Origin of the sequence: Pseudochelatococcus sp. G4_1912 (assembly GCF_047501465.1) — a bacterium.
GTDB lineage: Bacteria > Pseudomonadota > Alphaproteobacteria > Rhizobiales > Beijerinckiaceae > Pseudochelatococcus.
On record NZ_JAZDRL010000001.1, the window covers coordinates 1 to 57,671 of the forward strand.

General features: G+C 54.8%; 42 protein-coding genes, 1 tRNA gene and 1 pseudogene. 17 read left to right on the forward strand and 27 right to left on the reverse strand.

The features are described 5' to 3' along the window. The first annotated feature begins 269 nt into the window (after positions 1–269). The 4 genes from VRZ32_RS00005 to VRZ32_RS00020 all read left to right on the forward strand — a co-directional run bounded on the left by VRZ32_RS00005 (position 270) and on the right by VRZ32_RS00020 (position 10,900). Complete coding sequence (locus VRZ32_RS00005) at positions 270–6,683, forward strand: YDG domain-containing protein (RefSeq protein WP_414523402.1); 6,414 nt, start codon at positions 270–272, stop codon at positions 6,681–6,683. 76 nt (positions 6,684–6,759) lie between these two features. Continuing rightward, positions 6,760–7,920 carry a YDG domain-containing protein gene (locus VRZ32_RS00010; protein WP_414523403.1) on the forward strand — a complete coding sequence of 387 codons (1,161 nt, stop codon included), beginning with the start codon at positions 6,760–6,762 and terminating at the stop codon, positions 7,918–7,920. Further along, entirely contained in the window at positions 7,869–9,260 is a 1,392-nt protein-coding gene (locus tag VRZ32_RS00015; RefSeq protein WP_414523404.1) for a beta strand repeat-containing protein, read from the forward strand. The genes VRZ32_RS00010 and VRZ32_RS00015 overlap by 52 nt, the downstream gene beginning before the upstream one ends. A 20-nt stretch (positions 9,261–9,280) precedes the next feature. Continuing rightward, positions 9,281–10,900: a YDG domain-containing protein gene (locus tag VRZ32_RS00020; RefSeq protein ID WP_414523405.1), complete on the forward strand. Its 1,620-nt coding sequence runs from the start codon at positions 9,281–9,283 to the stop codon at positions 10,898–10,900. Positions 10,901–11,160: 260 nt separating this feature from the next. On the opposite strand, the gene VRZ32_RS00025 is transcribed toward VRZ32_RS00020, so the two are convergent. The 3 genes from VRZ32_RS00025 to VRZ32_RS00035 all read right to left on the reverse strand — a co-directional run bounded on the left by VRZ32_RS00025 (position 11,161) and on the right by VRZ32_RS00035 (position 13,545). Then, positions 11,161–11,237, reverse strand: a tRNA-His gene (locus VRZ32_RS00025). A gap of 309 nt (positions 11,238–11,546) precedes the next feature. Continuing rightward, positions 11,547–12,587, reverse strand: a complete 1,041-nt coding sequence (locus VRZ32_RS00030; protein ID WP_414523406.1) for a phasin family protein — start codon at positions 12,585–12,587, stop codon at positions 11,547–11,549. A 376-nt stretch (positions 12,588–12,963) separates the two neighbouring features. Continuing rightward, positions 12,964–13,545 carry a phasin gene (locus VRZ32_RS00035; protein ID WP_414523407.1) on the reverse strand — a complete coding sequence of 194 codons (582 nt, stop codon included), beginning with the start codon at positions 13,543–13,545 and terminating at the stop codon, positions 12,964–12,966. A gap of 257 nt (positions 13,546–13,802) precedes the next feature. Here VRZ32_RS00035 and VRZ32_RS00040 point away from each other — a divergent pair, with 257 nt between their 5' ends. Next, positions 13,803–16,826 (forward strand): ATP-binding protein, encoded by a 3,024-nt coding sequence (locus VRZ32_RS00040; RefSeq protein WP_414523408.1) that lies wholly within the window; start codon positions 13,803–13,805, stop codon positions 16,824–16,826. Here VRZ32_RS00040 and VRZ32_RS00045 read toward each other — a convergent pair. Further along, positions 16,796–17,704 carry a LysR family transcriptional regulator gene (locus VRZ32_RS00045; protein ID WP_414523409.1) on the reverse strand — a complete coding sequence of 303 codons (909 nt, stop codon included), beginning with the start codon at positions 17,702–17,704 and terminating at the stop codon, positions 16,796–16,798. The two genes, VRZ32_RS00040 and VRZ32_RS00045, sit on opposite strands and share 31 nt — an antisense overlap. A gap of 171 nt (positions 17,705–17,875) precedes the next feature. Between VRZ32_RS00045 and aceB the strand changes: the two genes are divergently transcribed. Further along, positions 17,876–19,486 (forward strand): malate synthase A, encoded by a 1,611-nt coding sequence (aceB, locus tag VRZ32_RS00050; RefSeq protein WP_414523411.1) that lies wholly within the window; start codon positions 17,876–17,878, stop codon positions 19,484–19,486. Positions 19,487–19,677: 191 nt separating this feature from the next. On the opposite strand, the gene VRZ32_RS00055 is transcribed toward aceB, so the two are convergent. Continuing rightward, positions 19,678–20,106, reverse strand: coding sequence for a nucleoside deaminase (locus VRZ32_RS00055; RefSeq protein ID WP_414523412.1), 429 nt, complete (start codon positions 20,104–20,106; stop codon positions 19,678–19,680). A 1,048-nt stretch (positions 20,107–21,154) separates the two neighbouring features. Between VRZ32_RS00055 and VRZ32_RS00060 the strand changes: the two are divergent. Further along, positions 21,155–22,885 (forward strand): annotated as a pseudogene (locus tag VRZ32_RS00060) (pseudouridine synthase); the annotation flags it as partial. A 12-nt stretch (positions 22,886–22,897) separates the two neighbouring features. After that, on the forward strand, positions 22,898–23,452 hold the full coding sequence (rsmD, locus tag VRZ32_RS00065) for a 16S rRNA (guanine(966)-N(2))-methyltransferase RsmD (RefSeq protein ID WP_414523413.1): 555 nt from the start codon (positions 22,898–22,900) through the stop codon (positions 23,450–23,452). Between the two features lie 56 nt (positions 23,453–23,508). Here the strand turns inward: rsmD and mutL are convergent, their stop codons facing one another. The 9 genes from mutL to VRZ32_RS00110 form a co-directional block, all read right to left on the reverse strand. After that, positions 23,509–25,353: a DNA mismatch repair endonuclease MutL gene (gene mutL, locus VRZ32_RS00070; protein WP_414523414.1), complete on the reverse strand. Its 1,845-nt coding sequence runs from the start codon at positions 25,351–25,353 to the stop codon at positions 23,509–23,511. 3 nt (positions 25,354–25,356) lie between these two features. Next, positions 25,357–26,676 carry a glucose-6-phosphate isomerase gene (locus tag VRZ32_RS00075; protein ID WP_414523415.1) on the reverse strand — a complete coding sequence of 440 codons (1,320 nt, stop codon included), beginning with the start codon at positions 26,674–26,676 and terminating at the stop codon, positions 25,357–25,359. Positions 26,677–26,809: 133 nt separating this feature from the next. After that, positions 26,810–28,105, reverse strand: a complete 1,296-nt coding sequence (locus VRZ32_RS00080; protein ID WP_414523416.1) for a M16 family metallopeptidase — start codon at positions 28,103–28,105, stop codon at positions 26,810–26,812. Between the two features lie 31 nt (positions 28,106–28,136). Further along, entirely contained in the window at positions 28,137–29,483 is a 1,347-nt protein-coding gene (locus tag VRZ32_RS00085) for a M16 family metallopeptidase (RefSeq protein WP_414523417.1), read from the reverse strand. A gap of 291 nt (positions 29,484–29,774) precedes the next feature. Further along, on the reverse strand, positions 29,775–30,440 hold the full coding sequence (locus tag VRZ32_RS00090; protein ID WP_414523418.1) for a hypothetical protein: 666 nt from the start codon (positions 30,438–30,440) through the stop codon (positions 29,775–29,777). Between the two features lie 74 nt (positions 30,441–30,514). Then, entirely contained in the window at positions 30,515–31,021 is a 507-nt protein-coding gene (lspA, locus tag VRZ32_RS00095; protein ID WP_414524985.1) for a signal peptidase II, read from the reverse strand. A 35-nt stretch (positions 31,022–31,056) separates the two neighbouring features. Then, the gene (gene ileS / locus VRZ32_RS00100) at positions 31,057–34,041 is read right to left on the reverse strand and encodes an isoleucine--tRNA ligase (protein ID WP_414523419.1); all 2,985 of its coding nucleotides are present in this window, start codon (positions 34,039–34,041) and stop codon (positions 31,057–31,059) included. 303 nt (positions 34,042–34,344) lie between these two features. After that, positions 34,345–35,373 carry a bifunctional riboflavin kinase/FAD synthetase gene (locus VRZ32_RS00105; RefSeq protein ID WP_414523420.1) on the reverse strand — a complete coding sequence of 343 codons (1,029 nt, stop codon included), beginning with the start codon at positions 35,371–35,373 and terminating at the stop codon, positions 34,345–34,347. A gap of 29 nt (positions 35,374–35,402) precedes the next feature. Further along, the gene (locus VRZ32_RS00110) at positions 35,403–36,278 is read right to left on the reverse strand and encodes a TIGR01459 family HAD-type hydrolase (RefSeq protein ID WP_414523421.1); all 876 of its coding nucleotides are present in this window, start codon (positions 36,276–36,278) and stop codon (positions 35,403–35,405) included. Positions 36,279–36,520: 242 nt separating this feature from the next. On the opposite strand from VRZ32_RS00110, the gene VRZ32_RS00115 reads away from it, so the two are divergent. Further along, the gene (locus VRZ32_RS00115) at positions 36,521–37,213 is read left to right on the forward strand and encodes a DUF2076 domain-containing protein (RefSeq protein WP_414523422.1); all 693 of its coding nucleotides are present in this window, start codon (positions 36,521–36,523) and stop codon (positions 37,211–37,213) included. A gap of 59 nt (positions 37,214–37,272) precedes the next feature. On the opposite strand, the gene VRZ32_RS00120 is transcribed toward VRZ32_RS00115, so the two are convergent. Next, positions 37,273–39,066: an ABC transporter ATP-binding protein/permease gene (locus VRZ32_RS00120; protein WP_414523423.1), complete on the reverse strand. Its 1,794-nt coding sequence runs from the start codon at positions 39,064–39,066 to the stop codon at positions 37,273–37,275. Between the two features lie 36 nt (positions 39,067–39,102). Further along, positions 39,103–39,339: an Lrp/AsnC ligand binding domain-containing protein gene (locus tag VRZ32_RS00125; RefSeq protein WP_414523424.1), complete on the reverse strand. Its 237-nt coding sequence runs from the start codon at positions 39,337–39,339 to the stop codon at positions 39,103–39,105. 226 nt (positions 39,340–39,565) lie between these two features. On the opposite strand from VRZ32_RS00125, the gene VRZ32_RS00130 reads away from it, so the two are divergent. Then, positions 39,566–39,829, forward strand: coding sequence for a hypothetical protein (locus VRZ32_RS00130; protein ID WP_414523425.1), 264 nt, complete (start codon positions 39,566–39,568; stop codon positions 39,827–39,829). A 164-nt stretch (positions 39,830–39,993) separates the two neighbouring features. On the opposite strand, the gene VRZ32_RS00135 is transcribed toward VRZ32_RS00130, so the two are convergent. After that, positions 39,994–40,227: a YodC family protein gene (locus VRZ32_RS00135; protein WP_414523426.1), complete on the reverse strand. Its 234-nt coding sequence runs from the start codon at positions 40,225–40,227 to the stop codon at positions 39,994–39,996. Between the two features lie 460 nt (positions 40,228–40,687). Here VRZ32_RS00135 and petA point away from each other — a divergent pair, with 460 nt between their 5' ends. The 5 genes from petA to VRZ32_RS00160 all read left to right on the forward strand — a co-directional run bounded on the left by petA (position 40,688) and on the right by VRZ32_RS00160 (position 45,002). Beyond that, positions 40,688–41,248 carry a ubiquinol-cytochrome c reductase iron-sulfur subunit gene (gene petA, locus VRZ32_RS00140; RefSeq protein WP_414523427.1) on the forward strand — a complete coding sequence of 187 codons (561 nt, stop codon included), beginning with the start codon at positions 40,688–40,690 and terminating at the stop codon, positions 41,246–41,248. Between the two features lie 75 nt (positions 41,249–41,323). Beyond that, entirely contained in the window at positions 41,324–42,577 is a 1,254-nt protein-coding gene (locus VRZ32_RS00145) for a cytochrome b (protein ID WP_414523428.1), read from the forward strand. 146 nt (positions 42,578–42,723) lie between these two features. Continuing rightward, on the forward strand, positions 42,724–43,572 hold the full coding sequence (locus VRZ32_RS00150; protein ID WP_414524986.1) for a cytochrome c1: 849 nt from the start codon (positions 42,724–42,726) through the stop codon (positions 43,570–43,572). 111 nt (positions 43,573–43,683) lie between these two features. After that, positions 43,684–44,229, forward strand: coding sequence for an adenine phosphoribosyltransferase (locus tag VRZ32_RS00155; RefSeq protein WP_414523429.1), 546 nt, complete (start codon positions 43,684–43,686; stop codon positions 44,227–44,229). An 8-nt stretch (positions 44,230–44,237) separates the two neighbouring features. Beyond that, entirely contained in the window at positions 44,238–45,002 is a 765-nt protein-coding gene (locus VRZ32_RS00160; RefSeq protein WP_414523430.1) for a tRNA1(Val) (adenine(37)-N6)-methyltransferase, read from the forward strand. On the opposite strand, the gene VRZ32_RS00165 is transcribed toward VRZ32_RS00160, so the two are convergent. From VRZ32_RS00165 to VRZ32_RS00175, 3 genes are all read right to left on the reverse strand, one after another. Continuing rightward, positions 44,992–45,864: an NAD(P)-dependent oxidoreductase gene (locus VRZ32_RS00165; protein ID WP_414523431.1), complete on the reverse strand. Its 873-nt coding sequence runs from the start codon at positions 45,862–45,864 to the stop codon at positions 44,992–44,994. The genes VRZ32_RS00160 and VRZ32_RS00165 overlap by 11 nt on opposite strands. After that, entirely contained in the window at positions 45,861–47,003 is a 1,143-nt protein-coding gene (gene queG, locus VRZ32_RS00170) for a tRNA epoxyqueuosine(34) reductase QueG (protein WP_414523432.1), read from the reverse strand. Before queG ends, VRZ32_RS00165 begins: the two co-directional genes overlap by 4 nt. Positions 47,004–47,228: 225 nt before the next feature. Further along, positions 47,229–47,921 (reverse strand): glutathione S-transferase family protein, encoded by a 693-nt coding sequence (locus VRZ32_RS00175; RefSeq protein WP_414523433.1) that lies wholly within the window; start codon positions 47,919–47,921, stop codon positions 47,229–47,231. Positions 47,922–48,186: 265 nt separating this feature from the next. Between VRZ32_RS00175 and VRZ32_RS00180 the strand changes: the two genes are divergently transcribed. After that, on the forward strand, positions 48,187–48,990 hold the full coding sequence (locus VRZ32_RS00180; RefSeq protein ID WP_414523434.1) for an undecaprenyl-diphosphate phosphatase: 804 nt from the start codon (positions 48,187–48,189) through the stop codon (positions 48,988–48,990). A gap of 10 nt (positions 48,991–49,000) precedes the next feature. Here the strand turns inward: VRZ32_RS00180 and mgtE are convergent, their stop codons facing one another. Beyond that, positions 49,001–50,353: a magnesium transporter gene (mgtE, locus tag VRZ32_RS00185; protein ID WP_414523435.1), complete on the reverse strand. Its 1,353-nt coding sequence runs from the start codon at positions 50,351–50,353 to the stop codon at positions 49,001–49,003. 454 nt (positions 50,354–50,807) lie between these two features. Here mgtE and VRZ32_RS00190 point away from each other — a divergent pair, with 454 nt between their 5' ends. Beyond that, complete coding sequence (locus VRZ32_RS00190; protein WP_414523436.1) at positions 50,808–51,926, forward strand: alpha/beta hydrolase family esterase; 1,119 nt, start codon at positions 50,808–50,810, stop codon at positions 51,924–51,926. A 223-nt stretch (positions 51,927–52,149) separates the two neighbouring features. Here the strand turns inward: VRZ32_RS00190 and ctrA are convergent, their stop codons facing one another. From ctrA to VRZ32_RS00220, 6 genes are all read right to left on the reverse strand, one after another. Then, positions 52,150–52,851: a response regulator transcription factor CtrA gene (gene ctrA / locus VRZ32_RS00195; protein WP_414523437.1), complete on the reverse strand. Its 702-nt coding sequence runs from the start codon at positions 52,849–52,851 to the stop codon at positions 52,150–52,152. Positions 52,852–53,433: 582 nt separating this feature from the next. Beyond that, positions 53,434–54,099 carry a MarC family NAAT transporter gene (locus VRZ32_RS00200; RefSeq protein WP_414523438.1) on the reverse strand — a complete coding sequence of 222 codons (666 nt, stop codon included), beginning with the start codon at positions 54,097–54,099 and terminating at the stop codon, positions 53,434–53,436. 258 nt (positions 54,100–54,357) lie between these two features. Continuing rightward, positions 54,358–55,416 carry a hypothetical protein gene (locus VRZ32_RS00205; RefSeq protein WP_414523439.1) on the reverse strand — a complete coding sequence of 353 codons (1,059 nt, stop codon included), beginning with the start codon at positions 55,414–55,416 and terminating at the stop codon, positions 54,358–54,360. A 214-nt stretch (positions 55,417–55,630) separates the two neighbouring features. Further along, a complete protein-coding gene (locus VRZ32_RS00210; protein ID WP_414524987.1) occupies positions 55,631–56,074 on the reverse strand; it encodes a glycine cleavage system protein H in 444 nt (147 codons plus the stop codon). Positions 56,075–56,134: 60 nt separating this feature from the next. Continuing rightward, positions 56,135–56,764, reverse strand: a complete 630-nt coding sequence (locus VRZ32_RS00215) for a hypothetical protein (protein WP_414523440.1) — start codon at positions 56,762–56,764, stop codon at positions 56,135–56,137. A 133-nt stretch (positions 56,765–56,897) separates the two neighbouring features. Then, positions 56,898–57,371, reverse strand: coding sequence for an invasion associated locus B family protein (locus tag VRZ32_RS00220; RefSeq protein ID WP_414524988.1), 474 nt, complete (start codon positions 57,369–57,371; stop codon positions 56,898–56,900). Positions 57,372–57,671 lie beyond the last annotated feature (300 nt).

The following is a 57,671-nucleotide window of genomic DNA, read 5'->3' on the forward strand; positions in this document are numbered from 1 at the left end:
TGTATTGGCGGGGCTTTTGGCCTGGCGCTCTTTTTGCCGTCTTGCCCAAAGTTGGACCGCTCCTTTCATCGCAGGTTGATTATTATGGGAGCCAAGGCAAAAATTGACATTCTTATTATGTGAGCTAGACTTTTCGATGTAAATTTAACGGGTGGCTTAGTGCTGTTTGTTTGTTCTGTTGTGGGAGTGCGTCCTTGACCTGCTTTTCTTGTGTGAACAGAAACAAAAAGCGCTTTCTCCTTACGAGTGTTGCTGGCGTAAGTCTTCTGATGTCATCAGCGGTTGCTTGTGCGCAAGGCCTGCCTTCTGGCGCGCAGATCGTCAATGGACAAGCCGATGTCACCCAAAATGGCTCCAGCCTTGCCGTTAGACAGGCGTCACCAACCGCAATCATCTCCTGGGATCAGTTTTCGATCGGCCAGCCAAACAGCGTGCACTTCGATAACGGCGTGGGCTCTACGCTCAATCGTGTGCGCGGCAATATCGCTTCTCAAATCGATGGCTCCCTCACAGCGACAGGCTCAGTCTATCTGATCAACCCCGCCGGTATTGCGGTTGGGCCAACAGGGCGTATTGAAACCGGCGGTTCTTTCATCGGTTCAACGCTCGATATTTCCGATGATGATTTCCAGAAAGCTGCCCGTGGTGAGGCGCATACCTTCAAGGGCACAAGCGGTGCCGCTGTCAGAAATGCAGGCCGCATTGGTGCATTAGGCGGCAGCGTTGTGCTGATGGGGCGAACCGTCGAGAATGAAGGTGATATCGAGGCCCCCAATGGCACCGCCGCTCTGGTGGCAGGCACCGAGGTGCTGGTGCAGGATCGTTCGCTTGATGGTGGGCGGTTTGTCGTCAAGGCGGGTGGAGCGACAACCAGCGTCAAGAACACCGGCAATATCAAGGCTGCAGAAGTGGAGCTGCGGGCCAATGGCGGTAACGTTTATGCGCTGGCGGGCAATAGACACGGCGTTATCGCAGCCACGGGCACTTCAAAGCAGGGCGGTAGAGTATTTCTGACGGCAGGCGATACTGGCGCGGTGACGGTCACTCAACGTGTGTCGGCAACCAAAGCTGCTTCTTCTTCGAACAGGGGCCGCAAGGGCGGTGAAATTCGTATAGCTGCACAAACTGTGCAGATTGCAGCTTCATTGGACGCGCATGGTGTGCTTCCCCCTGCGCGTCCCGATGATTTAAAGGGTGATGGTGGCACGGTTATTGTCGCGGGCGATAACATCACACTGACCGATGCGGCACGGGTTGATGTGTCTGGGGCCAAAGGCGGTATTGCGCTGATTGGTGGTGATTATCAGGGCGGGGCCAATACGGCGGCGAATTACGTCAGTGAGAAAGTCAGCACTGCCAAGCTGCTAACGGTTGCCAAGGGTGCGGTGATTACTGCCGATGCATCCGAAGGTAATGGCGGCAAGATCGTTCTGTGGTCTGATCTGCATACGGATTTCGCAGGGCATGTGAGCGCGACAAGTGTTACAGGGCTGGGGGGTGATGCGGAGGTCTCGGGCAAGGCGACGCTGGCGTTTAACGGCACGGCGAATCTGCTGGGGCAGGCCGGCGCTGGAACGTTGTTGCTTGATCCATATAATCTGACGATTGTGGCAGGTTCCGGCGGTAGCGTCACGCCCGTGGCCAACGACAGCACGCTGGGTGCTGATACGCTGACGGGTCTGCTGGCGAGCGCGAATACGGTTGTGACGACGGGATCGGGTGGCGCGCAACTTGGTAACATCATCGTCAATGCAGCGATCACGTGGAATGCTGCAACAACATTGACGCTGAATGCCGCGAACACCATCGCGATCAACGCTGCGATTACAGCGGTGAACGGCGGGCTGACGCTGAAAGCAGCAAGTGGCACGGAGGCAGCCCCGACAATTACGACGGGTGCGGGTGGGACGATCAACGTTGGCACGTTCTCCCTTGAGACAGGCGCGTGGGTGCAGAACAGTGCAACGCTCCCTGCCTTTGCGGCCAGGGACTTCCGCATAGCAGGTGGAGAATCTGTATCATATGATGACGCTGCTGCCCCGACGGTTACATTCATACGTGTAACAGGAGGCACTGGTGCAGATGATGCCAATGCTTATGCCATTACGGATGTGTATGGCTTGCAAGGTATGGCGACTATACGGAATAGGTATTACAAGCTGGCGGCAAATATTGATGCAGGCAGCACAGTCTATTGGTATGGTGGGGCCGGGTTCTCACCGATTGGAAATAATACTTCCGAATTTACAGGTTCATTCAATGGTCAAGGTTACACGGTCAGTGACTTGACCATCAATCGGCCGCTCCAGTCTTATATTGGGTTATTTGGTAAGCGGGGTGGCGGCGGGGGGATTAAGAATGTTGGGCTTGAGGGAGGAAGCATCATAGGCGGCTATTCTTACGTTGGTGGGCTAGTAGGATATAGCAGTGGTAACATTGTGAATACGTATGCTACCCTCGACGTGTCTGGCGATAATAACGTTGGTGGCTTAATTGGGTATGCGACAGGTTCCATCGATAATTCATACGCAACAGGCGATGTTAATGGTTCAGGGGAAAATATTGGTGGATTGGTTGGCCAGAATGATGTTGGTATCATTAGATCATTTGCTACCGGTAATGTTTCAGGCCAGCTTAAAGTTGGTGGATTGATTGGGTATAACAAGACAGGTAATGTTTACTATTCATATGCGACGGGTAATGTTACTGGTCAGGGTATGGGAGCTGGCGGCTTAATCGGGCAAAGCAATCTCAGCGGCACGGCGGTAGCTTATTCATATGCTACAGGGAATGTTCAGGGTAGCTATGCTGGTGGCCTAATTGGAGAAAGCAATAGCAGCACGATTCGGTATTCATATGCCACCGGCTCTGTTGATGGCTTTGCTGCTGCGGGTGGATTAGTCGGGAGGATTTCTGCAGCTATTGAATACTCATATGCGACAGGTGCGGTGTCAGGCCCTTCTGGCAGCACGGGTGGTCTGACAGGGATTCGCAATAGCGGCACTATGACCTCCAGCTTCTGGGATGTTGATACAACAGGCCAGACGGTCAGTATTGGCGATGGTGCTACCTCGGGCGCAACTGGTATATATTCGAGTACCGGTTCTAAAAACGCTTTCACGCAAGCGACTTATGCGGGTTTTAATTTTACCTCTATCTGGTACATAGTTCCTGGGGAAACCCGTCCTTTCCTGCGCGCGGAACTTACAGAGCTTGGCAAGACCTATAATAAACCAGGTAGTCTTGTAGCGAATGCTTTCACGATCCGCACTCCTAACCAACTGCAACTTATCAAGATGCACGAAGGCGCAACAAGTAGCGGTAAGACTTACATCCTCGCGAACGATATCGATCTGACAGGGGCGCTGGCCAATAATTCCAGCATGTGGCGCACGACAACAACTAAGTCTGCCGCCAACCTCTATGGTTTTTCGCCAATAGGAACAAGTGCCAATACATTCCAGGGCACTTTTGTTGGCCCAGGCCATGTAATCAATGGTCTGACAATTAATAGACCTGGTTTAACTTCAGTAGGCTTGTTTGGCGAAACAGCTATTGGCAGCACTATCAAGAATGTTGAGCTGAGAAATGTTAACATTACGGGCGCTAGTGATGCCGGTGGCCTTGCAGGCAAAAACCGCGGAGCCGTGAGCGGGATTATCGTGTCGGGCGCGATAAAGGGCACTGTTAGTGTTGGTGGCATTACTGGTGGGAATACAGTAGAGGGATCCCTATCAACAAGCTATTCTGCTGCATCCATCTCTGGAGCAGGTGATGGTGTTGGCGGCCTTGTTGGCTGGAATAGTGGATCGATTTCAAATTCATATTCTACAGGTAATGTAAATAATACCGGCGCTAAAACAGGTGGCCTTGCTGGTATTCTAACGGGAACGATTACAAATTCCTATGCGACAGGTGTAGTAACAGGCGCTAGTCTTGTCGGCGGCCTTGTTGGTGAAAATAGTGCTGGCACGATCACCTCCAGCTTCTGGAATCTTAATGCTGTCGCTACAGGCATTGGTAGCGGCAGTTCCGCTGGCGCAACGGGTCTGACCCTGGCGCAGTTCAAAAACACGACCTATTTCATGAATGCCGCAACAGGGTGGGATTTCGAGAACATTTGGGCTCCACCCGGTGATGGTTATCTGCCAGAGCTCTATGCGCTTTCAAAGGTTATCCGCATTCAGGCCAATAATGGTGCAACGGCCGCCTATGGCAACTCATCAGGCACATGGATTGGTGGCACGCCAGGCTCAACGATCTACGGTCAGGGGGCGCATATCTCCGGTGACACGGCTTATGGTACAGCGTCATCTTTTGGCGCTACGCCATCAATTAATGTCACGGGATTGAATGTTGGTTCGTATATTGCTGAAGTAACAGGCCTTAATCACGGTGGTGACGGCAAGAATACTTATCGTTATATTTACACGTCAAACCTGACTGTCACGAAAGCAACGCTGACGGTTACAGCGAAAGATGCCAGCAAAGTCTATGACGCCACGGCATGGGCTGGAGGTAATGGTGTGACCTACAGTGGTTTCGTTGGCAGCGAAACTGCAGCAGTGCTGGGTGGCACGCTTACTTATGGCGGCACCTCCCAGGGTGCCAAGAACGCTGGCAGTTATACTATTACAGCGGGCGGTCTGACATCGAGTAACTATAACATCGTTTATGCTAGTGGCACCTTAGTTATCACGAAAGCAACGCTGACGGTTACAGCGAACGATGCCAGCAAAGTCTATGACGCCACGGCATGGAGTGGTGGTAATGGTGTGACCTACAGTGGTTTTGCTGGCAGCGAAACTGCAGCAGTGCTGGGTGGCACGCTTACTTATGGCGGCACCTCCCAGGGTGCCAAGAACGCTAGCAGTTATAGTATTACAGCGGGCGGCCTGGCATCGAGTAACTACAACATTGTTTATGCTAGTGGCACCTTAGCTATCACGAAAGCAACGCTGACGATTGCGACAGCCGGGACGGTGACAACGAGCCGTGTATATGACGGCACGACGGCTGCAGCGAAGCTGACGGACGGCGTGCTGGGTGCGGGCGTTATCGGCGGCGATAGTGTGACGCTTGGCCTGACGGGTACAGCCTATAACAGCAAGGACGTCGCAACGGCGAACACGATCACGGGCACCTATGTGCTGGGTGGCGCTTCTGCCGGGAACTACCAGTTGGCCTCCAGCGCTTTCAGCGTTGCCGGCAACATCACCAAAGCGACGTTGACGATTGCGACGCAAGGAACGGTGACAACGAGCCGCGTATATGACGGCACGACAGCTGCAGCAAAGCTGACGGATGGCGTGCTGGGTGCGGGTGTGATCGGCGGCGATAGTGTGACGCTTGGCCTGACGGGTACGGCCTATAACAGCAAGGATGTCGCAACGGCGAACACGATCACAGGCACCTATGTGCTGGGGGGTGCTTCGGCCGGGAACTACCAGTTGGCTTCCAGCGCCTTCAGCGTTGCGGGCAACATCACCAAAGCGACGCTGACGATTGCGACAGCCGGGACGGTGACAACGAGCCGTGTGTATGACGGCACGACAGCTGCGGCGAAGCTGACGGATGGCGTGCTGGGTGCGGGCGTTATCGGCGGTGATAGTGTAACGCTTGGCCTGACGGGTACGGCCTATAACAGCAAGGATGTCGCAACGGCGAACACGATCACGGGCACCTATGTGCTGGGTGGCGCTTCGGCCGGGAACTACCAGTTGGCCTCCAGCGCTTTCAGCGTTGCGGGCAACATCACCAAAGCGACGTTGACGATTGCGACAGCCGGGACAGTGACAACAAGCCGCGTATATGACAGCACGACAGCTGCAGCGAAGCTGACAGATGGCGTGCTGGGCGGTGTGTTGGGTGGTGATAGTGTAACGCTTGGCCTGACGGGCACGGCCTATAACAGCAAGGACGTCGCAACGGCGAACACGATCACGGGCACCTATGTGCTGGGTGGCGCTTCGGCCGGGAACTACCAGTTGGCCTCCAGCGCTTTCAGCGTTGCCGGCAACATCACCAAAGCGACGTTGACGATTGCGACGCAAGGAACGGTGACAACAAGCCGTGTGTATGACGGCACGACAGCTGCGGCGAAGCTGACGGACGGCGTGCTGGGTGCGGGCGTTATCGGCGGTGATAGTGTAACGCTTGGCCTGACAGGTACGGCCTATAACAGCCAGGATGTCGCAACGGCGAACACGATCACGGGCACCTATGTGCTGGGTGGCGCTTCTGCCGGGAACTACCAGCTGGCTTCCAGCGCCTTCAGCGCTGCAGGCAACATCACGAAAGCGACGTTGACGATTGCGACAGCGGGGACGGTGACAACAAGCCGTGTGTATGACGGCACGACAGCTGCAGCGAAGCTGACGGACGGTGTGTTGGGCGGTGTGATCGGCGGCGATAGTGTAACGCTTGGCCTGACAGGTACGGCCTATAACAGCAAGGACGTCGCAACGGCGAACACGATCACAGGCACCTATGTGCTGGGTGGTGCTTCTGCCGGGAACTATCAGCTTGCTTCCAGCGCCTTCAGTATTGCGGGTAACATCACGCCTGTCACGTTGACGATTGCGACAGCCGGGACGGTGACAACAAGCCGTGTGTATGACGGCACGACAGCTGCAGCGAAGCTGACGGACGGTGTGTTGGGCGGTGTGATCGGGCGGCGATAGTGTAACGCTTGGCCTGACAGGTACGGCCTATAACAGCAAGGACGTCGCAACGGCGAACACGATCACAGGCACCTATGTGCTGGGTGGCGCTTCGGCCGGGAACTATCAGCTTGCTTCCAGCGCCTTCAGCGTTGTGGGCAACATCACGCCTGTCACGCTGACGATCGCGACAGCCGGGACGGTGACAACGAGCCGTGTGTATGACGGCACGACAGCTGCAGCGAAGCTGACGGACGGCGTGCTGGGTGCGGGCGTCATCGGCGGCGATAGTGTGACGCTTGGCCTGACGGGTACGGCCTATAACAGCAAGGATGTCGCAACGGCGAACATGATCACAGGCACCTATGTGCTGGGTGGCGCTTCTGCCGGGAACTACCAGTTGGCTTCCAGTGCCTTCAGCGCTGCGGGCAACATCACGCCTGCCATGCTGACGATCGCGACAGCGGGTACGGTGACAACAAGCCGTATATATGACGGCACGACGGCCGCAGCAAAGCTGACGGATGGCGTGCTGGGCGGTGTGTTGGGTGGTGATAGTGTAACGCTTGGCCTGACGGGCACGGCCTATAACAGCAAGGACGTCGCAACGGCGAACACGATCACGGGCACCTATGTGCTGGGGGGTGCTTCGGCCGGGAACTACCAGTTGGCCTCCAGTGCCTTCAGCGCTGCGGGCAACATCACGCCTGTCACGTTGACGATCACGACAGCCGGGACGGTGACAACGAGCCGTGTGTATGACGGCACGACGGCTGCAGCGAAGCTGACGGACGGCGTGCTGGGTGCGGGCGTTATCGGCGGCGATAGTGTGACGCTTGGCCTGACGGGTACAGCCTATAACAGCAAGGACGTCGCAACGGCGAACACGATCACGGGCACCTATGTGCTGGGTGGCGCTTCGGCCGGGAACTACCAGTTGGCCTCCAGCGCTTTCAGCGTTGCCGGCAACATCACCAAAGCGACGTTGACGATTGCGACGCAAGGAACGGTGACAACAAGCCGTGAGTATGACGGCACGACAGTTGCAGCAAAGCTGGCGGATGGCGTGCTGGGTGCGGGTGTGATCGGCGGCGATAGTGTAACGCTTGGCCTGACGGGTACGGCCTATAACAGCAAGGATGTCGCAACGGCGAACACGATCACGGGCACCTATGTGCTGGGGGGGCTTCGGCCGGGAACTACCAGTTGGCTTCCAGCGCCTTTAGTGTTGCGGGCAACATCACCAAAGCGACGTTGACGATTGCGACAGCGGGGACGGTGACAACAAGCCGTGTGTATGACGGCACGACAGCTGCAGCGAAGCTGACGGACGGTGTGCTGGGCGGTGTGTTGGGCGGCGATAGTGTAACGCTTGGCCTGACAGGTACGGCCTATAACAGCAAGGACGTCGCAACGGCGAACACGATCACAGGCACCTATGTGCTGGGTGGCGCTTCGGCCGGGAACTATCAGCTTGCTTCCAGCGCCTTCAGCGTTGTGGGCAACATCACGCCTGTCACGCTGACGATCGCGACAGCCGGGACGGTGACAACGAGCCGTGTGTATGACGGCACGACAGCTGCAGCGAAGCTGACGGACGGCGTGCTGGGTGCGGGCGTTATCGGCGGCGATAGTGTAACGCTTGGCCTGACGGGTACGGCCTATAACAGCAAGGATGTCGCAACGGCGAACACGATCACGGGCACCTATGTGCTGGGTGGTGCTTCTGCCGGGAACTACCAGTTGGCTTCCAGCGCCTTCAGCGTTGCGGGCAACATCACGCCTGTCACGTTGACGATTGCGACAGCCGGGACGGTGACAACAAGCCGTGTATATGACGGCACGACAGCTGCGGCGAAGCTGACGGACGGTATGTTGGGCGGTGTGATCGGCGGCGATAGTGTAACGCTTGGCCTGACGGGCACAGCCTATAACAGCAAGGATGTCGCAACGGCGAACACGATCACAGGCACCTATGTGCTGGGTGGTGCTTCTGCTGGGAACTATCAGCTTGCTTCCAGCGCCTTCAGTGTTGCGGGCAACATCACCAAAGCGACGTTGACGATTGCGACAGCGGGTACGGTGACAACGAGCCGTGTGTATGACGGCACGACGGCCGCAGCAAAGCTGACGGATGGCGTGCTGGGCGGTGTGTTGGGCGGCGATAGTGTAACGCTTGGCCTGACGGGTACGGCCTATAACAGCCAGGATGTCGCAACGGCGAACACGATCACGGGCACCTATGTGCTGGGTGGCGCTTCGGCCGGGAACTACCAGCTTGCTTCCAGCGCCTTCAGCGCTGCGGGCAACATCACGCCTGTCACTTTGACGATCGCGACGCAAGGAACGGTTACAACGAGCCGCGTATATGACGGCACGACAGCTGCAGCGAAGCTGACGGATGGCGTGCTGGGTGCGGGCGTGATCGGCGGCGATAGTGTAACGCTTGGCCTGACGGGTACGGCTTATAACAGCAAGGATGTTGCAACGGCGAATGCAATCACGGGCACCTATGTGCTGGGGGCGCTTCTGCTGGGAACTATCAGCTGGCTTCCAGCGCCTTTAGTGTTGCTGGCAGCATCACCCCTGTCACGTTGACGATCGCGACAGCGGGGACGGTGACAACGAGCCGCGTATATGACGGCACGACAGCTGCAGCGAAGCTGACGGATGGTGTGCTGGGTGCGGGCGTTATCGGCGGCGATAGTGTAACGCTTGGCCTGACGGGCACGGCCTATAACAGCCAGGATGTCGCAACGGCGAACACGATCACAGGCACCTATGTGCTGGGTGGTGCTTCTGCTGGGAACTATCAGCTTGCTTCCAGCGTCTTCAGCGCTGCGGGTAACATCACACCTGTCACGCTGACGATTACAGCGAGCGCCCAATCAAAGGTCTATGGTAATGCTGATCCAGCGCTGAGCTATACTTATTCCGGTCTTGTCAGCGGTGATACGGCTTCTGCCATTACGGGCTCTTTGGCTCGTGAGGGGGGTGAGAATGTCGGTGTCTATGCGATCAACAAGGGTTCGCTGGCGGCAGGTAGCAATTATACGATTAGCTATACTGGCACCAACCTCACCATTACGCCCGCCATCTTGACGGTGACAGGTGGGACGGTGCAGACAAGCCGGATCTATGATGGCAGCACAAAGATCCTCGTGACCAGCAATGGTACGGTGGGGGCAGGTGTTATTGGAGCGGATGATGTTGCAGTTTCGTTGACAGCTGCCTATGCCAGCGCCAATGCCGCTGCTGGCATTAAGGTGAATGGTACCTACAGCTTGAGCGGTGCGAGTGCCGGAAACTATATGTTGTCCGACAGCGCCTTCAGTGCGATAGCGACCATTACGCCCAAGCAGTTGAATATCCTGAGCCCTGGGCAGGTTGTGACCGAGCGGGAGTATGACGGCACGGTGTTGGCTGCGAAGCTGTCGGATGGCGCGCTGGATGGCGTTCTGGCCTCTGATTTTGGGAGGGTCGTACTGGATCTCACTGACACCAGATACAACAGCGCGAATGTCGCAGAAGCTACCACCATTTCCGGGCGCTATGTTTTGCATGGTGCTGCTGCCAGCAACTACACGATGAGTTCGTTTGATTTCCGCACTTCGGGTGAGATTATCAAGGCAACGTTAGCTGTTTCTCCTGTTGCGGGGCAGACGCGGATAGTGGGGCAGTCAGACTACGAGATCGCCTTTACGCCCTCTGGCTGGAAGGGTGATGATGGTGTTTCCTTGCTGAGCGGAGGATTATCCTTTGAGGGCAGTGACGCCCCAGGCAATCGTTTCATCACGCTGGGGAATCTTTCTGCTGGCGGCAATTATGATCTTCGCCTTACGTCTGGTGGTACGTTGGCAATCGTTGCCAAAGCAGAAGAGGGCGGCAAGGATAGCGAGAATAAGGGCGGTACAGGCACAAAGGAAAGCACAAGCGAGAAGAGGCCGGCTGAAGTGGCCGTGGCTACGGAGCGTGCCCAACGTGCCCATGTACAATCAACGCATAACACGGATCAGGTGGTTTATGTGTGGGTTGACCCGAGCCTGCTCGCGCCAGACGATGCAGATAATAATGATGGCGGAACAGGAATCGTCACGTTGGGTAAATCTATCGCTTACAGGTGTTCCAGCCCTAGCGGGGGGATGGTGGCTGATAAGGGGAATGCGTTATATCCAATGGTTTCTGTCTGTGAAGTCGTGGCAGAAGGCGGATCGGCTACCTCAGCCAGGATGAGATAGAGGTCTCTCAAGAGGCCTCTATGCAAGTAGCTACATTAAATTTCGATGATTCAACGGTTCAACTAGACCTGCAGCTCATATGATAAGCGCAGAAATGCTTAGGGGCGATATCAACCTTCTTGGATGGGAGTTGCGCGTTTCTTGCGCGCTAAGTCGGTTGCTGGATAATGTTTGGGGCACGATTCAGCTGTGTTCCGAAACTCACTTTACCGGTTACGTTCTTATCGTTTATGTGGAAACCGCTAAGCGTTTGATTTTAATGGTACAACTGCCCCGGCTCGAACGGGGGACCTCCTGATCCACAATCAGGCGCTCTAACCAACTGAGCTACAGCTGCACAACACATCGGAACAAGAAACAACATGGATAACCATGCATTCCCACTGAAGTGGCTCATTCCGAGAATCAGATGACACTTAATAACCCCATCGTTGCAAGGATGCAAGAACTCTAATGCATATACGAGAGGGTATGTGGGTAAGTAGGAAAAACGAGAGATTTTGAGTCTCTGGGTTCTTCTGCAACTTATTGAAATGAATAGCCTATTATGAAATATAGGTGGGGTGGTCTCTATGATCTGCGTTCAATTCTCAGTCAAAATGAACGCAGATCGCTATTAGAGAGAAAGCGATTTAGTCGCTTAGCTTTAATCGCGCGGTGCCAGACTGGAGTTCAATGCTTCTATCAGCAAGCGATTAGAGGTGTGAACAATGTCTTTCAGCTGGCTTGATGAGGTCTCAAACTGATGACGCAACTCACGTGCCTGCAATTCAACTGCCTCTGCCACCGAATTTGCGTTTAGTAGCTGACGCCAAAGACCCAGTGTGTTGTCCGTATGACTGCGGACGAGATCAAGAACCTTGCCATGCAGTTCCGAAGTTCCGCGCGATGCTACTGATAGACCCGCAGATAAACCTTTCGTCCACAATTCGCTTTGCTTATGCAGTGTTGCGTAGCTGTGGCGAGCTTGTAAAAGGCCAACTTGCGCTGCTTTGAGGGTTGTGGAATTTTCAAGAGTTGCTGCGGCATCCTTGGTTGCAGGAGACTTGGCGGTTTGAAGCTTGGAGTTCGCAGCTGCAGCTGTTGTGGCGGTTTTTGTGCCGGTGAGCTTGCTGGTGCTAATCGTTGCCGGAGCTTTCGCCGCTTTCCCTGTTGGGATTTTGGCAGAAGCTGTGCTTGCGATAGCCCCCGTTTTAGCAGCAGGCTTCTTGGCAACAGCAGATTTCTTGGCGGATGTAGACGCAACTTGCGGCTTCGTATTGGCGGTCTTCGAAGCTAAGGTTGGCTTTTCCTGCGTCTTCTGAGGCAAGGTAGGCTTAGCTTCTTGCTTCATTGCAGTGGGTGTTACAGCTTTTGCAGTTGGTGTGGCCGCGAGGGGCTTGGCTTCTGCAGGTTTCGCAGAAGCTATCGGACTGGAGGGCGTGTAGCGCGTGGAAATCGCTGCAGTTGAAGTTCCGGCGTGGGGCGAGGCGATGATTGGCGATGTTTTGCCCGTAGCAAGTGGGTTTGTGCCAGTCATGCTAATTGCACTGGCCGTATTTGCCTGAGGCTTTGCGGCAAGAGGATTGCTCACAGTTGGCGACGCAACGCCTGAAGTGGGGGCAGAGGTTGTCGCCGCGTTATCGGAAGCGGTGATTGATTTTCCTCCATTGGCCGTGGGGCCGATGTTTGCCTTTTGCGTCGTCATGGAAGTCTTGCTCCGTCTTTTCATTAATGCCTGAAATTCTTTATAATGATTGTCTGGATGTCTATTGACTAGCCCGTCATTTGTCGGTTGCATCCAGAACGTCCGACTATCTAATTTAGCCGCTCGAATCCAAGGCTATCACATCGTCTCATCTTATGCGTGCGCTAATCATCACTGGCTTTAGAACTTATGGTTTACATAAAAGTTCCGCGCTTAGAAGAGGCAAAACAAAGCCTCATCTTGATGAGTGGCTAGCTAACTCATGGCTTGTTGAATAACTCAATGCCGGCCGCGTTCAAGCTGTATCTCAAAAGAACATGTTTTCTTATGACAATGCTTGCTAGCAACGATACTTTTTACGAGGCCGGCATATGTCTTATGCGCCTGTTTTTGGTGCGCCCTTTGCAGCTTTCGCTGTTTCATTAACAGCGCTGGTTGCGTTCTGTGTCGCTTCCTTTACCGCATTTTGTACGTGTTGACCGGCGTCAGCCGCGGACTTTTGAACCGTGGCGCCAAAATCACGGGCCTGTTCCTGAAGAGCAGCAAACTGGTGCTTCAGATACTCGCTCTGATATTGCGTAACCTCATTCAGGTCTTTTGCACGCACAAGCTTCTCAGCCAGATCAAAAGCGGCAGCAATGTTGCTTTCAGCATAGGAGAGTGTACGACGCGCCATTTCATGCGAAGTGAATGGCACAGGTGTCGATTGGTTTTCAAAAGTTGAAACAGCTTTATGTGCAGCACCTAAAAAGCCATCAAAAGCTTTGCGTGCTTGATCAACGCTCTTCTCTGCAAACTCACGTAGCTCAACTGGAATTTCGTAGTTCGGTGTCGTGTTGGTCATCGTACTGCTCCTGAGAAAATGCCGGACAATTTGAACACTCTGTCGCGTTTTCTGAAAAATAGGCGCTACTTTCAGTCCGAAAACGCGTTTACTCCAAAAGTTAGAGCGCTTCATGATTCAATGAATCACACAAATGCTCTAATGCTTGTGCATTGCAGTACATATATGCTGCACCGCAACATTGCAAGAGTGCTATTAATTGGCACCTTTTGATCTAATGCCTTGAAGCGCCCAGCAGTCGCGTTAACGCTGATACCAGTTAGTGACTATCACTTTGCGTTGTTTGCGTGACGATTAGAGCACAAAAGTATATTAACATTTTATTAGTCATATGTCGCGGCCTTCATGCGGCACTCAAGCGGGTGATTCTCATGTCCCGGAATACGGACACAACCGATGCAGCTCTCTGGAACGACCCGGCTCTCATGGGGTTGGTCGAGTCTGATACTGCGGCTGTGCTGTGGTCGCTTGATGGTGGCCGGGTCATTGCGGCATCTGCCGCGACAGCTGGCCTCGCGCCAGGTCTGCGTGCTGCAGGCGGCGAGAGTTTGCGTGGGCGCTTGCGGCGTGTGGCGGCAACTTTGTCGGCTGGCAGCGGCATTCGTTTGGAGCGTGTTACGCTGCCACAAGGTTATGGTGTGGCCCGGCTTTTGCTCGAATGTCACCGGGTGGCGACGCGCCGTGGTGAGTTTCTGCTGACGGTTCTGCGGGGGCAATTACCGCGTCTGCCGCGTGTGGTTGAAGCTGGCTTCGATGCCTTTGATATGACTGATGCGCGTGCACCAATGTTAAATGTTGCGACGCAGCATTCCTCGGAATGGCGCGCTGATGCGCAGGCAGCTGTTTCCGAACCGAATGCTGTTGAGCGCTTGTTTGCCTATGCGGGCCAGCGCGCGACCATTCGCTTCATTTGGGAAAGCGATGCAGAAGGCCGTATCACGCGCGTATCTCAGGAGCTCATGGGGCTTGTTGGGCGTGATGCCGGGCGTATTGAGGGCAAGCTCTGGCGGGATCTGGTGGCGCAGGGCATTGTTCACGATCCGCAAGATGCGGTGTCCACCGTTATGGCCAAGCCACGCGATGCCCGCCATGATAGCTGGAGCGGGCTGGAAGTGCTTTGGCGCATTGGAGATGCAAAGGCGTTTCCGTTGCTGCCTGTCGAATTGGCGGGCATTCCAATGCATGATTCACGGCATCGCTTTCAAGGATATCGCGGTTTTGGCCTCGCACGGGTGGGGCGACTTCGTCACGCCGATGGCGGTGTTGCAACTCCTCCAAAGCCTATCAAGCCTGTGGTTCAGGCTCCTGTCAGTTCAACTGCAATTGAGGCTGATGCTGTTATTGCACCAGCCGTGCAGCCAAAGGATGTCGCCCATCGCACGCATCTCAGCGATAATGAGAAGCAGGCATTTCGCGATATCGCCCGTGCGTTAAGTGGATCGCGCTTGCAAGATGATGAGGTTTCACAACCTGCACCTCTCATGCCGGAAGCATCGCATGCAAAGCCGGATTATGAGCAGCCTCGTGTGAGCCGTAAGCGCACTTCCGGCGCGGATAAAGAGAGCAAGGATGCACCTGTTTTAGCAGCCGCGGCGGATGATCAATCGCAGCCGATAGAGCGGCCCGCCGCTTCGGTGCGACGTCGTGCGGCGCGTTTGCGGCTTGTCGAACCTCCCGAGCCGGCTGCGAATGATCCATTGCCCATAGAGGCTGACGCGCAGGATATGTGGCAGGTGCAGAACGCACCTTCCGATGATGTATGGGATGATCCAGAGCCGCCTGTCGATTTCGCGCCCACTAAGTGGGATGACGCGCCGATCCTGTCGAGCAGCGCGTCAGAGAAGCCGCGTCAGATCCATACGGATGCGACCACTTCCTTCACGCATATTGCGGATCGGCTGCCGCTTGGACTGCTGGTCAGTCGCGGGTCTGAAGTGCTGTTCGTCAACCGTGCACTGCTTGATCTGCTGGGCTATGATCATGAGCAGTTCTTCATGGCGGCTGGTGGCCTGCGTGCATTGTTTATGAGCGCGCCTAGTGGGAGCGATGCGCCATTGTCGCTGCGCACCTCGAAGGGTACTCCTGTGTCTGCGGATGCGCGGATGGCGACCATTCAATGGGAGGGCAGGGCGGCGACGATCATGTCGTTCCGGCGTGCCATGGAGCCGCAGGCGGAGGCGCATCTCCGGGCTCTTGAGCGCGAGTTGCGGCATCAGGAAGCGCGTGTTCTTGCGCTTGATACCATTCTCGATACTGCCACCGACGGCATTGTAACGCTTGATGGCCTTGGCCGCCTGATGTCGCTGAACAGCTCTGCCGAGGTGTTGCTGGGGTGTGATGAAACCGAGGTCGTCGGGGCGCCATTATGGCATCTGCTCACGCCTCAAAGCCGAACAGAAGCGGCGGCCTATTTTGAGGGATTGCGTGCTGGCGGCTTGGCGAGTGTGCTCAACGATGGATTGACGGTTACCGCACGTGCCCAGCATGGCGGTGATATTCCGCTCATGATGATCATGGGACGACTTGCCCAAGACCCCGATGAATCACCAGGGGATGAGACCAACGCCAATAAAGCACAGCGCTATTTTGCGATTTTGCGCGATACGAGTGCAACACAGACGGCATCTCCATCCGCAGAAAGCGCGGCAGTGCTTGAGCGGCAGGCCGAATTTCTTGCCCGTGTCAGCCATGAAATCCGCACGCCGCTGAATGCCATTATCGGCTTCACCGAGATCATGCTGGAAGAGCGTTTGGGGCCGATTGGCGTAGAGCGTTATCGCGAATATCTTCGCGATATCCATGCTTCAGGTGGGCAGGTGATCAGCCTGGTCAATGATCTGCTCGATCTGGCGCGTATCGAAGCCGGGCGGCTGGATCTTGCGCCAGCGCATGTATCGTTGAATGATGTTGTCTCAGGTTGCGTGGGGTTGATGATGCCACAAGCAGGGCGTGAGCAAGTTGTGCTCCGCACCAGCCTCACGAACAAGCTTCCGCCGGTCAATATCGACGAACGTGCGTTGCAACAGATCATCCTCAACCTGTTGTCAAATGCAGTGAAGTTCACGGATGCTGGTGGGCAGGTGATTGTCTCCACAGCCCAGGCTGACGATGGTGGGGCAACGTTACGTATCCGTGATACCGGCATTGGCATGACGCGAGCGCAGGTTGATGCGGCGATGGAGCCTTTCTCGCATCTCAGCACAACGCGTCTCGGCCATGGGCAGGGCACCGGTTTGGGGCTGCCGCTGACACGTGCGCTGGTGGAGGCAAGCGGCGGACGCTTCCATGTGTCCAGTGCTCGCAATGAGGGCACACTGGTAGAGATCGCCTTTCCGTTGAAGCGTGAGCCAGCGCCGACCAAGCCTCAGGTGAAGGTCAGGCCATCATCCCAATAGGGAGTAGGGCCGAAGATCTCGGCCAGATAGTCCACAAAAACGCGTACCTTCTGTTCCATATGTCTACGGCTGGGATAAACGGCATTCACCGCAACCCGGCTGGAGGCACCGTAACCAGGCAGTACAGCGCGCAACTGGCCGCTACGTAACTCCGCGCCGATATCCCAGGTAGAGCGCAGCGCAATGCCCATCCCGGCGATCACAGCCTCGCGCACAACCTCGCTTGAATTCGTGCGTATTGGTGCATTGATGCGCACAAGGTGCTCCCCATCCGGCCCAGCCAATCGCCAATGGTCGCTGTTGTGAGCCATGAGTGTATGATGCGGCAGATCATCAATACTTAAAGGCATGCCAATGCGCTCCAGATAACTTGGGGCTGCAACGAGCAGGCGATGGTTAGGCGCAAGCCTGCGGGCGATAAGGCTGGAATCAGCCAGATCCGCGATACGCACTGCGACATCAAAGCCTTCTCCCACAACATCAATAAATTCGTCGGATAGATTGAGATCAACAGTCAGGTTTGAGTGACGCTCCAGAAACGGCAACAGACGAGGCGCGATATGCAGCCGCCCGAATGATGTCGGCGCTGAAACTTTCAGCACACCCCGCACCACGGCACTGCCACGTGCGACCCAGGCTTCGGCCTCTTCCACACTTGCCAGAATGGACACGGCGCGCTCATATAGTCCCTGGCCGGCTTCCGTCAGCGTAATCTGGCGCGTGGTGCGTTGGAGGAGACGCACGCCCAAACGTTCCTCAAGCCGCTTGATGCGCTTGGAGATAACCGCCGTCGAAAGCCCCATCTCGCGCCCCGCTGCTGACATGCTGCGAGCAGTAACAACTTGCGCAAAAATATCGAGATCGCCCATTCTATCCATGTTGGGACTATCGTCGATTGTTAGCTTCTGGGCAACAGTGATGTTTCATTTACGCTCTTTATGGCAACAGCGGATTGGCGCAATATCCTTTCCGAAACGGCGCAGGCAAATGCTTGCACGCCAACGCATCAAACCAAACTCATGCAGAAAATTGATAGGGAGGTTTTTGACATGTCTTCACCAAACCAGACATTCGCCGGCACACCAGGTGTAACGATCACAGGCGCTGCCGGTGAGCGATTTGAGGAAATTCTGACTCCGGCCGCATTGGGTTTTCTGGCTGATCTGCACCGCCGTTATAACGCGACGCGCAAGCGCCTTCTGGCATTGCGTACCGAGCGGCAGAAGAAGTTTGATGCAGGTGAACTGCCAGGCTTCCTTGAGGAAACCCGCCACGTGCGCGAGGGCGACTGGAAGGTTGCGCCAATTCCGGCTGATCTGCTTGATCGTCGTGTTGAAATCACGGGTCCGGTTGATCGTAAGATGATCATCAATGCGCTGAACTCGGGCGCCAAAGTGTTCATGGCGGATTTCGAGGATGCTTCAGCCCCCACATGGGCGAACATGCTTGAAGGTCAGATCAACCTGAAGGACCGCTGGCAGGGTGACATAGCCTTCACCGATGCAGAAAGTGGCAAGCGTTACGCACTTAATCCGAACCCGGCGACCTTGCTGGTGCGCCCACGCGGCTGGCATTTGCTGGAAGAGCACGTCACCATTGACGGCGAGCCGATTGCCGGTGGCCTGTTTGATCTTGGCCTGTATGTTTTCCACAACGCCAAGGCGATTATGGCAGCTGGCTCAACGCCCGCTTTCTATCTGCCGAAGCTCGAAAGCCACCTCGAAGCACGCCTGTGGGATGATGTATTTTCGCATGCAGAAGAGACGGTGGGCATCCCCAAGGGCACGCTCAAGGCGACCATCCTGATTGAAACGCTGCCTGCTGCGTTCGAGATGGAAGAAATCCTGTATGAAATGCGTGAGCACATCGTTGGCCTCAACTGTGGCCGTTGGGATTACATCTTCTCGTACATCAAGCGGCTGGGCAAAAACCCGCGTTTCCTCACGCCGGATCGTTCGGCGATGGTGATGGGCAAGGCGTTCCTGAGCGCTTATTCGCTCAAGCTCATCCAGACCACCCACAAGCGCGGCGCATTCGCGATGGGCGGCATGGCGGCGCAGATCCCCGTCAAGAACAACGATGCAGCCAACGAAGCAGCATTCGCCAAGGTGCGCGCCGATAAGGAGCGTGAAGCTGGCAATGGCCACGATGGCACGTGGGTTGCGCACCCTGCGCTTGTGCCGGTTGCCATGGAAGTGTTCGACCGCCTGATGCCGCAGCCAAACCAGCTCGACAAGCTGCGTGAGGATGTGAATATCAGCGTTGAGGATCTGCTTCAGGTGCATGAAGGCGTGCGCACGGAAGCGGGCCTGCGTGAAAACATTCGTGTGGGCGTGCAGTATATCGAAGCATGGCTGCGTGGCCGTGGCGCTGTGCCGCTTTATAATCTGATGGAAGATGCAGCGACCGCTGAAATCTCCCGCGCGCAGATCTGGCAGTGGCTCTACCATGGGGCATCGCTTGACGATGGCCGCAAGGTAACGCCAGAGCTGTTCAAGGCCACTCTCGACGACGAAATGGCGAAGGTGCGCGAAGCACTGGGCGCGAGCGTTTACGACGCGGGCCGCTTCCCGGAGGCAATCAAGCTGTTCGCAGACATGTCGCTGGCAGCTGATTTCGAAGAGTTCCTGACGCTGCCAGCCTACAAGCTGCTCGACTAGAATATGTTGATCTTCGCTTTATGGTGGTCCGCAAATAGTCACTGATGGTTTGATACAGCAATCATTGACGAGAAATTGGGGAGACGGCTCTGCTGTCTCCCTGCAGCATCAAACCTAAAAATGGGCACCGTTTTTGAGCCCAACTTTGATGCACAAATAAAGAGAATAGAGCAAAAATATTTCGCTCTATTTTATCGCCTCTCGCGGAAAAATGTCCGCAGCAACTCACCTGCTTCTTGCGCCCGCAATCCGCCGTAGACCTCCGGTGCATGGTGACAGGTAGCAGCATTGAAAAAGTGCACGCCGTTATCCACCGCGCCGCCTTTTGGATCTTCAGCGCCATAATACAACCGCCGGATGCGCGCGAATGAAAGCGCGCCTGCGCACATCGGACATGGCTCCAGCGTTACATAGAGATCACAGCCAGGCAGGCGATCAGTTTTCAATAGCTGACATGCTGCGCGAATTGCCAGCACCTCGGCATGGGCACTGGGGTCACAATCGCGGCGGGTGCGGTTGCCTGCTTTGGCGATGATAAGCCCCTCATGCACAACGACGGCTCCCACAGGCACTTCGCCAGCAATTGCGGCAAGACGTGCCTCATCGAAGGCAACAGACATCGGATCGGCAGATAAAATGGGTGATTGCGGTGGCATTGTGATGAAACGTTTGTCCGAAATGAAATAAATTCGCGCGTGGAGGCGGATATTATGCTTTGATGCTCTCGCGTCAATGCGATGTCTCTGATATGAGCACCCGATGACCGATAAATCGAAAGACGAGCGACGCCCAGCTCGGCGGACCGGTGGCGATGCTGCGCGGCCGTCAAAAGGCACTAAAAATTTCAAAGCTCCGCGCAGCTTCGCTGGCGGAAAGGGTGCGCCTTCGCGTTCTGGTGAGCGCAATGAGGCCGGTGGCGATCGTCCGCGTACGGGCCACGGCAAGCCCCGCTTTAGCGACAAGGGTGGCTTCGGCGAGCGCAAATCTTTCGCGCCGCGCGGCGACCGTCCTGAAGGTGGTGATCGCCCAGCTCGTCGCTTTGAGGGTTCGGATCGCCCGCGTTCTGACCGCCCATTCTCTGATAAGCCTCGCTTCGGTGACAAGGGCGGTTTTGGCGATCGCAAGCCTTATGCACCCCGTGGCGAGCGTCCTGAAGGTGGTGATCGCCCAGCTCGTCGTTTTGAAGGTTCGGATCGTCCGCGTTCTGACCGCCCATTCTCTGACAAGCCCCGCTTTGGCGACAAGGGCGGTTTTGGCGAACGCAAGCCTTACGCACCCCGTGGCGAGCGTCCTGAAGGTGGTGATCGTCCAGCCCGTCGCTTTGAGGGTTCGGATCGTCCGCGTTCCGACCGCCCATTCTCTGATAAGCCCCGCTTTGGCGACAAGGGCGGCTTTGGCGAACGCAAGCCTTACGCATCCCGTGGCGAGCGTCCTGAGGGTGGCGATCGTCCAGCTCGTCGTTTTGAAGGTTCGGATCGTCCGCGTTCTGACCGTTCATTTTCTGACAAGCCCCGCTTTGGCGACAAGGGCGGTTTTGGCGAACGCAAGCCTTACGCATCCCGTGGCGAGCGTCCTGAGGGTGGCGATCGTCCACCCCGTCGTTTCGTAGGTTCGGATCGTCCACAGCGCTTCGAAAATCGTGCTGAGCAACAGGCTGCACCTGTTTCCGCCACGCCTGAGCCTGAGCGCATTGCCAAGGTGATGGCCCGTGCGGGGGTTGCCTCGCGTCGTGATGCTGAAGTGATGATCAGCGAAGGCCGCGTAGCGGTTAATGGCAAGGCTATCAACACGCCTGCAACGCTGGTTACTGACAGCGATCGCATCGTGATCGACGGTGCGCCGATGCCTGCGCGTGAACGTACACGTCTGTGGCTCTACCATAAGCCACGTGGTCTTGTGACGACAGCGCGTGATCCGGAGGGTCGCCCGACAGTATTTGACAATCTACCGGAAGATCTGCCACGTGTGGTTGCTATTGGCCGGCTTGATATCAACACCGAGGGCTTGCTGCTACTGACCAACGACGGCGGCGTAGCGCGCGTGTTGGCGCATCCTGAAACCGCATGGCTGCGGCGCTATCGCGTGCGCGCTTATGGTGAGGTGAACCAGGCGCAGCTCGATAACCTGCGCAATGGCGTTACCATTGATGGCATGCATTACGGGCCAATTGAGGCTTCAATCCAGCGCACACAGGGCGACAATGTCTGGCTGATGCTGGGGCTGCGCGAGGGCAAGAACCGTGAAGTCAAGCGCATCCTGGAGCATCTGGGCCTGCGTGTGAACCGGCTTATCCGCGTTTCATTCGGGCCGTTCCAACTGGGCGATCTGGAAGAGGGCACATGCGATGAAGTGCGCACGCGTATCCTGAAGGATCAGCTTGGTGAAGCATTGGCGCTTGAGGCTGGTGTGGATTTCGAGGCGGGCATTGCACAGCTCGAACCACGCCCCACTGCTCCGGCTGTTGCAGGACGTGGCCACACCGGTGGTCGTGAAAACCGCTTCCGCAGCAAGGAAGACTTCTTGGCACGCGGTCAGCGCGCACCAGCGGCACCCGTTGAAGAGTACAAGCGCGAAGCCTATGAGCAGCGCTCGAAAGAGCGTGCGGTCTGGCGTGATGTTGACACCGAAGAGGGGCGCCCGAAAGGCAAGCGCATACCTCGCCGTGGCGCCGATGCTCGTGCCGCCCGCTCTCAGAGCGCAGAGCGCACGCATGAGCGCGTCGGTGCGGTAAAGGATCCCGGTGGGCGGATGGTGAAGGTTGAGCGTATCGTTTCTGCGCCCAAACTTGCTGAACGCGCACCGCGCGGCGCACGTCGCGTTGCGGTTGAAGGTTCTAGTCGCGAAGCCTATCAAAATCGTGGCGAGAGCTTCCAGAAGCGCGATTCTGACCGCTTTGGTGGCGAACGTCCCGCGCGTCGTTTTGATGATCGCGGTGGTGAAAAGCAGGAGCGTCGTTCGTTCTCGGATCGCGCTGAGCAGCGCGGTGAGGGCTTCCGCCGCGATGATCGCCCTGCGGGAGGTAACCGCTTCGGAGACCGCGATCGCGGTAACGATCGGGGTGGTGACCGTGATGGTTTCAAGCCAAGGGGCGAGCGTTCCTTTGGCGATAAACGTCATGGTGACAGGTCAGCGGGCAAGTCGTTCGGGGCGAAGTCTTTCGGAGACAAACCTGCGGGTGATCGTCCTTATGGCAAAAAGTCTTTTGGCGATAAGCCTTCGGGCGGTAAATCTTTTGGAAACAAGTCGTTCGGTGACAGGTCCTTTGGTGACAAGCCTGCGGGTGGCCGGTCTTTCGGCGGTAAGCCCTCTGGTGGTAAAGCGTTTGGTGGCAAGCCATCGGGCGGTCGGTCATTTGGCGACAGGCCATCGGGTGGTTCGCGTCCACCGCGCAAGTTCTAAAGGGGGCTTGAGGTGCGTATTGTTGCGGGCCGGTTCAAGGGCCGTGCTTTAGCCTCTCCGAAGTCGGACGAAATCCGCCCGACTTCGGATCGCCTGCGTGAGGCGATTTTTAACGTGCTCATGCATGGCTATGATGATCCAGTTACAGGTGCGCGGGTGCTCGATCTTTTCGCGGGCACGGGCGCTTTGGCGCTGGAGGCGGTTTCGCGTGGTGCTGCTTTTGCTGTGCTTGTCGATGACGGGGCGCAAGCGCGTGGCATCATACGCACCAACACCGATACATTAGGTGCGGGCGGTTTCACGCGCATCTTTCGGCGTGATGCGACCAGGCTGGGGGCAGCAAAGCCTCTGGAACCGTTCTCGCTGGTGTTTTGTGATCCGCCCTATGGCAAGGGCCTTGCCGAGCAGGCGCTTGTTTCCGCGCGCGATGGCGGCTGGCTAACGCCGGATGCCCTCATTCTGGTGGAAGAAGCCGCAAGCGCTAATTTCACTTTTCCTGAAGGTTTCGAGGAAATTGAGCAGCGTGACTATGGCGAGACCAGGTTGAGCATAGGCCGTAGAGTCTAGGGTTTATGGATTTTCACGCTGATGCAGGTGCGATGGCGTGGAGATCAAAACCCGCTTTATGTTCGGCCGAACAGGCGCTCAATATCGGATAATTTCAGCTCAACATAAGTTGGGCGACCATGGTTGCATTGGCCTGAAAATGGCGTTGCTTCCATTTCGCGCAAGAGAGCGTTCATCTCTTCCGGACGCAGGCGTCTGCCCGAGCGAACCGAGCCATGGCAGGCCATTGTTGCGAGCACGTGGTCAAGCCGCCCTTCGAGTGCGCGGGCATCACCCCATTCGGTCAAAGTGTCGGCGATATCGCGCACCAGCGCCTTTATATTCCCGCCATTAAGTACGGCCGGCACTTCCTGTACTGCCACGGCACCAGCGCCAAATCCCTCGACAACAAGGCCAAGCGAAGCGAGCGTTTCGCTATGAGAAAGCAAGCGATCTGCTTCAGAGGCGTCGAGTTCAACGATTTCGGGAATCAGCATCAATTGTCGTGCAATGCCGTTTGCCGCGCGTTCGCGCTTTAAGCGCTCATAGACAAGCCGTTCATGCGCTGCGTGCTGGTCCACGATAATGATGCCATCTGTCGTTTGACTGACAATATAATTCTCATGGATCTGCGCCCGCGCAGCGCCGAGCGGCTGTGCTACATCTTCTGCAATGACAGCAGTTTCAGTCGCGCGAGCATCGGCAGCGGGTGGCGGAAAGTGACGGAAAGCCGATTGCGCAGCTTCCGCAAAACCCGCGGGCGCTTGCCATTGCTCAAAGCTTGCGGGTGTGGGGCGTGTTCTTGCAGACTCCGGCGTGGAAAATGCTGATATGCCTGAGTGAATACGCATATCCGAAGACCCATGCGCCACGCGCGGTTGCAGTGCCTCCAGTGCCCGCGCGCCTCCAGTTGATGATGCCAGATGCCCTGCAGCCACCAGCGCCTGCTTCAGCGCGCCAATGATGAGGCCACGCACGAGACCGGGATCGCGGAAACGCACCTCTGATTTTGCCGGGTGCACGTTGACATCCACCAGATGCGGATCGCAATCAATGCGCAGCATAAGTGCCGGATGACGATCACCGGGGAGGAAATCCATATAAGCAGCGCGCACTGCTCCTGAAACGAGTTTATCGCGCACGGGTCGTCCGTTAACGGTGGCGTGTACATGCGCTGCTGTACCGCGATGGTAAGTGGGCAGGCCCGCAAAGCCTGTCACGATCACACCCTCACGCTCGGCGTCGATGGGGAGGGCGTTTGGTGCGAAATCGCTCCCTAAAATTCGTGCAAGGCGTCGCAGCAACGCTTCACGATCATCCCCCTCGGCTGGCAGATCGATGGTTGTGAGATGATCGCCGGCAACGGTGAAGCGCACTTGCGGATGAGCCATTGCCAGCCGCTTGATGGTATCTGCGACGGCTTGCGCTTCTGCGCGGTCGGTCTTCATGAATTTCAGCCGCGCCGGGGTGGCGGAGAACAGATCCGTCACCTCTATGCGTGTGCCTTGTTTTGCGGGCGCAGGTCGCACAGCTTCCTTGCGTCCACCATCAACGACAATCGACCAACCGTTGGCATCTTCTGCGTTCCGCGTCAGGATCGACAGCCGTGCTACTGAACCGATTGATGGCAGGGCCTCACCACGAAAGCCGAGAGAGCGAATATCAAACAGATCGCCGTTTGGCAGCTTGGAGGTGGCGTGGCGTTCAACGGCCAGTTCCAGATCCTGTGCCGACATGCCGCAGCCATCATCGGTGACGCGGATGAGACGCTTGCCGCCAGCCTCAATCACCACTTCGATAGCGCGGGCGCCAGCGTCAAGCGCGTTTTCCACCAGCTCCTTGATAGCTGCAGCAGGGCGTTCGATGACCTCGCCCGCTGCGATGCGATCGATCAATATTGGTTCAAGGCGCCGTACTGCCATTGATTAGCCCCGACCTTCCGCCAGATATTGTTTGGCAAGAAGTTTGGCTTCTTCCACAGCAGGTTGGTCAAATGGGTCAATGCCAAGTGCATAGCCAGACAGGATTGTCTCAAGCATAAAGTGCATCAGCAGCGCGCCGAGGTTCTTCTCGTCAAGTTTTTTCAGGCGAATCTGGCGAACAGGACGGCCATTACGGGCAAATGTATCCACCATCGCAAGACCTTGGGCTGCAACAAGGTCGCCCACCGTTTTGCCAGCAAAACCGGGTTGACCCGCGCGCGCAGCAAGTTCTGGATCAATCTTGGGGCCGATGCCTTTGGCATCAAGCGTGATGACTGTGAACAGTTTGTCGTGAGGGCCATCAAGATAAAGCTGTTGCTGGCTGTGCTGGTCCACGGGGCCAAGTGCTGCAACTGGCTGCGAACCTTTACCGTTTTTGCCGAGACTTTCAGCCCAAAGCTGGATCCACCATTTGGTGAAACGCTCTAACCGATCCGTGTAGGCCATGAGCACGGTGATGCTCTTGCCTTCCAAGTAAGCAGCGACGTTGAAAGCGGCCCCTGCAGCAGCAGGAATGGTGCGAATGTCATCATTCTTTAAAGCTGCGATTACTTCATGCGCACCTGCGCGCACCGCCTGGATATCAAGTCCAACAAGGGCCGCAGGAAGCAAGCCGACATTGCTCAGCACCGAGTAACGACCGCCGATGCCGGTGTGATGATCAAGAAAGCGGACACCTTCTATTTCCAACAGATCGCGCAATGCGTTGGTTGAATCTTCCTTGCGCGGCTCTGACAGGCCCAGCACGAGCTCCGACACTTTATTGCGTAAGCCTGCACGATCATAGGCTTTCAACAGGCTCATGGTTTGGACCAGGGTTTCGCCTGTGCTGCCAGATTTGGAAACGGCAAAAACGCGTGTCGTCTCAAGCGGCAAGTGTTCCAGCGTGAGCCCAAACGTAATCGGGTCGAGATTATCAAAGAAATGCAGACGTGGCTGATTTGCCCGGCCCAGGCCCGGTACTTGATAGAACGCCAGCTGCGCCAATGCCTGCGCACCAAGGCTTGAGCCGCCCGTACCGAGTACTACAATGTCGGTGACGGTACCTGAGTCCAGAAATTCTTTTGCTGCTTTATTAATAGCGGCGAGGTCATCGTGGCCGTTGGCTACCTCAACAAGCGGGAGGCGACCTTCTTTAACGTCAGACTTCACACGCTCCAAGGCCGTTTTAACGGCGGAAAATGCGGCATCAATTGCGGTATCTGGCAGACCATTGCCACCGATTTTGGAGGCGAGAGCAAGTTCCGTAGATTGCGCAAACACCGTCTATCTCCCTTAATTTTCAGAGCGTTGTACGTATCGCTCCTATTTGAATATCACCTCTGACGCAAGCTGACTGAGGTGGTAACCGGGCTTCCTGTCATGAGAGCTGGCCCCTGACAGGAAGCCTGAGATATTAAAGACCTTCCGGTCGTCCCGCCGCTATAACCAGCAGCTGGTTCGTGCCGAAAAGGCGTTCGCCGACACGCTTGATGTCCGCTAGCGTGACAGCTTCGATCAGGCTGTTCCGACGATCGATATAATCTATGCCCAGATCATCGATAGCGATTTGCAGCAATTGCCGGGCGATTTTGCCAGAGCTGTCGAATTGCAACGGATAAGAACCAATCAGGTATTGTTTGGCCTTGGTCAATTCATCTGCATCCGGCCCATCATGGGTAAGACGTGCAATCTCTTCGCGGATAACGGAGAGCGATTCAGCCGCGCGTTCGTTTTTCGTCGCCGTGCCTCCAACCATGAGGCCAGTAGCGCGTAACGTGACCAGTGAAGTGGAGACACCATACGCCAGACCGCGTTTTTCGCGCACTTCCTGGAAGAGACGTGATGTAAAGGCACCGCCACCCAGAATGTGGTTGAATACAATCGCTGCCATAAAATCCGGATCACTGCGCAGCAAGCCGGGAACAGCAAAACGTAACGACGTTTGTGGCACGTCAACATCAATAATTTCCAGCCCGCCCGTGGCAAGCGCCGTTACCATCGGTGTTGGGGGGAGGATGGAGGATGCAGGCAGATCTCCAAAGACAGCATCCAGATGGCGTGACAACGTTGCCGCGTCAATTGCACCCACAACGCTGACAATAAGATTGCCACGGGTTAATGCCTTCGGTTTGATGCCGGCGAGCATATCGCGGGTAAGGGTGGGCACAGATTCCATTGTGCCCTTGATTGGGCGGGCATAGGGATGATCCCCAAATGCCTTCAGGAATAGTGAGCGGGAAGCCAGCGCATCGGGGTCGTTTGCTTCATGGCGCAGACCTGCCAATACCTGTTGGCGCACACGCTCAACCGCGCTTTCATCAAAACGCGGTTCGTTGATCGCCAACCGCAGCAGTTCAAACGCGCGATCCGCATTGCGCGAAAGCGTCTTCAGCGAGCCGCGCCATGCATCGCGATCGGCAGAGAAGCCAAGTTCAATTGCGTGCTCTGCAAGTTGTTCCTGAAAAGCCTCTGACCCATAAGGGCCCGCGCCTTCATCAAGCAGGCTTGCAAAAATGCGGGATGCACCAGCCTGGGTTGCGTCATCGTGCGATGCGCCGCCTTTGAATGCGAAATCGATAGCGATGAGAGGAACGGCATATTCCTCAACCAGCCAAGCTTCGATGCCGCCTGGCGAAATAACCCGTTGGACAGCGCGTGGAGCGGCTGATGTGGAAGTAACACTTTGGGAGCCTGGCTCGACAAGTGACATACGATGACCTCGAACGGTACAATACAAAAAATCAGGCGGGAAGCAGATAGCCTGCTGTGTAGGGACGTGTCAGGAATTGGCGTGCGGCCTCCTGAATCGCCTTGGCGTCAATAGCCTCAATCCGCTGTGTCCATTGCTGCACATCTTCAATTGTTTCGCCGATAGCGAGGGCCGAACCATAGATGTGTGCCATGTGCACCTGACTATCCTGCGCGTAAATCATCTCGGCGATGAAACGCGTACGCGCGCGCTCAAGTTCCCCTGGCGTTACGCCTTCTTCGATCAAGCGTGTGATAACCTTGCCGACAGCCTCATCCAGCGCTTCAATCGTAACGCCTTGGCCAGGCACGGCATAAACATCAAATCGCGATGCATCAAGCATTGTGCCGTGATAGCCCGCGCCAGCACCAACCGCCACGCCCTGATCGAGCACGAGGTGGCGATAGAGCAGGGATGTTTGTCCGCCACCAAGAATTTCAGCAAGTAGTTCAAGCGCATAAGCTTCGTTGTCAGTCTGCGTCCGTGCAGATGGCACCACCCATGCGCGCAGCAAGTAAGGCTGCTCAACGCGTGCATCAGCCACCGTTACGCGCTTGGTTGCGACTGCGGGTGGCTCCTGTGGGCGTTCGCGTACAGGGCGTTCACCGCGCGCGGGGATCTGGCCATAGGTACTATCCGCAAGTGCAATCACATCCGCTGCTTCAACATCACCTGCCACCACGAGAATAGCGTTTTCTGGCGTATAGAAGCGCTTGTAATAGGCTAGTGCATCATGGCGATCGAGGGTTTCAATCTCATGCTGCCAGCCGATAATCGGTGTGCCATAAGGATTATGAGTGTAAAGCGCGGCTGCAACTGCTTCCGAGAGCTGCGCCGCTGGATCGGTATCCGTGCGCATGCGCCGTTCTTCCAGCACAACCAGGCGCTCAGGATCCACGACCGAATCCTCAAGTACAAGGCCTGTCATGCGATCAGCCTCATAGCCCATCATTGTACCAAGGTGTTCCTTGGCGATGCGCTGATAGTAGGCCGTGTAGTCGTATGAGGTAAAAGCGTTTTCCTGTCCGCCGAGGCTGGCAACGACGTTTGAAAACTCGCCGATAGGATGTTTCTTGGTGCCCTTGAACATCAGATGTTCAAGAAAATGGGCAATGCCAGACTTGCGGGCCGGATCATCACCGGATCCGTTGCGGTACCATACCATATGCGTCACCACAGGCACGCGCCGGTCCGGGATCACAACGATCTCAAGGCCATTAGCAAGCGTATGGGTGATAACTTCCGTGCCACCTTTGGAGGCGCCGCCAGTCGTCGCAGCATGCTTTCCGCTGGCAGTGGAAGACGGAAGGGGGGTGCTGAAGCCGGGAGGATTGGTCATGCACAACTCACTGTTTGAATCGGTAAAAATCAGGCACGCATCAAACTCAATTGAAGCAAGGCAGGAATAGGGACAGGGTATTACGTAACGGAGAAAGGCACGTAATATCAGAATGTTAACCAGATGTCATGTCAAGCATGGCTGGCTTTCAGGCGCAGTAAGCACTCATCAGCAGGCATTGGCCTTAATCAGCTGCGCCGCAACCGCTTGGTAATTATGATCTGCAAGTAGCGTCCTAATCGCAGATCAAATCAAGCAAAAATTACTTTTGCTGCTTATTATCGCTCGCCTTTAGTTGTTCCGGTTGAGGAACTGATAAGGGCTGGCAGCATCTTCGCGCACCACTGGTGCTTCTTTCGCATCAGGCAATGGCGCATTTCCTGCAGGCACACGATAGCCGGTTGGTGGTTGCGTCAAAGCTGAGCGAGCGGGTTCTTGTCCGTGCACGAGCGGAGGTTCGCGCCGTGGGGCATCGCCACGCAATTGGCGGGGATTTACAGGCCGGGCGCTGCAGGCATCACCGTGACATGCATCGCTGTTTGCCTCGTGCGCACCACCACCACCTGCACGGCGGCCGCTACGAATTTCATCCGGGGATAGCACACGTGCTGCTTCCTTGTCGCGATTGTTTGGAACAGGTGCATTGGCCGCATCAATTGCTTTCTGACGTGCAGCGACGTCCGGGTCTGTTGGCCAGTTCGGGTGGCTTTCAGCCTTCGCAGCGCCTGTACGTGGCGCAGGAAGCGCACCATTTGGCGGCAGCACCAGCGGCGCCCGTTCGCGGTAATCAATACGCGGCGCTTCACCTTCAATGATGCCAAGCTTGCCAAGGACATCTTTCATGAAGACACCTGAGGTGTCGCTGTCCTGTGCGCGTGTGCCGGCTGCACTTATAAGCAAGGTGGTTGCAACTACGCTGACCAGAACACCGGCTTTCTTCAGATCCACGCGTGTCATATCCTATCCCATCCCATCCAGTTGTGCCGTCAGAGCCACCATCGCGTTTGTTGACGGCGAATTCGGGGCAAAGATTATACTTCACCCGCATCTTTGTCAGGTGCATTCCGGTTCCGCCGTTCTACGACAAGCGAGTCATATATAAGACCAACGACGCCGACAACAATGGCAGCGTCTGCGATATTAAAGACATACCAGCTGAAACCCGCGACGTGAAAATGCAGAAAATCCAGCACCGCGCCATAAACGCTGCGATCAATTGCATTGCCAATGGCGCCGCCAAGGATCAAGCCAAGCGATATGCCGACAAGTATCGTCTTCGCCCGCCAGGCCCAGACAGCCAGTACGATAGCGGCAACTATCGACACCCCGACAAGTAGCCATCGGCCCCACTCGCTATCCTGCTGAAGCAGGCCGTAAGAAACTCCCCGGTTCCACACCAGCACGATATTGAAGAAGGGCGTGACCTCTACCATTCCGCGCGCAGCAATGTCGAAGATGTAATAGACCCAGAGCTTTGATGCCTGATCAAGCAAAAGTGTAAATAGCGCCGCAAGAATGCCGGCACGTTGTGCCGACATGTTGTTAGCTGGTTTGGGAATTGGCGTATGTATGTTCATGCGCGCGTGGCTGCATGAGCAGCATCCCATTCACGCAGTGCTGCAGCGTCGCGCAGGGTGACATCTGGATAATCAGCATCCGTGCCCACTTCAGGCAGTATCTTCCACGACCGGGCGCACTTACGTCCTTCAGCGCGCTCAAACACGACTGCAACGCCAGGCACTTCCTGTAGACGGAATGCTTCGGCCGGGCCTTCGCCCTTTTCAACATGAATTGCCGACGTAATGCAGATATCAGCAAAATCAAGGCCTTTCAGCACATGCAACATCGCATCGTCTGCGATAAAGACGCGCGGTGCGGCTTCAAGACTGGAGCCGATATTTTTAGCTGCACGTTCAATTTCAAGTGCACCAGTCACAACGCGGCGAATATCGCGGATCTTCTCCCACTTTGCCTTGAGGGCATCATTGCGCCACGTCACCGGGATCTGCGGGAATTGCTCAAGATGCACCGAGCCGGTCTCAGACGGGAAACGTGAAAGCCATGCTTCTTCAGCTGTAAAGGCAAGGATTGGTGCAAGCCATACGCTAACCGTGCGGAATATCTGATCAATGACCGTCAGCACCGCATGGCGTGTCTTGCTGGACTGTGGATCGCAGTACAGCGTGTCCTTGCGGATATCGAAGTAGAACGCCGAAAGATCAGTATTCATAAATGCCGATAGCAAGGATACGATACGCTTGTAGTCAAAGTTGGCGTTTGCATTACGCACTTCTTCATCAAGCTCGGACAAGCGATGCAGGATTGCCTTTTCAAGCTCTGGCAGTGCATCGAAAGCAACCGTATTGGCAGGGTTGAAATGATGCAGCGAGCCCAGCATCCAGCGCATTGTGTTGCGCAGTTTGCGGTAGGTTTCAGCGAAGGTTTTAACGATTTCAGGGCCAATGCGCAGATCGTCCGAATAATCGGAGGCTGCAATCCACAAACGGAGAATATCTGCACCCGAAGTCTTGATAATGTCCTGCGGGGCGGTGACGTTACCCTTTGATTTCGACATTTTCTCGCCGCGCTCATCGAGCACGAAACCATGGGTCAAAACGACATCATAAGGTGCGCGGTCACGGGTGCCGCAGCTTTCCAGCAGCGAAGAGTGGAACCAGCCGCGATGCTGATCCGAACCTTCCAGATACATCACGCGGTCCTTGCCGCCGTCGATGACACGGTTGGTTTTCAGGTCGTCGCGCACTTCGAGCGTGAAGGCATGGGTTGAGCCTGAATCGAACCATACGTCGAGGATATCGGTTACGGGCGTCCAGGATGATGCATCATCGACCAACCCTTCAAGGAAGCGGCGCGGGTCAGCATTGAACCATGCGTCTGCGCCTTCAGCCTCGAAAGCTGCGGCAATACGGTTTGATAGTTCTTCGTTGTGCTCAAAGCCTACGCCGGGCGCGAGGTCGGTGACATTTCCTGCGCCATCTTCACGCACAAAAACAGCAATTGGCACGCCCCATGCGCGCTGGCGCGATACGACCCAGTCTGGTCGGTTTGCAATCATGCCATTGATACGGTTCTCGCCCGATGCTGGCACCCATTGCGTATCGGTGATGGCCTTCAGTGCGCGTTCTCGCAAGGTGGTGCCATTGGGGCCTTCGATCGGCTTGTCCATGGCGATGAACCATTGCGGCGTATTACGATAGATCACCGGTGCCTTGGAGCGCCAGGAATGAGGATACTGGTGCTTCAACCGGTTACGGGCGATGATCGCATCGGCCTCGCGCAATGCGGTGATCACACGCTCGTTGGCATCGCCTTCCTTGCCTTTGTCATCGAACACGCGTGCACCTGCAAATAGTGGCACATGCGGATAATAAGCGCCATCCGGCCCAACCGTGTGGGGCAGCTCGTCCGTGCCTGCAGCTGCAAAGAGTGCGCGGTTGGCAAGATAGGCGAGATAGTCGTCCGCGCCGTGGCCGGGCGCTGTGTGCACGAAGCCAGTACCGGCATCATCCGTGACATAATCAGTCGCAACAAGTGGCACGCCGAAATCATAGCCTTGGCCACGCAACGGATGTGCTGCCATGCGAATGGTGGACGGATCAATCGCCCGCACCTTGCGGAATGTCGTGACACGGGCAGCCTTGAACAGGTTCTCAGCCAGTGCATCGGCGACCAGCAGTTTTGCACCCATTCGCACCCAGTTATCTTCAGGTGCGTCCATCACCTCATAGAGACCATAGGCAATGGTTTTTGAATAGGCGATGGCGCGATTGGCCGGGATTGTCCAGGGAGTCGTTGTCCAGATCACTATGCGTGCGTCTGCAAGGCCAGCGTCATCGGTGTCCGTGATCGGGAAGGCGACGAAGATGCTTTGCGATGTGTGCTCGTGATACTCAACCTCGGCCTCTGCCAGCGCAGTGCGCTCGACAACCGACCACATCACAGGCTTTGATCCGCGATACAGCTGGCCAGTGGCGGAGAACTTCATGATCTCGCGCGCAATCTGTGCTTCGGCAGGCAGTGCCATGGTCAGATAGGGGTGATCCCAATCGCCCACGACGCCGAGACGCTTGAATTCTTCGCGCTGTACATCAACCCAATGTTCAGCAAAACTGCGGCATTCGCGGCGGAACTCGACGACTGGAACCTCGTCCTTATCCTTGCCTTTGGCGCGGTATTGCTCTTCGATCTTCCATTCGATTGGCAGACCGTGGCAATCCCATCCGGGGACGTAGTTCGCGTCATGGCCAAGCATCGACTGCGAGCGCACAACCATATCCTTCAACACCTTGTTCAGCGCATGGCCGATATGGATGTTGCCGTTGGCATAGGGCGGGCCATCATGCAGCACGAAGCGCTTGCGGCCTTTGCCGGCATCGCGCATCTGGCGGTAAAGGTCGTTCTTCTCCCAACGTGCGAGGAGATCGGGTTCGCGCTGTGGCAAGCCTGCGCGCATCGGAAACTCGGTCTTGGGCAAAAACAGGGTTTCGGTGTAGTCGCGGCCTGAGGCTTCTGCGGCGGTCTTTTTCGTATCGGTCATGGGTCGGCAACGTCTCGATAATACGGCATGTGCCGTCTGGATGATGGATTATTGATTGCTCTAGGAGCTAAGGCGTTAGGACGTTCATCTACCCCCGGATCCGGCGCATGTTGCTGATAAGGAATGCAACATGGTAACCGGAGCCGGGCCTTTAATTCGCCCGCCGGTTATGCCGTTCCGATGCCATCGTATGACTGGCGTGAAAAAGCCATGGTGTTTCATGGTCAAACTTCTAGCAGTCCCCTACGCGGGACGCAAAGCAGAATATCAATTGCAGATATGCATGTGGATCATTCCACCGCATCATCCCAGTAGCGAGATGCCATTCTGTGCCCGTGGCCGTGCTGCAATAGCGCGCGCGTCGGCGCTATCCTGATGCATTTGGGTGATCAGAGCATCGATATTATCGAATTTCATTTCTGGTCTCAGCCAGGCAAGAAACTCGATTGCCGGGCGCTTGCCATAGAGATCACCAGAAAAGTCAAATAGATGCACCTCGAAAAGTGCCGCGCCGTCATCAAACGTCGGTCTGCGCCCGAAACTTGCAACGCCATCACGGATGATGCCATCAATCCGCGCCCGCACGGCATAGATGCCATGGCGCAGGCAGTTTTCAGAATCCAGCCGCATATTAGCTGTTGGATATCCTAATGTACGCCCGCGGGCATCGCCATGAATCACCTCGGATTGAACAATCCAGCGATAGCCGAGCAGATGATTGGCGGTGGCAATATCGCCCACTGACAATGCTTCGCGGATGGCGCTGGATGAAACCGGGGTTTGCCCGTCTGCCACAGGCTCCACAATCTCGACAGGCAGATGATGTTCCCTGGCACGCTCGCGCAGAAATGCAGGCGATCCCTCGCGGCCTTTGCCGAAGTGGAAATCATGCCCTACGACAACCCCCGATGCGCCATAACGGCTTACCAGCAGATCGTCGATAAACTGTGTCGCAGTGAGGCTGGCAAACGGTGCATCAAACGCAAACTCGATCACCCCATCCGCACCGAACGCCTGAATCACGGCGGCTTTGAGTGGTGCGGGTGTTATGCGAACCATAGGCTGTGTGGGCGCAAAGAAGACGCGCGGATGCGGTTCGAATGTCAGCACGACGGCGGGTCTTCCCAACGAACGCGCCAGCTCATGCGCGGTGCGAATAACAGCTTGATGGCCGCGATGTACGCCATCAAAATTACCGATGGCAATAACGGGACGCGCCAGCGCTTTCGGTAACGCAGAATAGCCCGCAATCACGGGGGAGGGCGCGAGCGCCAGATGCGGGCCGGGAAACGGGCCGGAGAGGAGATCAGTGCGCTGTTCAGGTGCGGTCATGGTGTTTCGGTGCAGATTGCGTCAGATGTCTACCAGACAAGCCGTTCTATGGCCATTGTCGGTGCTGCTGGATGAGCGGCGAGCCAGTCGCCCAGTTGCCCGTCATCAATATTGCCTTGAGCATCGAGCGCCTCATTGGCATGTATGCCGCGCGCGACGAAGAGCGAATCAAAACCCGCATCGGCCGCGCCAACGATATCGGTCCGCATGGCATCACCAATCGCAAGCACGCGCTTTGGTGGCGAGCCGCGCAAGCTTGCCGCTATATCGATAGCGCGCTTGTAAATCGGTGCATGTGGTTTGCCAGCATAGATTGCATGGCCACTGATTTTTTCATAGGCATCAGCAATAGCCCCAGCGCAATAAAGCAGCTGATCGCCCCGTTCCACTACAAGATCGGGATTGGCGCATACCATTGGCAGCTGGCGTGCGGCCATTGCTTGCAGGCTTTCAGCATAATCGGCCGGGGTTTCGTTATCATCATCGAAGAGTCCTGTGCAGACTACGTAGGCTGCTTCTTCGAGCGTAGTCAGCGGAGCGTCCAGCCCTTCAAAAACGGGCAGATCGCGTTCTGGTCCAAGGTGGTAGACGGGTTGGCCAGCCCGTGCGGCGATTTCCCCGCGTGTGACATCCCCTGATGTAACGATAGCATCATAGGCATCACGGCGGGCATTCATGCGCTCAAGCAGCACGCGTATCACACCATGAGGGCGCGGTGCGTTGGTGAGCAGCACGACAGTGCCGCCTTGGGCACGAAACCTTGCCAGCGCATCGCCTGCTTCCGGAAAGGCCGCAATGCCATCATGCAGCACGCCCCATACGTCGCATAATAAAACGTCATAACGATCAGCAATGCCGGCAATGCCGGTGATGGTTTGTGTAGCTTTGTCGATGATTGACGTCATGATGACAGGCCATTCCTTAAAGCGTGTTGCTGAGCGGACAAAAAATCGCTCAAAACTCCCCTTGGCGCTACAGGTCATCGGGCATGTCTGTCAAGACCATGGGTTATTGGCAGCCAGCTGTGCGGCACTGCTCACAGATATGTTATCCGCTGCTTCCCATTGGCGATGGCTTGCGTAATACCTATTTATAGGATGGCTTATCGACAGGGCTGTCGTGGTCAGGCTTTGAGGAGGACAGCGACGTGAATCCGCAAGAACGTGACATCATCAATGGAATTTTCGACCGATTAAAGCAGGCCGAAGGCCAGCCGCGTGATGCCGATGTTGAAGCGCTTATCGATGAACGATTAAGAGCGCAGCCGGGTGCGGCATATTTTCTTGCGCAGATTGTGCATGTTCAGGAGCAGGCGCTAGCTAATCTCAATGACCGCGTGAATGCGCTTGAAGCTGAAGTGGCGCAGGCAAAAGCAGCTCCTGCCGCTGGCGGTGGTTTTCTGGCAAGCCTCTTCGGCGCCTCGACGCCGCCCAATCAGCAGTTACCGAAGGCAACTTCTTCCGGTCGTCCGCTGCCGCAGCAGGGTAACAGGGGGCCTTGGAACGCACAGTCTCAATCACAGCAGCCTCAAGCGGCGGGGCCATGGGGTAATCGTGGTGGTGCGAGCGGCGGATTTCTGGCGACGGCTATGACCACAGCTGCAGGTGTTGCAGGTGGCATGATGCTGGGGAGCGCTCTCACCAACGCTTTTGGGCTGAATGGTGGGGCAGATAAATCTGCAAGTGATCAGGCTGCGTCCGCTAACCAAGCCACAGCTGAACCAGCAGCTCAGGATACTGCCGATGCTTCATACGCTGACCCGACTTATCAGGAAGCCACCTACGATGAAGGCCTGGATGGTGGATTCGATGATTTTGGTGGTGGCGATGACTGGATCTGATTTCCAGCAACATCGTTAGATTAACGAGAACGCCCCGACATATATCGGGGCGTTCTCATTTATGCTGGTACCAACGCCATATCGTCAGCAACGCCTGTTGCCGAGAGTGCAACACGACGATCGTGGAAGGCATCAAGTGTAGAACGGTGCCCGATGGAAACGATTGTCGTATCGGGCAATGCGGTCGTAAGCAGGGCATAGATAGCGCGCTCTGTCGGCTCATCCAGCGCAGCTGTTGCTTCGTCCAGCAGAAGCCAGTCCGGCCGGGCAAGCAGAGCGCGGGCGATGGCCAGGCGTTGCTGTTCACCGAGCGAAAGTGTCTGCCCCCAAGGTGCATCATCATCCAGCTTGGCGACCAACTGCGGCAAGCGCACAGCCTCCAGCGCTTGTTCGACATCCTGTCGGTCAAAAGCAGTTGCTGCAGATGGATATGTCACTGCGCCAATCAAAGGTCCCATGGGAATATAGGGCCGCTGCGGCAATAGCATAATGCGCTGATCTTCGGGCAGTGTGATCGTGCCTGCGGCAAATGGCCAGATACCCGCAATTGCCCGAAACATTGTCGATTTGCCTATACCAGAGGGGCCTGTCACCAGAGTGCGTTCACCATTCCTGAATGTCAGCTGTGGAAGGCTCAGCACGGTGCGCCCCGACGGGATACGTAAATCCAGACCGGAAATGGCGATATCGCCCATTTTTCCATGCGCTTGCGGCACAAGTGCATTTGTGGTCGCCGCGCCGGGTTGCGCATCCAGTGCATGTGAGGCGTTGATTGCATCCTCAAAGCTCGCAAGACGATCTACCACGGCCTTATAATCTGCAAACGAGGTATAGGCCGAAATGAAGAACGTAAGCGCGCTTTGCACCCGCGTAAATGCATCGACAGTTTGCATCATCTGGCCCAGGGTGATCTGGCGTGAGAAAAGATAAGGCGCAGTGAACAGGTAGGGCACAACATTACTGGCCTGAAAGAAAGAGGCAGTGAAGAGTGTCAGCTTTTTCTGTCGGCTAAGGATCGTCATGTAGTTATCGACGATCCGTTTAAAGCGCGTTCCCAAACGCCCTTTCTCGGCTTCCTCACCTGAGAGTAATGCAATCTGCTCGCCATATTCTCGCAGGCGTGCGAGAGAAAAGCGAAAGTCAGCTTCGTAACGCTGCTGTTGAAAGCTAAGTGCAATCAGCGGTTTACCGATGAGATGCGTGAGCCAAGTACCTATGACGGCATAGGCCAAGGCCACCCAAAGCAGAAGTCCTGGTACAGGTATGTCTGTGCCAGGCAGTGTGAAATTTGCAGAAAGCGACCACAGAATCGCGGCAAAAGACGCCAGCGTCGCCACTTGGGATAGCAGCCCCAGGCTCAACACGCGCGTGTTGGAGATAAACAGATTGATATCTTCAGAAATACGCTGGTCGGGGTTATCGGCCTCTGAGCTCAATAGCAGCATCTTGTAATGCGCACTGCCAGCAAGCCACTTGTTTATATAACGATGTGTCATCCAGCGTCGCCAGCGGATGTGGAACACATACTGTATAACAATTTCAAGAATGGCCACAGAAACCCAGACTGCTGCAAGCGGGCAGAATATAAACAGCAATTGATTCCAGAAGGCTTCGGCATTCATTTCCTGGAGGGAATTATACATATCCCGTGAAAAGTAGCTGAGGCGCACTATCAGCCCCACCTGAAACAGATTAATCAGAATCAGCGTGATGAAAAAGCTGATACCGATCCATCGCTCCTGCAACCTTACGGGGCCGATAAGCGGTAATTTCAAAGTGCCTATATCGCGTGATGTGGCGTACGGCTTGATTAAACGCCAGATCGTTAGAAGCGCCAGCTTCAATCCATGCATGAGAACGCTTCTCTCTCAAATGATAGTGCGAGGGTATCAGAAAGCTTTGAAGGCGATGATGGTACGCGTGTCGGCTATGCCAGGAATGGTTTGCACCTTATTGCCAACGAAGTGTCCAATATCAACGGTCATGTCGACATGGAATTTGGCGAGGATGTCATAATCACCGGCGATAGAGTAGATCTCCGATGCAATTTCCCGATCCGCCAAAGCGCTGGCTACAGCATATGTCTGTCCCAGCTGGCATTTGATCTCAACAAAGAAGGTCTGCATTGCTTGAGCCTTTCACCAGAGGTCTGCTGTCGTGCCGCCAGATCGCCGGATATGGCAATTGCTGCAAGCCACATTTAGCAGTGTGTATACGGCTTGTTCTGGAAAGAAAAGGGGCCTGAAATTAATTATTGCAAGTTCTGCGCAGCCCTCGTCAAGGCCCAGGTTGATGGATATGTTCCCGGCGTTCTCAATTAATCAATTGCACCTGGTTTGCAGGGGATCCACGATGACCCGCGACGTCTACCGACCTCGTCAGCTGGCACGGCGTCTTGCCGTGCGGCGCGATTCAATTCAGCGGCAAAAAGATGCTGCCGGCATCCAGCATGGATGGCGTGAAACATATATTTTGCCACGTGACCAGGCCCGCACCAAGGCTCGTGAGTGGATGGAACGCTTGCGCCGCTCCGCTTATATTACCGAGGTCGAAAGTTGGCGTGAGCTTGGTGATGGCCTTATTGAGTGCACCGTGCGGCGCATGCCTTCCGATTAATCGCGTTTTACGCGTATTCTGCGGCTGATCATGTCGCCCCAAGCGTCATGCGTGTAAAGCTTCAAAACAAATTTGCTATATCTATGCGACAAATTGGCGCGAGCACTCTTGCGGCAGCCATTATTTTCATGCCTGCTGCCGCAAAAATGGAATATCAACTGAAATCAGCCGATATCATCATCGTCGTCTTCATCATCTTCATCGTCCTCGTCATCGAGGTCGATATCATCTTCGTCATCAAACAGGATGAGCGTCTCTGGGGGTAGCAGCGTGGTGCGGAAATTATCCTCGCTATCAGCATACCAAACGACGCTAATGCCTTCAGGGCTTACGTCTGTAATGGTGAGGGCTGGCCCGCCCGACTTAAGCATAACAACATCGCCGATGGTGAAACTCATGTTTGTCTCCTCCCCCGAGAGTGCGGTTCAGCATGTGTCTATCAGGCACATGTAACAGATTGGCAGCTTATGCAAGAGGTGCCAGATCGAATCGTGGTCTTTCTCCAAATGCTTATAGTCTTTTTACAAGTATACGGAAAGCCATGCGCATTGATGAATGTATGATTGTATGCGCAGGTGTGGATTTCTGTCCAGAATAACTATCCATATAAGGACCGTGTCCGCGATGCCGCGGGGGCGGGAAAAGCCGTTGGGTTTTGCCAAGTGTTGCAGTGTAGCTCTGGACATGGTTCTGGAACCATGCCAAAGAGCCGATAGGTGATGAGTCTCGGCCGTGCAGCTGAGGGTATTGCCTGTCGTCCAGAATGCAAGCAGCCTGTCAGGCGCTTTTCTGCGACAATAGCGGATGTTTTGTGCTTGGGGTTTGGACTCAAGCGCCACAAACGATTGGGGTGCCAACGTGGCAGAGACTGCTGGCGTCACGCCGACACGGCGAGACTTTCTCTTCATTGCAACCGGTGCAGTGGGCGCTGTTGGTGCTGCTGCGCTTGCTTGGCCATTTATCAACCAGATGAATCCCGATGCCTCTACGCTGGCATTGAGCTCGGTTGAGGTTGACGTCGGGCAGGTTGCCGAGGGCCAGAGCATTACGGTGAAGTGGCGCGGCAAGCCGATATTCATTCGCCATCGCACGCCTCAGGAAATTGAAGAAGCCAAGGCAGTAGCCTTGAGTGCGCTGGTGGATCCGGTTGCTCGCAACAACAATCTTCCTCTCGATGCACCTGCAACCGATGAAAACCGGGCTGCTGTGGGTAAGGAAGCCTGGCTTGTGATGATCGGTATCTGCACGCATCTGGGCTGTGTACCGCTTGGTAATTCAGGTGATTACGATGGCTGGTTCTGCCCGTGCCATGGTTCGCACTACGACTCGGCGGGCCGTATCCGTCGTGGTCCAGCGCCGGAAAACATGCACATTCCCGCCTATTCGTTTATTTCCGACACGACCATCCGTATCGGCTAATGCAGGTTGATTGCGGGGCAGCATAAGCCCTGTGACACCATGTTGCCGAATAAAAGCCCTAGCCGAGAAGAGCCAATGCACGGACATTCGACCTACGTTCCCCAGAGCGGCCTGACGAAGTGGCTGGAAAGCCGGCTGCCGATTATCAGCCTCGTCCATTCATCGTTCGTTGCGTTTCCAACGCCACGTAACCTGAACTACCTCTGGACGTTCGGCGCTATCCTTTCCTTCATGCTCGTGGCGCAGATCCTCACCGGTGTGGTGCTGGTGATGCACTACACGCCGCATGTCACGATGGCGTTTTCATCGGTTGAACACATCATGCGTGATGTGAACTTCGGCTGGTTGTTGCGATATTTGCATGCCAATGGCGCGTCGATGTTCTTTATCGCGGTATATGTTCATATTTTCCGTGGCATGTACTACGGCTCCTATAAGGCGCCGCGCGAAGTTCTCTGGATTCTGGGCGTTGTCATCTTCCTGTTGATGATGGCGACTGCATTCATGGGGTACGTGCTGCCTTGGGGCCAGATGAGCTTCTGGGGTGCAACCGTTATCACCAACCTATTCTCGGCACTGCCATTTGTCGGCGAGCCTATTGTGACATGGTTGTGGGGTGGTTTCTCGGTGGATAATCCCACGCTGAATCGCTTTTTCTCGCTGCACTATCTGCTGCCATTCATGATTGCGGGTGTAGTTATCCTGCATATCTGGGCGCTGCATGTCGTGGGTCAGAACAACCCGACAGGTGTTGAGATCAAGGATATTCGCAAGGATTCGGTTCCTTTCACGCCGCATGCGACGATCAAGGATCTGTTCGGTGTGATCGTCTTTTTCGTGCTGTTCTCGTGGTTCGTATTCTATACGCCGAACTTCCTTGGTCATGCCGATAACTACATCGAAGCTAATCCACTTGTGACGCCTTCGCATATCGTTCCTGAATGGTACTTCCTGCCGTTCTACGCCATTCTTCGCGCTATCCCTTCCAAGCTTGGTGGTGTGATTGCGATGTTCGGTTCAATTGCGGTACTGGCGTTCCTGCCATGGCTTGATACATCGAAGGTGCGCTCGGCTGTTTATCGTCCGCTTTACAAGCAGTTGTTCTGGGTGTTTGCGATCGTTGCGGTTGGTCTTGGCTATCTGGGCGCAATGCCGGCAGAGGGTGGATACGTTATCGCGAGCCGCATTCTGACTGCTTATTACTTCGCACACTTCCTCATCATCCTGCCACTTCTTGGCCTTCTGGAAAAGCCAAAGCCGGTGCCGAATTCGATTTCGGAAGCTGTGCTGAGCAAGCATGCACCAGCAGCCGCAAGCAGCAACGGTTAAGGCGAGGACAGACAATGTTAACGGTCGTAAGCAACGACAGCCGCCTGGTTGCTCAGGGGAAACAGGATATGAGCCAGAACATCCATGCTGGCGCGGGTGCCATGAAGGCATCGCGCATTGGGCGGAGCCTCAAGGGTTTTGTGGCAATGCTTAGTGTTGCTGCCGGGCTTGCCCTCAGTGGCGCAGTGCCGGCATTGGCGGCGGGTGATGCAGTGCATCCGCCGGAGATGTCGTGGTCATTTTCGGGGCCATTTGGGACCTATGATCGGGCGCAGCTTCAGCGTGGCTTTAAGGTCTATCGCGAGGTTTGCTCAAGCTGCCACGCACTCAGCCGTGTTGCATTCCGCAACCTTGCTGAGCCAGGCGGTCCTGAATTTAGTGCAGATCAGGTGAAGGCGCTTGCAGCGGAATATCAGGTGCAGGATGGTCCAAACGATGCGGGCGATATGTTCGATCGTCCCGGTCTTGCCTCGGACCGCTTCCCATCGCCATTTCCGAATGAACAGGCTGCGCGCGCATCGAACGGTGGTGCATATCCGCCAGACTTTTCGTTGTTGGCCAAGGCACGTACCTATACGCGTGGCTTCCCGACATTCCTGTTCGATATCTTCACGCTCTATCAGGAGCAGGGGCCTGACCTGATCCATGCGATCCTTGTTGGCTATGAGGATGCACCGGAAGGTGTGACAGTTCAGCCTGGCCAACATTACAATAAATACTTCCCCGGCCACCTTATCGCTATGCCCAAGCCGCTTGCGGATGGTCAGGTGGAGTTTCCCAAGGGGGAAGATGGTCGTGCGGTTGTCCCTGAGACAGTGGACCAGTACGCTCGGGACGTAACAGCATTCATGATGTGGGCTGCTGAGCCGCATCTTGAGGCACGTAAGGCCCTCGGCTTTAAAGTTATCATCTTCCTTATTGTGTTTGCAGCGCTGCTGTATTTTACAAAGAAGAAGATCTGGGCAAGCTCCCATTCCGGCGAGCGCCACAGCTAAGTAGCGGGTTTTTGAACCTGCATTTATTTTAAAACCCCCGAAAGGGGGTTTTTTATTGGGCCGTTGCAGCTAACGATTTATCGTGGAATGTTAAGCGCACAGGGGGCGTCGATGAGCAAAAATCTGACTGGCGATCTAAGGGCGGCGATCCGTTCTATTCCTGATTATCCGCGTCCCGGCGTCGTTTTTCGCGATATCTCCACGTTGCTTGGCAATGCGCGGGCATTTCGGCGTGCTGTCGATGAGCTGGTGCAACCTTGGCCAGGATCGAAGATTGATAAGGTCGCGGGCATTGAAGCACGCGGGTTTATACTTGGTGGTGCGGTTGCGCATCAATTGAGTGCAGGATTTGTGCCGATCCGCAAAAAAGGCAAGTTGCCGCACGAAACAGTCTCGGTAGCTTATTCGTTGGAATATGGTCTTGATGAGATGGAAGTGCACCGCGATGCGATTGATGCGGGCGAGCGTGTTGTGTTGATTGATGATCTTATCGCAACCGGTGGCACGGCCATCGCTGCTGTTGATTTGCTGCGGCGGATTGGTGCGGAAGTTGTGGCGGCTGTATTTGTGATTGATCTTCCAGATCTTGGCGGTGCGCAGAGGTTGCGTGAAATGGGTGTAACCGTGCGCACATTAGTGCAGTTTGAAGGTGAATAGCCTACGCCATGACAGATAGTTTTTCTGATATTGTCGAAGACCGGCTGCTTGGTGAACGCTTAAAGCTATTGCAGCCCCGGCATGGACACCGGGCTGGTACTGATGCACTGCTACTCGCAGCTGCAACCCCTGCTGGATTTTCTGGACATATTGCCGATCTGGGAGCCGGAGTTGGCACTGTTGGCTTAACATCTGCCCTGTTGGCGCCCGCCGCCCAGGTAACATTGGTGGAGCGTGATCCGGGAGCGGCAGGCCTGGCTAATCGCAATATCATGCTCAATGAACTTGAGAGCCGTGTGGGTTTGGCTGCGATTGATTTGTTTTCAGGGGGGGCACGTCGCGAAGCGGGGTTGCGGGAAACGGTTGATCTGGTGCTCACAAATCCGCCGTTTCATGATGCCGGTGCGATTCGCCATTCGCCTAATGCCGCCAAACGCTCTGCGCATGTTTTGGAGGGCGGCAATCTTGATGACTGGATGCGCGCGTGTGCTGATGTTACGAGGCCCGGGGGGCATATTGTTGTCATCCACCGGGCCGATGCAGTTCAAGAATTGTTGGTGAGTTTTGATGGCCGGTTTGGAGGGGTGACGGTGCGCCCCGTCCATGCCTATAAAGATGCGCCTGCCTTACGGGTTTTGATTGCTGGCAGAAAAGGCTCGCGCGCGCCGTTGCATCTCATGCCACCAATCATATTGCATGAGCGGGGAGGGAGCTTCACCGATGAAGTTGCTGCCATTAACAAGGGTGAAGCACGTATTTCAATCAGTCTGTAATCGCACCTTCGCCTGCCTGCAGCAGAGCGGCAAGGCCTTCGCGGTATGTCGGGAAGGTCAGATCGAATGCGGGTAAGGCCCTGAGTTTGGCATTACTGACGCGTTTGTTTTCAAGATAGAAGCTGCGAGCCATTTCTGACATTTCAGCAGCTTCAAAATGCACCGGCGGTGGCGGCTCAATACCCATTATGCCTGCAGCATAGGTAACGACATCCCCCTGGGATGCTGGTTCGTCATCGGTTAAGTTATAGATGCCAGCCGGGACTTCCTCGGTTAAGGTTGCGATAATCCCCGCGGCAATGTCTTCCACATGTGCACGATTAAAAACCTGATCTGCTTTAATGATGTGTCGCGCTGTGCCTTTGGCTATGTCGCGTAGATTGTTGCGGCCAGGGCCATAAATTCCGGGCAGACGGAAAATGAAATCGCGCGCACCAAGGGTGTTCGCGACTCCACGCCAATCCGCTTCCGCGATGAGCCGATGCTGCGAGCGGATGTTAAGGGTAAGCGTTGGCGATTTTTCATCCACCCAGGCTCCCGCATGGTCGCCGTAGACTCCAACAGTTGATAGATAACCAATCCAATGCGCGCGAAGCGACAGGTCATGTTCTGATAAAAGGGTAAGCGCCGGATCTCTACCAGTGCCGGGAGGGATGCTAGCGAGAATCGCGTCCGCCTGGACGATGTCGGCGATAAGGGCAGCGTTGTTAGGTGCAAAGATATGAGCGCTAATGCCTAGGGCATTCAATTCCTTGGCTTTTTCAGGTGATCGAACCGTGCCGCTTATGTATGAGAAGCGATCATGATGGGTATCGATCAATGCACGGGCCGTGTATCCGATACCAAAAATGAAAAGCCTCATGTTGCTTGCCCCTCCGCAAGTGCGAGTTGCCACTCGGCGATAACTTCTGCATCTGTTTCACACGGCAGGTGCTGCTGTGCGAGGGCAAGGAGACTCTCGGCTGCGAGGAGCTGTGATAACGCCCACACGGCAGAACCGCGGATCGTTGCCGCCTCATCATTAAGAAGCGTGCGCGCATTTTCCGCAAGTTTCATATCGCGAGAGTTGCCTATAGCAATCAATACATTGCGTATAAAGCGCTCACGCCCTGTCCGCTTTACAGGCGAGCCTGCGAAACGCAGCCGGAACTCTGCGTCTGTCAGACTGGCGAGTTCTGCCAAGGGAGGGGCGATATTGTCTGTCCGCGCTATTAACTTTGCTTCCCGTGCGGTTGAAGCAAACTTGTTCCAGGGGCAGACGGCGAGGCAATCGTCGCATCCGAATACGCGGTTGCCAATGGCCGGACGCAGGGAGCGCGGGATCGGACCTTTGTGCTCAATGGTCAGGTAGGCAATGCAACGTCGGGCGTCGAGTTGGTAAGGTGCGGGGAAAGCGTTGGTGGGGCAGATATCGAGGCACCGTGTGCATGATCCGCAGTGGTCACGTTCTGGCTTATCAGGTGGTAGATGCGCTGTTGTGAAGATGACGCCAAGCAACAGCCATCCGCCATGATCGCGCGACACAATCACCGAATGCTTACCCTGCCAACCCAGACCCGCAGCTTGCGCGAGAGGTTTTTCCATGACGGGAGCGGTGTCAACGAACACCTTGACCTCGGCCCCAGCATTGACCGCAAGGAAACCGGCAACCTGTTTCAGCTTGCCTTTGATGATATCATGATAGTCGCGGTTGCGCGCATAGGCTGAGATGATGCCGTCAGATCGGCGCTCAAGTAACGCCATCGGATCATCAGCCGGGCCGTAGTTCATCGCAAGCATGATAACTGAACGCACTTCGGGCCAAAGCCCCTGAGGAGATGCACGCCGGTCTACGTTCTGGGCCATCCAGTCCATCGAGGCATGGTGGCCAGCTGCTAGCCAGTCATTCAGGCGTGGCCCCGCTTCAGGCGCGGCATCAGCGTCAGCAATGCGCACTGCATCGAAGCCCTCTTCCCGCGCCCGCGCAATCAGCGCCTGCTTCAACGCAGCATAATCAGGCATTGGCGGGTGGGTATCCAAATAGCAGGCTCCGAAATCGATGGCACGTGAAGGTTAAGATCCAAAATCCGCGCCTCAAAATGGCATTGAATAGACGAACGCCATCCTTCGGACGGCGTCCTGACCTGTGATCTGTTGCTTCAGGTTACTTAGTTAGTAATGCGTAACTTTCCTTGCATATCTTGGTCATTACGCTGCCATTACAAGAGAATTAACAGGTCCCTGAGCCTAGAAGTCGAGGTCAGCATAATGGCTTGCCGCCGGCATGCCGGGGACACGATCAGACAGCAGAGTGCGGAATGAAGGCCGCGACTTGACGCGTGCATACCAGGCGCGTGCAGTTTCATCTTCTTCCCACGGCACATCGCCCAGATAATCGATGCATGATAGATGGGCTGCCGCTGCCAGGTCGGCATAGGTTAGCTCGGGGCCGGCCAGCCAATTCCGCTTGGCGATCAGAAAACCGATGTATTTCAAATGATAACGCACGTTTGTGCGGGCTGCGCGGATAGCTGCCATATCAGGTGCGCCGCCGCCCTGCGCCACGCTTATGAAGCGCTTGTAGATTTTCTCCGTCACAAGATAGCCCGACACTTCCTCATGGAATTTGGTCAGGAACCAGTCCATCAGACGGCGCACTTCGACGCGTGTGCCTGCTTGTTCTGGCAATAAACGGCGTGTCTCAAGGCCCATTCCACGGGTCTCATCGAGATATTCCGCAATCACGGTATGACCGGGCACGGCAAAACCCTGCTCCTCCAGAAACACGGGCAGAGTGCCTGCCGGGTTCATGATCAGGAACTCATGTCTGCGCTCCCAAGGCTTTTCCTCAACGAGCGCCGATTCGAGGCCCATCTCGGCCATGACAAGCCGGATGAAGCGCGAATGAGGGCAGAAAGGGTAGTGAAACAAGGTTGCCATAGGTTCAGCCAGAAAAGCCTGAAAGGCCGGTTTGAGACGCGTCAACGTAAGAAACGAAGTGATGAATTGTTCGCATGCAGGGGAATCCTGTCAAAATGAAGTTCGCGCCTGTATTTCTCCATACTCTTAGTGCTGGTCAGCCATGCAAACAACCGCTTTTTATGCATGCCATCCGTTGAAAAGCGGGATGTCATTAAAGGTTCGCTAACGCTACAAGCGCAGAAGGTCATAGAGCGCATAAAATGGCGGTAAAAAGGAAACGATCATGGTGAATGGTGATTTGCTTGAAGCAGCGGTGCTGGGCATCGTCGAGGGGTTAACGGAATTCATTCCCGTTTCTTCCACCGGCCATCTTTTGCTGCTTGGGCATTTCATGGGGTTCGAATCAAACGGTAAAACCTTTGAAGTGTTGGTGCAGCTTGGCGCTATTCTGGCAATCATGGTGGTATATTTCCACCGACTCCTCGATATGGCGCGTAATTTTCGCTCGGATCCCCAGGTGCGGCGCTTTGTGCTTGGCGTATTTGTGGCTTTCCTGCCTGCCGTTGCTATCGGTGCATTCGCACATGGCTTTATCAAGACAGTGCTATTCAATCCCTGGATCGTCTGCTTTACGTTGATTACAGGCGGGTTTGTGCTGATCATGGTTGATAACGCCAGGCTCAAGCCTCAGTTCCATGATGCAACGCGCATTCCTCTCACCAAATGCCTGATTATTGGCATCTGCCAATGTGTGGCGATGATACCGGGCGTTTCACGTTCAGGTGCAACCATTGTAGGTGCAATGCTCAGTGGTGCGGATAAGCGGGCTGCAACAGAGTTTTCCTTCTTTCTTGCCATGCCCACTATGGTGGCTGCTTTCAGCTATGACCTGCTCAAGAACTATCAGAACCTCAATGCCAATGATGGCTTGCTCATTGTTGTTGGGTTTGTGATGGCGTTTCTGTCTGGCCTGCTTGTGGTGCGTTCACTGCTGAACTTTGTTTCCCGCCACGGATTGGGTGTGTTTGCATGGTGGCGCATTCTTGTAGGCGCCGCTGGACTTGCTGGCTTGATGGTGTATGGCTGAGGCGAATAGGCTACAACAGCGTGCCGCGTAGAAACATATAGGCAATGCTGAAGTAAATCACGATGCCGGTTACGTCGACCAGGGTTGCGACGAAGGGTGCGGATGCGCTTGCCGGATCAAAGCCGACACGCTTGAGAATAAATGGCAGCATGGATCCTGTTAAGGAGCCAAACGTCACTATACCCACCAGTGAGGTGCCGATGGCGAGAGCAACCAGTATCCAGTGCTCGCCATAATCGAAGAGGCCCAGCCATTGCCATAGCGCAATGCGCACAATGCCGATGATGCCGAGGATTGCGCCAAGGGTGATACCGGTTGGCAGTTCACGAACTGCCACGCGGAACCAGTCCCGCAGGCGCACTTCCTGCATAGCCAGCGCACGGATGATCAACGATGTAGCTTGTGAGCCGGAGTTGCCGCCCGAACTCATCACCAGTGGAATGAACAGTGCAAGCACAATGGCTTGTTCAAGCTCGTCTGCAAAGTGTTGCATGGCGCTGGCTGTTAGCATTTCGCTGAGAAATAAAATCCCCAACCAGCCTGCCCGCTTCTGGATCATCTTGCCGAAGCCGATCTGCATATAAGGCTCATGAAGTGCTTCCATGCCGCCCATTTTCTGTGCGTCTTCAGTCGTTTCGGCCAGTATGGCATCGATAGCATCATCAACGGTGACAATACCCAGCATATGGCCAGTGCTGTCGATAACCGGAATGGCGAGCAGATCGTAACGCGAGATTTGTCGTGCCACGATCTCCCGATCGGTCATCGGACCCGTGGTGATGGGAGCAGGGCGTCCGCGTGTCAGCGATAGAATGTTTGCATCCGGGTCAGCTGAAATAAGCTGGGCAAGGCGAATGGTTTGAACCAATTTCCGGGTGACAGGATCGAGCACGAAGATTGCATAAACAGTTTCACGGCTCGCTTCTACTGTGCGAATATGATCCAGCGTCTGTCGTGCCGTCCAATCAGCGGGAACGGAGACGAATTCTGTCGTCATAAGACTACCGGCAGTGCCCTCGGGATAGGAGAGAAGCTGCTGTAACGAGCGGCGTGTATCAGGCGAAAGAGCATTCTGCAGAGCCTCTCGACGTGGTTCTTCGATCTGAGCAAGTACGTCAGTCGCGCGATCGGCTGACATGCCTTCCAGCAAGATCACAGCACGATCTATCGGTAGCGCCTCTATAACGGATGATGCTGCAGTGAAATCGGCATAATCCAGCACCTCTATCGCCCAGATAGGTGGTAAACGTGCAACCATATCGATGATCTGTGGCAACGGCTGATCGTTCATGTACTCAACGATATCGGCCACATGCTGATGCATTAGCGCGTGCGGAAGCGGGGCTTCTTTCTGTGCTGTCATGGCTTTACCATCCTTATGGCGTTCTTAGTGTCGAGTGTGCCTTATTGTAGGCGAATCTGGCATGATTATCGCGCGAGGTTTGCCACTCCTGGCTTGCGAATTGGTTCTCTGGTTAATGAAGTTTCCAGCGTATCTTTGTTAAGTGCGAAATGACACCCGTTAATGCTGCAGTGCCGCATTAACTGGACGAAATTGAGTTTTAGATGTATTTTCAACGGTGAATTATAATACTGAAGCTTATTTATGATGTTAGCCAAGGTCTTGGATATCTGGTCTAAAAATCATACTTTAGTCTAGGTGATATGGTTTTGCTGCAATGCAGCGCAATATATGCAGGGTATCTGCACAAAAGCCGTAGAATAACGGTGGATTGGAGAAAACAGGCGGCGTCATGTTTTTTTTCGTCGTCTTTCCTGTCGCCTCTGTGGCTTAACAACAAGAAAGATGGTTCAACATGACCGGAATTGCAGCGACTACGGCCAACCTCGCCCTTTGGCGGTTGCAGTGGGACACGCTGTTTTCATTGCCGCATCTGCTGGACGAAAATGAAGCTGAAGACGAAGAAGGCTGTCGTCTTTCCGAGATCGAGCATTTTGGCAACAACCCCGGTAATCTGCGGTTGTTTTGCTATGTCCCTCCTGATTTGCCAGCCAATGCGCCGCTTGTTGTTGTGCTACATGGCTGCACCCAGAGCGCCGCTGGCTATGATCGGGGATCGGGCTGGTCATATTTGGCCGATTGCGCTGGTTTTGCAGTGCTTTTTGCGCAGCAGCGCAATGAAAATAACCCCCGGCGCTGCTTTGACTGGTTCCACATCAGCGACATTGAACGGGATGCAGGTGAGGCTGCTTCTATAAGGCAGATGGTCAGCTATATGGTTGATCATCACAACCTTGATCGCTCTCGGATTTTCATTACCGGGCTTTCAGCCGGTGGAGGGATGGCCAATGTCATGTTGGCCACTTATCCCGAAGTGTTTGCCGCAGGCGCGATTATCGCAGGGCTGCCATATCGCTCCGCGACAAATGTGCATGATGCGCTGCAGGTGATGATGGAAGGCAGTGTGCGTACGCCTGAAGAGCGTGGAGAAGCTGTGCGTAAAGCCTCACCCATGGGTAGCCTGTCCGAAGGCCGCATCACTGTACCATGGCCACGGGTGGCTGTCTGGCAAGGGTTAGCGGATGACGTTGTGAACCCCATTAATGGCATGGAGATCGTCAAGCAATGGACAGATGTGCATGGGCTCGATCTGATGGCCAGCGATGAGGATGAACTTCACGGCAATCGGCGAATGCGGTGGCTTGGCCCTGATGATTCCGTGCTCATTGAAGCGATTGCTATCGAGCATCTTGGTCATGCAGTACCGATAGATGCCAGCAGTGTGAAAAGCCACGAGCAGCCCGGTCCGCATTTTGCCGATATCGGCTTATCGTCAACCAATGAAATCGCACGGTTTTTCGGATTGGAGATGACCCTCTCTGATAATAGCAGGGTATCTCATGGCAAGGCTTCTGGTCATGCTGCGCAGCTGCCTTCAAAGCCGCAGTTAGTGACGACACAAACCCAGGAGTAATGCTGAGCGCATTGCGGCAGCTATTTGCCCGAGCCGGCCATGGATAGTCTCGCTTAGAGAGAAGCTTTAAAAAAAGCGCCGCTACGTCCTGAGACGGCGGCGCTTTTGAATGCTGTGAAGGTGATACTTTCCTATGCGCAGAGCAGAGAAAAGGCGGGGATCCATACCCCATGTTATCCTTATTCTGGATATTTCTAACAGTGATTGACGCTCATCGCGTCAATCAGCCTGCCATGCGCTCTTCTGTTGCGCCAAGTTCGCGCAGCACGTAACCACGACCCCACACCGTTTCGATGTAGTTTGTGCCGGCCGATGCATTTGCGAGCTTTTTGCGCAGCTTACAGATAAACACGTCAATGATTTTTAATTCAGGCTCATCCATGCCGCCGTAGAGATGGTTGAGGAACATCTCCTTGGTAAGTGTCGTGCCCTTGCGCAGCGAGAGCAGCTCCAGCATCTGATATTCCTTGCCCGTCAGGTGGACCCGTGCACCAGAGACCTCAACCGTCTTGGCATCAAGGTTCACAACCAGATCGCCCGTGGTGATGACAGACTGGGCATGCCCTTTCGAGCGGCGAACGATAGCGTGAATGCGGGCGACCAGCTCATCTTTATGGAAGGGCTTTGTCAGGTAATCATCCGCGCCAAAACCAAGGCCCTTAACCTTATCCTCAATACCAGCAAGGCCTGAAAGAATAAGGATTGGTGTTTTAACCTTTGCGACACGCAGGCTGCGCAACACCTCATAACCCGACATATCAGGCAGATTGAGGTCAAGCAGGATGATATCGTAATCGTAAAGCTTGCCGAGGTCGACACCTTCCTCGCCAAGATCTGTAGTATAGGCATTGAAATTTTCAGACTTCAGCATCAATTCGATGCTTTGCGCGGTGGCGCTGTCGTCCTCAATGAGCAATACGCGCATGGCCTCGTCCCCAACCCCGTTTCCGAGGCTCCCTGTGCTATTGACATGGAAACAATCACATTCGTTGACGGATGCTGTCCGCCGACGCTGACTGTCTCAACTAAATTCTACTCAAAACATTATGCTGTAATGGTTAACAAACCATGATTCGTGCTGGCAAGTTATTTGCGCAAAAAGTTCGTTCTTTTAGTGCAAATCTCTGTGTAAGGCGCGACAGGCTTGATTCAGCTTTATGTTGCTCCGAGATTTAAAATCGACGTAACCGATTCTATTGACTCAATACTTTTGAGTAGCCCACCAAAACCCGGAGGTCCCGATGCGTTAAGGGAGATTGTTAACGAGATCGGTAAACGAAAGGTTGATGCCCGACAAAATGGCGAATCATTTTTCAAAATCACGAATCAAAATTGGGGAAGCGTGGGAAGAATCTCATGTCCGCCCAATCCCGCGGTGTAATCGTGATGGGATTGGGGCCTGTGGGCAAAAGCCAGAGCGCATGCTGATGGAATCATTGGCTGATGCTGAATGCGCTAAAATGGAACAATGCTGGCGTTAACTTCAACTCTATCCAATACATACTCTTTATATCGCGGCCATGCCTTCCTTAATGAAATCCATAACGCCCGATGCAATGATTTGTACCGAAATACAGGCCAGCAGGAAGCCCATGATCTTGGTTGTCGCAGAGACGCCCTGAGGCCCAAGAAAACGCGATAGGAGCGTTGCAAAGCGCAGCACAACATATGTCAGTCCGATAACTGCTGCGACGCCCAGCAGGATGATGATGTATCCGCCAATGACCTGATCCTCAGGCACCTCTGATGCGAAGCTAAGCACTGCAGCAATCGAACCGGGCCCACTCATGATCGGCATTGCAAGAGGGGAGAAGGAATAGTCAATGCGTGCCCGGCGCATCTCTTCCACGTCTTCGCTTACCGAGGAGGCTTCGCTGTCGCCCGAGAAAAGCATGCGTGCGCTCGATACCAACAGAATGAGGCCGCCCGCTACACGAATGCCGGCAAGCGAAATACCAAGCATGGCGATAATGCCATGTCCGGCAATCAGGAATGTAGCCAGAATGCTAAAAGCATATAGGCAGCATTTCCGCGCCTGCTGGCGACGATAAGCATCAGGCGTGCGGTCTGTCAGCGACAGAAACAGAGGCATTGTGCTTATCGGGTTGATGATGGGCAGCAAGCTGGCCACAACAGTGATAAAAAATTTCAGGCCAGTCAGAAATAGATCCATTGATAACACGCAGATAAAGGCACACTGGTGTGAACAGTATGACACAGTTGAAATGGGGCCTCATAAGAAACGCTGGAAGATTTTGCGCTCATAGGGTTATTTGCAGCGCACCTGTCTAGTCACCGTTTGTGGCATAAAGATGCGATCAGCCCTCACTTAGGCGTCTCATGCATGTTTGGCGTTCAGAAAAAAGAGCGGGATAATTATTTTAGAACCAGCTAAAAGCATTAAACCAAAAAGATAAACGTGCTCTTTGGCTTAATATTTATGGATACCAACCTGGTTATTAAAGTTATTTTCTGCTGTGAGTGCAATCAAGCACCCATTTGCGCTAATCTCTGCTTGCTGAAAAAGTGCAGTTAGAATTTGCGCACCGTCAGGATAGGCTTTCAAAAATACACGATAATCACGCAGCACATCAGAAAGGCGTATGATTACTGCTTTAGCTTCGGATTCTGTAGCGCAGGTATTTGTGAAAGGTATCGGAATAGGTGCACTGGTCGTGAATTGGCTATTATAAGATTGCGTAGGCAATGAATAGGATTGAGCAGCAACAATTGCATCAATGAGGGCGCTGTATAGCTTTCCGCTTTGCCCATTCAGATGGACGTAAGTGTGAATATAGCTCTGGGCGGTCTTCAGATCTTCATTCAACACTTTTGTCGCATCTTCGATAGCTTTCGGATTAGCTGCAAGGAGGGTGTAGAGGGTGTTTTTAAGCGTGTTTAATTGTGATGGAATTGCAAGTTCATTATCTAAATCACCAATACTTGAAGCAAGCTCCTCAATATTCCTAAGGAACAGAATTATATCGTTATTTTTATCGTTTGAAGGAATATTGGGTAGAATTTTATTCGCTAGGCGGCTTACCTGAAGCAACGAGATATAATGCCGCTTAAGCTCGGATGATGTTTGGAATTCTTGTGGGATAGAAATTGGCTTATGTTCATTGAATAATTTGCACAATATTGGAAGTGCATCATTTTTATCAGGAAAGAAAATTGAAACCGAATTGGGGACTTCACTCTCTTCCATGCCAAATAGGGAGCTCATGATTGAGGGAGACGGTTCCAATGAAGCGTGGGAGCCCACTAACAATCGGTCTGAGGTTTTTCTTTCCGCTAATTTCAATACGAGTCCGCTTGACGTATTTTGCCCTTTGGGCGTGCTAAAATATGAATAATCAAATGTTGAAGGTGTCACAACGTCCACGGAGCGCCCATCAAAGTCGCTTTGTGATCTGTGCTGTCTGGTGGCACTGGGAAGTAAAGGAATTGCTTGCGTAGAAAAATATGCAGGAGACGGTGCGTCAGACATGAACAAAACTCCGAAGAATGTGATTTTGATTCAAAGTTCGTGATTTTTATTATTTGCAAGAAGGTCAGTGAAAAGCTTGGGTTGTACAAGGAGCGGAGTAATTTATGGCAATAAGGTCAGGCTTTCGCTGAAACATGATTGCATGAATTGCTAATCGTATGTGCGTAACATAACATCGTCAATACATTGATGGGTTATATGTGACCGTATTTGCTTAACGTAGCGCAGTAAAATTTGTGCAGTACTGTGCATAACTGTCCTCATCCAAGAGTTGCATCAGTTCAGTCGCATTGATCCTGGTGAGTTGACAGAGCCAACCTTTGTTAAGCGGGTCTTCGTTAATGAATTCCGGGTGTTCAAGCACAAGTGGATTAACGGTTATAATTTCGCCTGACAGGGGCGTGAATACTTCACTGACAGCTTTTGTGCTTTCAAGTATGGCAATTGTCTCACCTGCCTTGATGATTGTGCCAACTGTAGAGAGTTGCACCGACATTATTGCTCCCAGCATATTGCTGGCCCAGGCGCTGATACCGATGATGGCTATGCCCGCGCTTCCTTGGCGAACATATTCATGGTCAAGACTGTAACGTATAATGCTCATTGTGAGCGTTCTCGCATCGGCGCAGATATCTGCTGAGCAAGCTGAAAAAGACATGCTCAGCAAGATTACGACTTCAAGCCACTATGACTTCCATAGCTGACGCATCATGCTTTGTTATTGCCGTGCTGCGCGGCGGGTCGGCGATGAGCCAAGCCCGATTTCGATGAGGACGTCACTGCTGTCCTGGGGAAGAGGCAGGCCTTCTTCCACAATACGTGTGACACCTTGGGCTTCGCCTGCCAGTATGGTAACGGAAACCTGAAGCGTGCGTGAACTCAGCACGGTGTTGCCGCGTTTGATTGCGATATGAAGCGGCGCTGAATATGTGCCAGGTCGCCCGGCTGGCCCGAGTAGAGCGAGCACTTCTACGCCCACATTCACCGTAGACGAACCATCTGCGTGGGGAATGCATTCGCGCGCGGTGGTGCGAATAGATAACTGGTGGCGTAGTGATGCTCTTTCGCCACTACGCACAGCAGATCCGCCCTCAAAGACATCAAACGCGGGGCAAATAGAATCTTCCTGGGCCGCTTGCGTTTCTGGCGGCACTGTAGCGCCACCATAGAGAAGGAAGTTTTTCAGCGATGAGCCGCCTCCCGCACCCGTTTCTGATGATTGGCAGCCACCAAGAAATAATGCTGAGCATAGCAATAAAGGAATAAAACGTTTCGCCAAGGCAATGCCATCCTGGCCCGTGCGGTATTTTGCGCGGGGGGAGGTGATGCGTGATTCTGTAATAATCATGGGCCGCCTCTATAAGCGCTCATTAAGAGCATTGCTCGACCAAATTATATCTCGCGACACTCTATATATCTTGTTCGGCCTGCAAACCAGAAAAAGCCATCCATTCGCTGGTTGCAGATTTTACGCATGCCGCTCAGGGCAGTGCATCAAAGCCTTTACCGAAACCATCAAGGGCGACAGGGATTCCAATGCCTTCTTCTGGCGTTTGGAATACAATGAATGTTGCAGTTTTGCCTTCTTTAAGCCGATTTAGCAGAGTGTCATCCATGACAACCTCAGCGATACAGCCTGTGGCGAGACAGCGCACAAATCCGGCGCGACCAACATCTGTTTGATCGATCTTGAGACCCAAACCGGCTGGCAGCAGCACACCAAGAGGAGCGACAACACGCAGAAGGCGACTTTTATTGTCTGCGGTTTTAAGGACAATCACCAGCAAAGAAATATTGGGGCGATCTTCAGCTGCGACGTTTTGCACAAGTGCGCACTGCTCACTAGATGCGCCAGGAGGCGTTTCGCAACGTGTTTGCCATTCACCATTGGTTGCACGCACGACACCCTGCGCTAGCGCTGGTGCATGACCGGTGGCGATAATGCTAAAGATCATACCAGCAAAGGCGGCGACAGAGACTATGCGGCGTAACATGCGCTTCACTTCCTTCAGAGATCAGGATCGTGGCAAGAGGAGCATGGCTGCCTCTCTAGCCCGATATAGTTTGAGCATCACGTATACAGCACGATCTGGCCTCTGACGGAAGATCCCTCCGTCACAATTGGCGCACAGCATCCAATTAAATAGTGGAGGTAACGCCTGCAACAGATGATCGAGGTGCATGATTCGCCCGAAGTTAGCAGTCCGTTGCCTAGCGATACTCGCAAAAATGTCATGCCCGTCTTCTGCGAACAA

Coding starts and splice junctions, on each gene's coding strand:
- VRZ32_RS00045 (WP_414523409.1), bottom strand. CDS start 17,704: ATGGATAGAATGGGCGATCTCGATATTTTTGCGCAAGTTGTTACTGCT.
- VRZ32_RS00110 (WP_414523421.1), bottom strand. CDS start 36,278: ATGACGTCAATCATCGACAAAGCTACACAAACCATCACCGGCATTGCC.
- VRZ32_RS00090 (WP_414523418.1), bottom strand. CDS start 30,440: ATGACACGCGTGGATCTGAAGAAAGCCGGTGTTCTGGTCAGCGTAGTT.
- VRZ32_RS00155 (WP_414523429.1), top strand. CDS start 43,684: ATGAGCAAAAATCTGACTGGCGATCTAAGGGCGGCGATCCGTTCTATT.
- VRZ32_RS00005 (WP_414523402.1), top strand. CDS start 270: ATGTCATCAGCGGTTGCTTGTGCGCAAGGCCTGCCTTCTGGCGCGCAG.
- VRZ32_RS00125 (WP_414523424.1), bottom strand. CDS start 39,339: ATGCAGACCTTCTTTGTTGAGATCAAATGCCAGCTGGGACAGACATAT.
- VRZ32_RS00030 (WP_414523406.1), bottom strand. CDS start 12,587: ATGACGACGCAAAAGGCAAACATCGGCCCCACGGCCAATGGAGGAAAA.
- VRZ32_RS00210 (WP_414524987.1), bottom strand. CDS start 56,074: ATGTCTTTTTCAGCTTGCTCAGCAGATATCTGCGCCGATGCGAGAACG.
- VRZ32_RS00180 (WP_414523434.1), top strand. CDS start 48,187: ATGGTGAATGGTGATTTGCTTGAAGCAGCGGTGCTGGGCATCGTCGAG.
- mgtE (WP_414523435.1), bottom strand. CDS start 50,353: ATGACAGCACAGAAAGAAGCCCCGCTTCCGCACGCGCTAATGCATCAG.
- VRZ32_RS00175 (WP_414523433.1), bottom strand. CDS start 47,921: ATGGCAACCTTGTTTCACTACCCTTTCTGCCCTCATTCGCGCTTCATC.
- aceB (WP_414523411.1), top strand. CDS start 17,876: ATGTCTTCACCAAACCAGACATTCGCCGGCACACCAGGTGTAACGATC.
- VRZ32_RS00145 (WP_414523428.1), top strand. CDS start 41,324: ATGCACGGACATTCGACCTACGTTCCCCAGAGCGGCCTGACGAAGTGG.
- ctrA (WP_414523437.1), bottom strand. CDS start 52,851: ATGCGCGTATTGCTCATTGAGGACGACAGCGCCACCGCGCAAAGCATC.
- queG (WP_414523432.1), bottom strand. CDS start 47,003: ATGCCTGATTATGCTGCGTTGAAGCAGGCGCTGATTGCGCGGGCGCGG.
- VRZ32_RS00205 (WP_414523439.1), bottom strand. CDS start 55,416: ATGTCTGACGCACCGTCTCCTGCATATTTTTCTACGCAAGCAATTCCT.
- VRZ32_RS00135 (WP_414523426.1), bottom strand. CDS start 40,227: ATGAGTTTCACCATCGGCGATGTTGTTATGCTTAAGTCGGGCGGGCCA.
- VRZ32_RS00200 (WP_414523438.1), bottom strand. CDS start 54,099: ATGGATCTATTTCTGACTGGCCTGAAATTTTTTATCACTGTTGTGGCC.
- ileS (WP_414523419.1), bottom strand. CDS start 34,041: ATGACCGATACGAAAAAGACCGCCGCAGAAGCCTCAGGCCGCGACTAC.
- VRZ32_RS00105 (WP_414523420.1), bottom strand. CDS start 35,373: ATGACCGCACCTGAACAGCGCACTGATCTCCTCTCCGGCCCGTTTCCC.
- lspA (WP_414524985.1), bottom strand. CDS start 31,021: ATGTCGGCACAACGTGCCGGCATTCTTGCGGCGCTATTTACACTTTTG.
- VRZ32_RS00165 (WP_414523431.1), bottom strand. CDS start 45,864: ATGAGGCTTTTCATTTTTGGTATCGGATACACGGCCCGTGCATTGATC.
- VRZ32_RS00080 (WP_414523416.1), bottom strand. CDS start 28,105: ATGTCACTTGTCGAGCCAGGCTCCCAAAGTGTTACTTCCACATCAGCC.
- VRZ32_RS00120 (WP_414523423.1), bottom strand. CDS start 39,066: ATGCATGGATTGAAGCTGGCGCTTCTAACGATCTGGCGTTTAATCAAG.
- VRZ32_RS00055 (WP_414523412.1), bottom strand. CDS start 20,106: ATGTCTGTTGCCTTCGATGAGGCACGTCTTGCCGCAATTGCTGGCGAA.
- VRZ32_RS00215 (WP_414523440.1), bottom strand. CDS start 56,764: ATGATTATTACAGAATCACGCATCACCTCCCCCCGCGCAAAATACCGC.
- VRZ32_RS00085 (WP_414523417.1), bottom strand. CDS start 29,483: ATGACCAATCCTCCCGGCTTCAGCACCCCCCTTCCGTCTTCCACTGCC.
- VRZ32_RS00035 (WP_414523407.1), bottom strand. CDS start 13,545: ATGAAGCGCTCTAACTTTTGGAGTAAACGCGTTTTCGGACTGAAAGTA.
- VRZ32_RS00190 (WP_414523436.1), top strand. CDS start 50,808: ATGACCGGAATTGCAGCGACTACGGCCAACCTCGCCCTTTGGCGGTTG.
- VRZ32_RS00130 (WP_414523425.1), top strand. CDS start 39,566: ATGACCCGCGACGTCTACCGACCTCGTCAGCTGGCACGGCGTCTTGCC.
- VRZ32_RS00150 (WP_414524986.1), top strand. CDS start 42,724: ATGCTTAGTGTTGCTGCCGGGCTTGCCCTCAGTGGCGCAGTGCCGGCA.
- mutL (WP_414523414.1), bottom strand. CDS start 25,353: ATGGCAGTACGGCGCCTTGAACCAATATTGATCGATCGCATCGCAGCG.
- VRZ32_RS00220 (WP_414524988.1), bottom strand. CDS start 57,371: ATGATCTTTAGCATTATCGCCACCGGTCATGCACCAGCGCTAGCGCAG.
- VRZ32_RS00160 (WP_414523430.1), top strand. CDS start 44,238: ATGACAGATAGTTTTTCTGATATTGTCGAAGACCGGCTGCTTGGTGAA.
- VRZ32_RS00040 (WP_414523408.1), top strand. CDS start 13,803: ATGTCCCGGAATACGGACACAACCGATGCAGCTCTCTGGAACGACCCG.